Annotated in this window: 57 protein-coding genes (2 of these 57 running past the window's edge); 29 read left to right on the plus strand and 28 right to left on the minus strand. The window is 60.1% G+C overall.

Annotated features, from left to right (window positions below):
* The 8 genes from IU397_RS02050 to IU397_RS02085 all read right to left on the minus strand — a co-directional run.
* Nucleotides 1-68: the 5' end (the start) of a DUF1523 family protein gene (locus IU397_RS02050; RefSeq protein ID WP_204410116.1), read on the minus strand. It extends 598 nt beyond the left edge of the window; 68 of the gene's 666 nt are visible here — the first part of the coding sequence; it begins with the start codon at nt 66-68; the stop codon falls past the left edge of the window.
* 10 nt (nt 69-78) lie between these two features.
* On the minus strand, nt 79-342 hold the full coding sequence (locus IU397_RS02055) for a hypothetical protein (protein WP_239479532.1): 264 nt from the start codon (nt 340-342) through the stop codon (nt 79-81).
* 4 nt (nt 343-346) lie between these two features.
* On the minus strand, nt 347-1,681 hold the full coding sequence (locus IU397_RS02060) for a DUF6638 family protein (protein WP_204410120.1): 1,335 nt from the start codon (nt 1,679-1,681) through the stop codon (nt 347-349).
* A complete protein-coding gene (locus IU397_RS02065) occupies nt 1,678-2,304 on the minus strand; it encodes a hypothetical protein (RefSeq protein WP_204410123.1) in 627 nt (208 codons plus the stop codon). The genes IU397_RS02060 and IU397_RS02065 overlap by 4 nt, the downstream gene beginning before the upstream one ends.
* Entirely contained in the window at nt 2,301-4,229 is a 1,929-nt protein-coding gene (locus IU397_RS02070; RefSeq protein ID WP_204410125.1) for an ATP-binding protein, read from the minus strand. Before IU397_RS02070 ends, IU397_RS02065 begins: the two co-directional genes overlap by 4 nt.
* 12 nt (nt 4,230-4,241) lie before the next feature.
* Nucleotides 4,242-5,375 carry a hypothetical protein gene (locus IU397_RS02075; protein ID WP_204410128.1) on the minus strand — a complete coding sequence of 378 codons (1,134 nt, stop codon included), beginning with the start codon at nt 5,373-5,375 and terminating at the stop codon, nt 4,242-4,244.
* Nucleotides 5,368-5,580 carry a hypothetical protein gene (locus tag IU397_RS02080; protein WP_204410130.1) on the minus strand — a complete coding sequence of 71 codons (213 nt, stop codon included), beginning with the start codon at nt 5,578-5,580 and terminating at the stop codon, nt 5,368-5,370. Before IU397_RS02080 ends, IU397_RS02075 begins: the two co-directional genes overlap by 8 nt.
* A 103-nt stretch (nt 5,581-5,683) precedes the next feature.
* Nucleotides 5,684-6,760 carry a hypothetical protein gene (locus tag IU397_RS02085; RefSeq protein ID WP_204410133.1) on the minus strand — a complete coding sequence of 359 codons (1,077 nt, stop codon included), beginning with the start codon at nt 6,758-6,760 and terminating at the stop codon, nt 5,684-5,686.
* Between IU397_RS02085 and IU397_RS02090 the strand changes: the two genes are divergently transcribed.
* On the plus strand, nt 6,740-7,111 hold the full coding sequence (locus IU397_RS02090) for a hypothetical protein (protein ID WP_204410135.1): 372 nt from the start codon (nt 6,740-6,742) through the stop codon (nt 7,109-7,111). The genes IU397_RS02085 and IU397_RS02090 overlap by 21 nt on opposite strands.
* A 46-nt stretch (nt 7,112-7,157) precedes the next feature.
* Nucleotides 7,158-7,436: a hypothetical protein gene (locus IU397_RS23770; RefSeq protein WP_370541600.1), complete on the plus strand. Its 279-nt coding sequence runs from the start codon at nt 7,158-7,160 to the stop codon at nt 7,434-7,436.
* A gap of 88 nt (nt 7,437-7,524) precedes the next feature.
* Here the strand turns inward: IU397_RS23770 and IU397_RS02095 are convergent, their stop codons facing one another.
* The gene (locus IU397_RS02095; protein ID WP_204410137.1) at nt 7,525-8,511 is read right to left on the minus strand and encodes a sterol desaturase family protein; all 987 of its coding nucleotides are present in this window, start codon (nt 8,509-8,511) and stop codon (nt 7,525-7,527) included.
* 122 nt (nt 8,512-8,633) lie between these two features.
* Between IU397_RS02095 and IU397_RS02100 the strand changes: the two genes are divergently transcribed.
* Complete coding sequence (locus IU397_RS02100; protein WP_204410140.1) at nt 8,634-10,109, plus strand: ABC transporter substrate-binding protein; 1,476 nt, start codon at nt 8,634-8,636, stop codon at nt 10,107-10,109.
* Nucleotides 10,110-10,169: 60 nt separating this feature from the next.
* Here the strand turns inward: IU397_RS02100 and IU397_RS02105 are convergent, their stop codons facing one another.
* Nucleotides 10,170-10,640 carry a hypothetical protein gene (locus IU397_RS02105; RefSeq protein ID WP_204410142.1) on the minus strand — a complete coding sequence of 157 codons (471 nt, stop codon included), beginning with the start codon at nt 10,638-10,640 and terminating at the stop codon, nt 10,170-10,172.
* A gap of 346 nt (nt 10,641-10,986) precedes the next feature.
* Between IU397_RS02105 and IU397_RS02110 the strand changes: the two genes are divergently transcribed.
* A complete protein-coding gene (locus tag IU397_RS02110) occupies nt 10,987-11,550 on the plus strand; it encodes a hypothetical protein (protein WP_204410144.1) in 564 nt (187 codons plus the stop codon).
* A 516-nt stretch (nt 11,551-12,066) separates the two neighbouring features.
* Here IU397_RS02110 and IU397_RS02115 read toward each other — a convergent pair.
* From IU397_RS02115 to IU397_RS02125, 3 genes are all read right to left on the minus strand, one after another.
* Nucleotides 12,067-13,272, minus strand: a complete 1,206-nt coding sequence (locus IU397_RS02115) for an aminopeptidase P family protein (protein ID WP_204410147.1) — start codon at nt 13,270-13,272, stop codon at nt 12,067-12,069.
* 117 nt (nt 13,273-13,389) lie between these two features.
* Nucleotides 13,390-14,217 (minus strand): hypothetical protein, encoded by an 828-nt coding sequence (locus tag IU397_RS02120; protein ID WP_204410149.1) that lies wholly within the window; start codon nt 14,215-14,217, stop codon nt 13,390-13,392.
* Between the two features lie 58 nt (nt 14,218-14,275).
* Complete coding sequence (locus tag IU397_RS02125; RefSeq protein ID WP_204410151.1) at nt 14,276-14,449, minus strand: hypothetical protein; 174 nt, start codon at nt 14,447-14,449, stop codon at nt 14,276-14,278.
* Nucleotides 14,450-14,765: 316 nt separating this feature from the next.
* Here IU397_RS02125 and IU397_RS02130 point away from each other — a divergent pair, with 316 nt between their 5' ends.
* The 12 genes from IU397_RS02130 (at nt 14,766) to IU397_RS02175 (ending at nt 23,521) form a co-directional block, all read left to right on the plus strand.
* On the plus strand, nt 14,766-15,710 hold the full coding sequence (locus IU397_RS02130; RefSeq protein ID WP_204410153.1) for an ABC transporter permease: 945 nt from the start codon (nt 14,766-14,768) through the stop codon (nt 15,708-15,710).
* Nucleotides 15,707-16,528, plus strand: a complete 822-nt coding sequence (locus tag IU397_RS02135; RefSeq protein ID WP_204410155.1) for an ABC transporter permease — start codon at nt 15,707-15,709, stop codon at nt 16,526-16,528. Before IU397_RS02130 ends, IU397_RS02135 begins: the two co-directional genes overlap by 4 nt.
* Entirely contained in the window at nt 16,525-18,090 is a 1,566-nt protein-coding gene (locus tag IU397_RS02140) for an ABC transporter ATP-binding protein (RefSeq protein ID WP_204410158.1), read from the plus strand. The genes IU397_RS02135 and IU397_RS02140 overlap by 4 nt, the downstream gene beginning before the upstream one ends.
* Nucleotides 18,087-18,620 carry a hypothetical protein gene (locus IU397_RS02145; protein WP_204410160.1) on the plus strand — a complete coding sequence of 178 codons (534 nt, stop codon included), beginning with the start codon at nt 18,087-18,089 and terminating at the stop codon, nt 18,618-18,620. Before IU397_RS02140 ends, IU397_RS02145 begins: the two co-directional genes overlap by 4 nt.
* Before the next feature lies 1 nt (nt 18,621).
* Nucleotides 18,622-18,972 (plus strand): cupin domain-containing protein, encoded by a 351-nt coding sequence (locus IU397_RS02150; RefSeq protein WP_204410162.1) that lies wholly within the window; start codon nt 18,622-18,624, stop codon nt 18,970-18,972.
* 3 nt (nt 18,973-18,975) lie between these two features.
* Nucleotides 18,976-19,305 carry a hypothetical protein gene (locus IU397_RS02155; protein ID WP_204410165.1) on the plus strand — a complete coding sequence of 110 codons (330 nt, stop codon included), beginning with the start codon at nt 18,976-18,978 and terminating at the stop codon, nt 19,303-19,305.
* 66 nt (nt 19,306-19,371) lie between these two features.
* Nucleotides 19,372-20,382, plus strand: coding sequence for a P1 family peptidase (locus IU397_RS02160; RefSeq protein WP_204410168.1), 1,011 nt, complete (start codon nt 19,372-19,374; stop codon nt 20,380-20,382).
* A 69-nt stretch (nt 20,383-20,451) separates the two neighbouring features.
* Nucleotides 20,452-21,930: an NAD-dependent succinate-semialdehyde dehydrogenase gene (locus IU397_RS02165; protein ID WP_204410170.1), complete on the plus strand. Its 1,479-nt coding sequence runs from the start codon at nt 20,452-20,454 to the stop codon at nt 21,928-21,930.
* Between the two features lie 63 nt (nt 21,931-21,993).
* Nucleotides 21,994-22,521, plus strand: a complete 528-nt coding sequence (locus tag IU397_RS23165; protein WP_239479564.1) for an SDR family NAD(P)-dependent oxidoreductase — start codon at nt 21,994-21,996, stop codon at nt 22,519-22,521.
* Nucleotides 22,522-22,611: 90 nt separating this feature from the next.
* On the plus strand, nt 22,612-22,839 hold the full coding sequence (locus tag IU397_RS23170) for a hypothetical protein (RefSeq protein ID WP_239479533.1): 228 nt from the start codon (nt 22,612-22,614) through the stop codon (nt 22,837-22,839).
* On the plus strand, nt 22,833-22,970 hold the full coding sequence (locus tag IU397_RS23175; RefSeq protein ID WP_239479534.1) for a hypothetical protein: 138 nt from the start codon (nt 22,833-22,835) through the stop codon (nt 22,968-22,970). The genes IU397_RS23170 and IU397_RS23175 overlap by 7 nt, the downstream gene beginning before the upstream one ends.
* 8 nt (nt 22,971-22,978) lie before the next feature.
* Nucleotides 22,979-23,521 carry a DUF4336 domain-containing protein gene (locus tag IU397_RS02175; protein WP_239479535.1) on the plus strand — a complete coding sequence of 181 codons (543 nt, stop codon included), beginning with the start codon at nt 22,979-22,981 and terminating at the stop codon, nt 23,519-23,521.
* A 3-nt stretch (nt 23,522-23,524) separates the two neighbouring features.
* On the opposite strand, the gene IU397_RS02180 is transcribed toward IU397_RS02175, so the two are convergent.
* Nucleotides 23,525-24,532 carry a DUF1963 domain-containing protein gene (locus IU397_RS02180; RefSeq protein ID WP_204410173.1) on the minus strand — a complete coding sequence of 336 codons (1,008 nt, stop codon included), beginning with the start codon at nt 24,530-24,532 and terminating at the stop codon, nt 23,525-23,527.
* A 51-nt stretch (nt 24,533-24,583) separates the two neighbouring features.
* Nucleotides 24,584-25,789: a BCCT family transporter gene (locus IU397_RS02185; RefSeq protein WP_204410593.1), complete on the minus strand. Its 1,206-nt coding sequence runs from the start codon at nt 25,787-25,789 to the stop codon at nt 24,584-24,586.
* A 273-nt stretch (nt 25,790-26,062) separates the two neighbouring features.
* Between IU397_RS02185 and IU397_RS02190 the strand changes: the two genes are divergently transcribed.
* Nucleotides 26,063-28,237 carry an esterase-like activity of phytase family protein gene (locus IU397_RS02190; RefSeq protein ID WP_204410175.1) on the plus strand — a complete coding sequence of 725 codons (2,175 nt, stop codon included), beginning with the start codon at nt 26,063-26,065 and terminating at the stop codon, nt 28,235-28,237.
* Nucleotides 28,238-28,393: 156 nt separating this feature from the next.
* Here the strand turns inward: IU397_RS02190 and IU397_RS02195 are convergent, their stop codons facing one another.
* The 6 genes from IU397_RS02195 to IU397_RS02220 form a co-directional block, all read right to left on the minus strand.
* Complete coding sequence (locus IU397_RS02195; RefSeq protein WP_204410177.1) at nt 28,394-30,721, minus strand: aldehyde dehydrogenase family protein; 2,328 nt, start codon at nt 30,719-30,721, stop codon at nt 28,394-28,396.
* Between the two features lie 38 nt (nt 30,722-30,759).
* The gene (gene deoC / locus IU397_RS02200) at nt 30,760-31,746 is read right to left on the minus strand and encodes a deoxyribose-phosphate aldolase (RefSeq protein WP_204410179.1); all 987 of its coding nucleotides are present in this window, start codon (nt 31,744-31,746) and stop codon (nt 30,760-30,762) included.
* 305 nt (nt 31,747-32,051) lie between these two features.
* Nucleotides 32,052-34,262 (minus strand): PAS-domain containing protein, encoded by a 2,211-nt coding sequence (locus IU397_RS02205; protein ID WP_204410595.1) that lies wholly within the window; start codon nt 34,260-34,262, stop codon nt 32,052-32,054.
* Nucleotides 34,262-35,443 carry an FIST N-terminal domain-containing protein gene (locus IU397_RS02210; protein ID WP_370541593.1) on the minus strand — a complete coding sequence of 394 codons (1,182 nt, stop codon included), beginning with the start codon at nt 35,441-35,443 and terminating at the stop codon, nt 34,262-34,264. Before IU397_RS02210 ends, IU397_RS02205 begins: the two co-directional genes overlap by 1 nt.
* Before the next feature lie 43 nt (nt 35,444-35,486).
* A complete protein-coding gene (locus IU397_RS02215; protein ID WP_204410181.1) occupies nt 35,487-36,185 on the minus strand; it encodes a response regulator transcription factor in 699 nt (232 codons plus the stop codon).
* 328 nt (nt 36,186-36,513) lie between these two features.
* Entirely contained in the window at nt 36,514-38,277 is a 1,764-nt protein-coding gene (locus IU397_RS02220; protein ID WP_204410183.1) for a PQQ-dependent methanol/ethanol family dehydrogenase, read from the minus strand.
* Nucleotides 38,278-38,453: 176 nt separating this feature from the next.
* Between IU397_RS02220 and IU397_RS02225 the strand changes: the two genes are divergently transcribed.
* From IU397_RS02225 to IU397_RS02240, 4 genes are all read left to right on the plus strand, one after another.
* Nucleotides 38,454-38,978 (plus strand): hypothetical protein, encoded by a 525-nt coding sequence (locus IU397_RS02225; protein WP_204410185.1) that lies wholly within the window; start codon nt 38,454-38,456, stop codon nt 38,976-38,978.
* Nucleotides 38,979-39,875: a fatty acid desaturase gene (locus tag IU397_RS02230; protein ID WP_204410187.1), complete on the plus strand. Its 897-nt coding sequence runs from the start codon at nt 38,979-38,981 to the stop codon at nt 39,873-39,875.
* 70 nt (nt 39,876-39,945) lie between these two features.
* On the plus strand, nt 39,946-40,917 hold the full coding sequence (locus tag IU397_RS02235) for an ABC transporter substrate-binding protein (RefSeq protein ID WP_204410190.1): 972 nt from the start codon (nt 39,946-39,948) through the stop codon (nt 40,915-40,917).
* A 7-nt stretch (nt 40,918-40,924) separates the two neighbouring features.
* Nucleotides 40,925-41,644, plus strand: a complete 720-nt coding sequence (locus IU397_RS02240; RefSeq protein WP_204410192.1) for an ABC transporter ATP-binding protein — start codon at nt 40,925-40,927, stop codon at nt 41,642-41,644.
* Here IU397_RS02240 and IU397_RS02245 read toward each other — a convergent pair.
* The 6 genes from IU397_RS02245 to IU397_RS02270 all read right to left on the minus strand — a co-directional run bounded on the left by IU397_RS02245 (nt 41,584) and on the right by IU397_RS02270 (nt 46,535).
* Nucleotides 41,584-42,129, minus strand: coding sequence for a tetratricopeptide repeat protein (locus IU397_RS02245; protein WP_204410194.1), 546 nt, complete (start codon nt 42,127-42,129; stop codon nt 41,584-41,586). The genes IU397_RS02240 and IU397_RS02245 overlap by 61 nt on opposite strands.
* A 68-nt stretch (nt 42,130-42,197) precedes the next feature.
* A complete protein-coding gene (locus IU397_RS02250) occupies nt 42,198-42,989 on the minus strand; it encodes an ABC transporter permease (RefSeq protein ID WP_204410196.1) in 792 nt (263 codons plus the stop codon).
* A 5-nt stretch (nt 42,990-42,994) separates the two neighbouring features.
* The gene (locus tag IU397_RS02255) at nt 42,995-43,774 is read right to left on the minus strand and encodes an ABC transporter ATP-binding protein (protein ID WP_204410198.1); all 780 of its coding nucleotides are present in this window, start codon (nt 43,772-43,774) and stop codon (nt 42,995-42,997) included.
* A complete protein-coding gene (locus tag IU397_RS02260) occupies nt 43,774-44,232 on the minus strand; it encodes a hypothetical protein (RefSeq protein WP_204410200.1) in 459 nt (152 codons plus the stop codon). Before IU397_RS02260 ends, IU397_RS02255 begins: the two co-directional genes overlap by 1 nt.
* A 92-nt stretch (nt 44,233-44,324) precedes the next feature.
* Nucleotides 44,325-45,281, minus strand: a complete 957-nt coding sequence (locus tag IU397_RS02265; RefSeq protein ID WP_204410202.1) for a YVTN family beta-propeller repeat protein — start codon at nt 45,279-45,281, stop codon at nt 44,325-44,327.
* 99 nt (nt 45,282-45,380) lie between these two features.
* Nucleotides 45,381-46,535, minus strand: a complete 1,155-nt coding sequence (locus IU397_RS02270; protein WP_204410203.1) for an ABC transporter substrate-binding protein — start codon at nt 46,533-46,535, stop codon at nt 45,381-45,383.
* Between the two features lie 139 nt (nt 46,536-46,674).
* Here IU397_RS02270 and pedF point away from each other — a divergent pair, with 139 nt between their 5' ends.
* From pedF to IU397_RS02300, 6 genes are all read left to right on the plus strand, one after another.
* The gene (gene pedF, locus IU397_RS02275) at nt 46,675-47,364 is read left to right on the plus strand and encodes a cytochrome c-550 PedF (protein ID WP_204410205.1); all 690 of its coding nucleotides are present in this window, start codon (nt 46,675-46,677) and stop codon (nt 47,362-47,364) included.
* Nucleotides 47,365-47,459: 95 nt separating this feature from the next.
* On the plus strand, nt 47,460-48,344 hold the full coding sequence (locus tag IU397_RS02280; protein WP_370541601.1) for a substrate-binding periplasmic protein: 885 nt from the start codon (nt 47,460-47,462) through the stop codon (nt 48,342-48,344).
* A gap of 79 nt (nt 48,345-48,423) precedes the next feature.
* Nucleotides 48,424-48,945 carry a CoxG family protein gene (locus tag IU397_RS02285; protein WP_204410208.1) on the plus strand — a complete coding sequence of 174 codons (522 nt, stop codon included), beginning with the start codon at nt 48,424-48,426 and terminating at the stop codon, nt 48,943-48,945.
* Nucleotides 48,946-48,996: 51 nt separating this feature from the next.
* Nucleotides 48,997-49,482, plus strand: a complete 486-nt coding sequence (locus IU397_RS02290) for a (2Fe-2S)-binding protein (protein WP_204410210.1) — start codon at nt 48,997-48,999, stop codon at nt 49,480-49,482.
* Nucleotides 49,483-49,567: 85 nt separating this feature from the next.
* Nucleotides 49,568-51,940, plus strand: coding sequence for a xanthine dehydrogenase family protein molybdopterin-binding subunit (locus IU397_RS02295; RefSeq protein WP_204410212.1), 2,373 nt, complete (start codon nt 49,568-49,570; stop codon nt 51,938-51,940).
* Between the two features lie 102 nt (nt 51,941-52,042).
* The gene (locus tag IU397_RS02300) at nt 52,043-52,834 is read left to right on the plus strand and encodes a xanthine dehydrogenase family protein subunit M (RefSeq protein ID WP_204410213.1); all 792 of its coding nucleotides are present in this window, start codon (nt 52,043-52,045) and stop codon (nt 52,832-52,834) included.
* Between the two features lie 76 nt (nt 52,835-52,910).
* Here the strand turns inward: IU397_RS02300 and hrpB are convergent, their stop codons facing one another.
* Nucleotides 52,911-55,346 carry an ATP-dependent helicase HrpB gene (gene hrpB, locus IU397_RS02305; protein WP_204410215.1) on the minus strand — a complete coding sequence of 812 codons (2,436 nt, stop codon included), beginning with the start codon at nt 55,344-55,346 and terminating at the stop codon, nt 52,911-52,913.
* A 123-nt stretch (nt 55,347-55,469) separates the two neighbouring features.
* On the opposite strand from hrpB, the gene meaB reads away from it, so the two are divergent.
* Together meaB and IU397_RS02315 are read left to right on the plus strand one after the other, a co-directional pair.
* Nucleotides 55,470-56,477: a methylmalonyl Co-A mutase-associated GTPase MeaB gene (meaB, locus tag IU397_RS02310; protein ID WP_204410599.1), complete on the plus strand. Its 1,008-nt coding sequence runs from the start codon at nt 55,470-55,472 to the stop codon at nt 56,475-56,477.
* 4 nt (nt 56,478-56,481) lie between these two features.
* Nucleotides 56,482-57,113: the 5' portion of a hypothetical protein gene (locus IU397_RS02315; RefSeq protein WP_204410217.1), read on the plus strand. It continues 397 nt past the right edge of the window; the window shows 632 of its 1,029 coding nt (coding positions 1-632); its start codon is at nt 56,482-56,484; its stop codon lies off the right edge, out of view.

Genomic DNA, 57,113 nt, shown 5'->3' on the forward strand with positions numbered 1-57,113 from the left:
TAATGCAGCATGGCCGCGATCAGAAGCCAGAAGATGGCCCACAAGGTCCAGCGGATATAGTAGAACATCGGGTTCTCCTCAGGCGTAGTTCGTCAGATACATTATGGTCGCCACCGTCACGACGGGCACGACATAGACCCCAAGCAGCAGTTTCTTCCTAAGGGACTGATCATACTCTTCCAACCCCTCGGCGATAAAGGTGTCGCGGTCTCCCGGGCCCTGTTCGGCATCCCATGTGCGGGCCAGGCGGCTGCGGCAGGTGGCGCGCGCATAGAGTGACAGGATAACGTAGACTACCGTCAAAAAGATCCCGGCAATCAGCAAAACCCGTAAAACAGCCATCAAACTACCTCCGTACCATGGCGCCCCAGGGTCCGACCCGGCGGGTGACCGGTTCGGGTGGAGGCGTTTCCATCGGCGGGTCGCCGGGGCCGAACAGTGCCTCGCGTGCGCCCGTTTTGTCGATCTGATATTCGCGCGCCAGGTAGTCGGCGACAAAGGTTTTCTTGGCGTCGGGCCAATCCGCATAAAGCTGGTAGAACAGTTGCTTGTGGCAGATAAACAGTTGCCGGACATCCAGTGGGGCGCACTCGGCCAGAAGCTGATTGACCAGATCACGCTGCGGCCCGTTCGTGGCGCGCAGGGCGTAGAAATAGGCGGCATGGTCTGATCCGATGCGCGGCCAGGGCCCGTCATCCTCAGCCCATTTCAGCAGATCGTTCAGCCCCTCATAGGCGTCCGGCAAGTCCGGCCGCACCTTTTGCAGCAGCTTGCGTAGGGCGCGGCGGTCATCATTGGGCAGGTCGTGGCCCAGGTTTGTGGCCGTATCGACGGCGATGAAATCCATCTTCTGGCGCAGGATGGCCGCGGAATCGAGTCCCTTTACCGTCACCACTTGTTCGGCCAGGTCATTGTCCTGCAGGAACGTGGCCAGCGCCGCATGGTCGCTGAGCGCGATGGTGTGATAGGGTAGGTCGCCTGTGCGGCTGGGGTCGACAGCGATCACGGTTTTCGGGTCGGTGTCGTGGAAGACATACATGCCGCCATGGTGCGCGGCCCAAAATGCCTCTTCGGTGAAGGTCGGCTCGGTCAGGACGATGGGGTTGCGGGTGACGTCGCCGGTTTTCTTGGCCAGTTCGATCATTTCCGCAATCAGCACGTCGTCGAACCAGGCGTCTGGTTCGTCGTGGAACCGTCTGATCCGGGTTTCCAGCGCGCTGGCATCGGCCACATGGGCCTCGGGCGTGTCGGCATGGATCGTAATCTTGCGAATATCCAGCAGTTGGGCGGGGGAGGCGACATCGAAGACCGAGTTCTCAAGCTCGCCCATCACGGCATCCCGCGCCGTCAGGGCAAAAAGTTGCGCCTCATTCTCCACGATAAACCGCCGCAGGATGTCGCGGGACATGGAGAATTGCGCGTTGAGCAGCGGCGCGGTCTTCTGCTCGGTCGTCAGGAGGATAAACTGCCGGTTGCAGCCATTGTGGTTGAGATACAGGTCATCCCCCAATTCATGCCCGATCTCAGGCGAGAAGCCCGAGATATCCACATGAAAGTCCGGCAATTCCGTCCGCTTGCCCGTCAGCTTCTCCAACGCCCGGTTGTACCGCGCAATCAAAGCCGGAGATGACACCTCGACGAGGTTCCCAAACATCAAACCAAGGGTGATAAGACGTTTCATGGGCGCACCCGCCCCAGTTTGTCTCCGAGATATTTTTCAACTGGTTCTAATGCTCTCAGAAAATCTTCTTGGAATGGATCGTTAGTGTCGAACGCATCATCCATGATCTTGCGGTTTTCTTTGAGAAGCTGATTGTGAATGCGACGAGCCTCGGTTTCCTTTCTGGGATCCTGAGCCGCAAGGAAGTGACGAAGACATCGGCTAAGCTCATTTTCTAACTTCTTAATTTCAACAAACAACTCGCTGAAGCCATCGCCCCATAAACCACGCGATTCAGTTATCAGTGCGGCTAGGTCGGTCCGGGTTCGTGCGACCTCGTCCCACCGACGCACATAAGCTCTTTCGAGTCCAATATAGAGCTTTTGATCCGGGTCGACTGGGTCAGTTTCATCTTTACTTGGTTGGGTCTCGTAACTGTAAACGCCCGGGCGGCGCACACCCTCAATGGCACTTCGATAGTGTTGCAAACTCACCAACAGGCGCCGCGATAAATCAAAATCCGCCTTAAAAACGTATTCACGTTTCCAAGTCTTGAGACCTCGCCAAGCTGTATAAGCACCTACCCCTGCTGCAGTGGGTAGGCCCAAATTTCTAACAAGTTCCGAGAATTCAAGTAGCGTCACTGACTGTCCCCATACCGCCGCCGGGCCTCTTCCATCCTTGCCATGTCGCGGACGGCGTCCTCGATGGCGACTTCGTCGGATTTGTCTGCGTAGCGGAATTCACTGTCGGCGTAGCGGTTGATCTCCTGGATTACCATCTCGGTCGTGATGGGTTGGCGCAGCTCTTCGATCATCGCGCGCTTACGGTCATAGGGTTGGAAGAGGAACAGTTCGGGTTCTTCCATCCATTCATCGGGCAACTCAAAGTCCATGGCGCGGACCTTCACCGCATCGGTGATGTTCTTGATCGCGCGGCCGGTGAACCGTTCGTCTGCCTCTTGGATAGCTTTGAGATATGTGCCCAGCTTCGCGACCGTATCCAGCGCGCCGACATCGCTGTGGACCTGATCGAAGACCTTCAGCAGCCCGTCCTCTTGCGGGCGATTATGGGATGCGAAGCTGGCGGTGACGGCGGATTTGATCTCTTGCGCTGCGAATAGCTCATGCGTGCCCACCGGGATATCGTGGCTGCGGCCCATCAACAGGGAGAGGATATCGATATAATCCTCTCGCGTTTGCGGCCCGTCCACCAGAAAGCGCGCGCCCGCCCGCTGGCGCAAGGCGTCATCCACGTTCTCAGGGTAATTCGAGAACATGCCGAAAGTGCAGTTCCCGCGGATAACCGTGTTGGCCCCGGCGAAGCTCTCCATCAGGACGGCGGTGATCTCTAACTGGCCCGCGCTGGATTGCCGGTCGCCGCGTTTGCCCGCAAGTTGGTCGATGTCATCGACGGTGCCAAAGCCAATCACGCTGGGATCGATCACCGTATTGATGAAAGCCTTGGCATTCTGGCCCGATTTGCCCTGGTAGCTGTCGATATTCTCGGTGCTCAGGTTCTGGTAGCGGAAGGGATAGCCCGCGATCTGGCAATAGTCGTGGATCAGCCCGGCCATCATCTGGATCAGGGTGGTCTTCCCCGTCCCCGGCGCGCCGTCGCCCATGAAGGTGAAGATGAACCCTCCCAGATCGGCGAAGGGGTTCAGCCGCCGGTCAAAATCATAGGCCATCAGCATCTTGGCCAAGCGCTGTGCCTGGTATTTGGCGATGTGGTTGCCCACGACTTCATGCGGTTTCTTGAATTGCATGGTCAGGGTCTGGCCCGTCGCGCGACTGGCGGGGGTGAAGCCTTGGATCGTCAGGTCGTCAGCGTCGATGCGGTAGGCGGCCTGGGTGAACGCGTCTAGCTGGGGGGCGGTCTGGGCGCGCAGGCTGACCTTTTCCATCAGTTGCTCGGCATAGGCCAGGACGGTCGCAATCAGATGGGCGGTGTCGGTGCTATGTTGCGCGATGTCCTGGTCCAACTCCCACAGCGCGCCATGTAGGGCGAGAGGGGCGTTGTCCGTCAGCACTTCTTCGACCTCGCCAATTTCCACTGTGGTCTCACTTGCCTGATCGGCGAGGAGGAAGGACAGGGCATTGGCGAAGCCGTGAAGCGCGATCAGCGCCTCTGCTACCAATTGTTCGGTGAAAAGGGTGCGCTTGTCGTCGCCCAAAGCGCCGCGAAAATTGGTTTTCTTCAGCGCGGCCAGCCCCGTCGCGTCGCTATAGGCTTCGGCCAAAGCCAGCCCGATGGCCAGCGCCCGGCGCAGGACGCGTAGTAACGTGGCCTGGGCGGGGGAGATCAGGGGATCGTCCCCAAGTGCCTCGATCCGGCCCAGGAGATGCACGCCTTCGGGCCGCGCGGTGGAGCGGGTGACCAGCCCGGGCGTGGTGGATCGGAACCGCCGCCTGGTGCCAATGCCGCTGGAGCGTTCCGCCGCTGGTGCCTTCGCCCCGCGGGCCAGCCGGGGTGTATGGTCCAGCCCGTCAAGCATGGCCATCGCGGCGTCATAATGGGCCTGAATGTCGTCTTCGCGCAGCTCCATCTGGTTGGCGGATAGGGTCATCGAGGTCTTTCCTTAACGATAGCTCAGCACGCGCCCGGTCGGGTGGACGACGAATTTGCGGACGGCGTGAAAACCGGGCGGATTGCGCTCGGCCAGTTCCTGATAGGGACGTTCGGGCAGGATGATGGCGCGTTCCGTGCGGGTGGCCCCTGTTTCGGCGCCTTTGCCCGAGAACGGGTCCAGTGCGTAGATCTGGCGCTCGACATGGCCGAACCAGCCTTCGGGCTGCAATTCAACCCGTTCCGAGATCAGTTCTTCGGAGGTCCAGGCCAGCGCCCAGTCCTGACCCCGGGGGGCACGCGCTTCTTCCAGCACCTCACGCAACGGGCCGGATTGGCGAGTGAAGGCCGACGAATACATCGGCCCCACATGGAACCGGCGCAGACGTTTTGGGTGCAGGTCGTTGAAATCCTGATCGAAACCGCGGGCGATTGTCACAAGTTTCAGCCCGGCCAGGGATTGTGCCATTAGATGCGCCTGGGCGGCGGGCCAACGGCTTTGATCCTTGGTCAACCAAAGACGACCGACATCTTCAACCTCCATTAAGTAAATTGTGGGAAGGTTAACTTGGCTGTCATAGACGGCCCAGTGGATCAGGAATTGGTTGCGATCGGCTCCAACCTGCCTTTGCCACAGCGCGACGGGATCGTTCTGCGCCCAGAACAGGTCCTTGCTAGCGTCAACTGCAAGCGTTTCGTAATAGAGCCGTTGGGAGAGCGCGAATTGCAACTTGGTTGGGACAGACAAATCGCCGAGGATCTGACGGATCATCTCGTCTTTCAATGCCTTGATGGGCGGCACCGCCGCCAGGTGCCGCCCCGCCTGCTGGGCGTCATTCGCGAGCGTCAGGACCTCTTGATAGACCGGAAATCCGCTTTCGACCGTGTCAAAGGATAAGCTGCCGAGCGGGCCGCCGGTTTCCCGCCCTGTCAGCAGGTATTTCATGCTCAGGGCCTTAAAGGTCTCTGACAAGCCGCGGATGTAGCGGCCCAGAATGTCGACCTCCGTCCGCGTCAGGCTGTTCTCGCCCTGCATGACCGTCGCCACACGGCCCAGATGCCCGGTGATGGCCTCGAACTTGGCAAAGTACCGGCGGGCGGCAAAGGTATCGGTCAGCCCAGCATGGGAACGGGTCAGATCAGTCATCTCTGTCCTTGTCCATCGCGCGATGCTCCCGCCACAAAAGCATGACTAGAACGGCTGCAGCCATCAAGATGCCGGATATCCAGGTGAGCGGTGTGATCCACGGCGTCGTCGCCGCAAGGCCGAGCATCCAGTAGACCCCGCGGAAAGCCAGCAATCCCCCGCACAGGCACAAGATCGCGATCCAGTTTGCCCGTATGCGGGTCACGTGCACGGTCCCGGAAGCCCGCCCCGCACGCTACCGATCGGACAAAACCTCCCCGCAAATTCGACCACTGTCGAACCTTTTGCCCACACACACCTTGCTTGGATCATGCGCCGTAGACGTTCTTGTCGTGCTTTTCGACGATGGCAGTGAACCGGCGGGCAAAACGCTCATCGGCTTTTTGTTTCTGCTCCAACACCTTGCGGGCAAAGACCATGTGGTCTTCGTGGCTTTCCATCATGTCGGCCATTCGGTCGTTGGTGGCGGTCCCGATGGCGGCCATGGCGGCCTGCGCCTCCTTGTCGGTCTGCACGCCGATCTCGTTGATGCGGTGCGCCACATCCTGCTGCTGTGCTGTCTTCAGCGACTTTGACAATGCATCATACAGAACGACCCGCTGCTTGGTATCTGTCTGCAACTTGTTGATCAGAACCATCTGGGTCGCGGCCTGGTTTTGCAGGCTGTCGACCCAGGTTTTGCCCTTTTCGATATAGCGTTCCAGCGTCTGGGATTTGGCCAGTTGAACCTGTTCGTCCTGCACCAGTTCATTATAGACGGTGTTCAGCGCGGCCAATTCGGTTTCCAGCATGGTGCGCGCCGCGGCATCCTGTTCGACGCTGATCCTATTCTCTAACTCAATGATCTTGGGGTCCATATCGGCGATCTTGGTACGGTTCTGCTCCAGCGTGCCTACGGTGGATTCCCGTTCTGCCAGGGTGTCGGACAAGTTCGCCTCGACCTTGTCTTTTTCGGTATTCAGCACCTCAAGCTGGCCTTGCAGCAGTTCCACAATCGTGTCCGATTTGCTGATCAGATCCTGCAGCTTGTCATCGATAGAGGCGGTGCGCATCCGCTCCTGCCGCATCGATTCTGCCTTGCCACGGGCAAAGATCCTGATCAGTTTTTCCATGCCGGTCAGGTTTCGCATCTCGTCAAAATCTTTGGAAAACCCAGCGGTTACATCATCCAGGCCCATGATCAGCTCGGCAATGTTGGCGTTCATCACTTCGGTATGGCTGTGCACATCGTCCAGCGTGGCGTTTTCGATATCGATAGAAATGTCGGCGCCCGTATCTATTTTTTGTCGAGCAGTGTCGATGCGGCCAGCAATATCTGCGATTTTGGACTTTGCCTCTTTCACCTGGGCCTGGCTTTCGCGGATTTGCGCATCAAAATTCGACATCTGATCTCCTCAACTATTCGTGAACATCCCGTATATGGTGATGTTTATTTCAATTACATCCCATGCACTCGTAATTTCGAAACAATTCTACAAAACGCTATCATGGAGACTGTGACGGAAGAAAGACTGACAGATGGCGTGCGGGCGCGTCGCGTCGAATTAGTTGCGCTTAAGAAAGATTTAATACGCAACACAACGCTCCATCCCCCTGGTCTGAATTACCGCGAGATTTGCAGCGATGTCGCCGAACGGCTGGGCAAGGCTGGTTTCGCGGCTGAAATGTTCCGCGCCGAAGGGGGGGGCTGCCGAAAGCACCGCTCATCCAAGGTAGGAACGTCAGGGCGCGGCTGAGGCGTTCGTCGCGACAGGCCCCGATCATCAAGGCGCAATTGAGATCATTGCAGTCGCAGATGAAGAACCGGGCGGTTTTGGCGCCGTCGCCTACCTGGCCGAAAAGGGGTATTTCAGCCTGGATCGCGTGCAGCATGTCATCATCCCTGAACCATCGGACAAAGAATGTATCTGCGGTGGCCATCGCGATATCTGGTGGGCTGAGATCGAAACGAAGGGTCACATCGCCCGTGGTTCCGGTATCCTGGATTTTGCTCATCCACCCGATGAATGGGTCAGCATAGATGACTTGGTCGACGGCGACACTGTCATGACCTTTCCATAGAAAAAGCAAGGATCAAGCTGCTTAAAGACCGGAACATCCCCGGTAGCCGGATCGTGACAAAGGCGTAGGGCCCAACGATATCGGAACCCTAACCCGCACCCCCATGACGGATCCGCGCCATCATCTTTGCCTGGGCCGCGTCGGTGCCGTCGTGGAACGTGCCCATCCAGTCATCCAGCGGCACCACCCCGTCCGCATAGTTACAGTGGAAATACCGGTGATGCAGGTAGTGGGCATAACTATGGGTGTTCATCGCCCTGTCGGCGCCCATCACGACCCTGTCAAAACCCACATGCCCTTGCGCCGGGCTCAAACCCGCATGCAGTAGATGAAACACCGCATGGACGGGGTGCGACGGCAGGACCAGATGGAGCAATGCGCCCGAGAAATACAAGACATGTTCCGCCGGATGCATCGACAGCCCCGACCACGGCCCTGGATTAATGTTCCTGTGATGCAGGCTGTGGATCCATCTATATAGCGGCTCGACATGGATGAGACGGTGAATGGCGTAAAAGTGGATGTCCCGGATCATTGGGATCAGAACCAACAGGGCGACAAACCAGACCGGGTTCTCCGACCAGGCCAGCCAAGGAACATGGCCATTGGCAAAGGCCCACAGGATCAGCACCTCATAGGCTGTCCAGATCGGCACCGCGCTGGCAAAGGTCCAAACCATGTTATCTGGTGTTTGTCGTCCAAACAGGAACGTTTTATGCGACTGGTCCGGCCAGTTGGCATTGAACTTGAATGCTGTTCCTTGCGCGCGCAGGATGTACATCCTTACGTGCCACGCGCCGTAAAACACCGCGACAAGCGCCGCATTGCGCAGGAACAACCATCCGATCCAATCCGGGCGGAGCGTTCGTAAATCCTCGATCGGCGGCGTCAGCCAGAACCAGAAAGCCGCGGCCAGGGCGGCGTAAAACAGGTTCCACGGTGCGAAATAACTGGGCAGCCACGCCACGAACCGTCGCATTCTGAACGGCCATTCGAAGACCGGCGGATAGCCGATCGCCTTGTGCGGCTTCCAATATCCCCGACTGTCGCGCGTCCCAAATGCATCATCCCGCATGGGCTTTCCTCCCGCTCGCACTTAGCCAAACGCGAAATCGATGTGTCAAGCGGCCAAACGATGGGTGGACCCGCCCCGCGGTTCACGGCAATATCTGCGCACGTTTAGGTGGAGGACCCAAGATGCAGATCAGACCCCTTTTGGCCACAACCGCGTTTGCGGTGACATTGGCCAGTGCCGCTTGGGCTGCAAATGATACGATCACGATCGGTATGGCGCTTGAGCCGCCAAATCTCGATCCGACCGGGGGTGCGGCTGCGGCCATCGATGAGGTGGTCTATGCCAACATCTTCGAAGGTCTGACCCGCTTTGGCCCAGATGGCTCGATCCAACCGGGTCTCGCCGAAAGCTGGGAGATCAGCGCCGATGGCACCGTCTACACATTCACCTTGCGCGAAGGCGTCACCTTCCATGATGGCACTTCAATGGATGCCGAGGATGTCCAGTTTTCGCTCGACCGGGCCCGGGCCGAAGACAGCACCAATGCCCAGAAAGCCCTGTTCGAAGGCATCGCCGAGGTCAGCGTTGTCGATCCATTGACGGTCCGTGTGACGCTTGCTGCCCCGGATGGCAACTTCCCGTTCAAGATGGCCTGGGGGGATGCCGTGATCCTGGCGCCTGAATCAGCGGAAACCGCAGCGACAGCGCCCGTGGGCACCGGCCCCTTTACCTTTGCCAATTGGGTCCAGGGCGACCGGGTCGAGATTGCACGCAACCCCGACTATTGGGGGGAGGCTCCGGCCCTGGCCAGCGCCACATTCAAGTTCATCTCCGATCCCAATGCAGCTTTCGCCGCTTTGATGGCCGGTGATGTCGATGCCTTCCCCAACTTCCCCGCGCCGGAAACCCTGGCCCAGTTTGAGGCCAATCCGCAATTCAGCGTCATCATCGGCTCGACAGAGGGGGAGACGATCTTGTCGATGAACAACCTTTCCGGCCAGTTGGCCGACTTGAGGGTACGCAAGGCCATCAGTCACGCCATTAACCGGCAGGAAATCATCGATGGCGCTATGAATGGCTATGGCACGCCCATTGGCACCCATTTTGCTCCGCACAACCCGGATTATGTCGACCTGACGGACGGGTCGGCCTTCGATCCTGAACTCGCCAAATCGCTACTGACAGAGGCTGGCGCCACCGACCTGAAACTTCGCCTCGCCCTTCCGCCACCGCCCTATGCCCGCCGCGGGGGAGAGATCATCGCATCCCAGCTGCGCAATGTCGGGATCGAGACAGAGATCACCAACCTGGAATGGGCTCAATGGCTGGAACAGGTCTTTCGAGGCAAAGATTTCGACCTGACCATCGTCAGTCATACCGAGCCCGCGGACATCAACATCTATGCTCGCCCCGATTACTATTTCCAGTATGACGATGCTGAATTTCAGGGGCTGATGGAAAAGCTGAACGTGACGACCGACCTGGATCAGCGGACCAGCATTCTGCAGGAGGCGCAACAGAAGATCGCCGATGATTACGTCAACGGCTACCTCTTTCAGCTCGCCAAGACCGGTGTTGCCAATGCCAAGATCAACGGCCTGTGGGAAAACGCGCCCACGCAAGCCAATGATCTGACCGGGGTCAGCTGGTCGGACTGATCCGCAGCCAGGCCGGGCCGCGATGTGCAGCCCCGCTCTGCAATCATAGCGGCGGGAACGTTATTCCCCGGTATTGAACGCTGCGAGCATTTGATCCTCGCCAGGCGCCATCGTGATCTCGCGCACGGCTTGGCCCGTATTGAACGCCTCCAACATCAGCTCCTCACCAAGGGCCATCACGATGCGGGCGGGCGCCTCACCGGTCTCAAACGCGGCCAGCATCAGTTCTTCCCCCGCAGCCATGCGGATCTTGGGTTGTGCCGCGCCCGTCTGAAAGGCTGCCAACATCAGCTCTTCCCCAGCCTGCATCTGGATACGCCGCGTTTCTGGGCCGGTATTGAAGGCGTCCAGCATCTTTTCCTCGCCCGGCGCCATACGAATGGCGGGGCGACGCCTTGGTTTGATCATGGCCCGCTCAGCGCCATCATCCGTGGCGATTGCGGCCAGCAGGACCGTCTCGATCTCGCCCGGCTCAGCAATGGCAGGGGCGGCAAGACAACAGGCCGCAGCGATGAAGAAAATGGGTTTCATGGGGCACCTCTGACCTAACAAATCTACGATTAGGTTTACCCATCTCATTCGTTCAAATTATCACCAAACTGGGTGAATTGCGGGGCGCATCTCAGCCGGTGTCGCGCGGCGTTCACAATTGATATGCAGCAGCCCCCGCGGCCTTAACGACCGGGCACCACAGCGATTTTTGCGGATCTGGCGACAGCTGGCCTGACACAAGATCACAACGGCCCCAGCCTACTAAATCACATCCCCGCCACAATACCCCCCAAAGGCGCGCACGACCGCACTGTCCATAATCGTTGCCCGGTTGGTCGATTTGACCCATCGTTGGGATATTGATTGGCCTGATTGTGCCTGCGCCATGAAAGACATGCTGGCCTTATTTGAAAGCTGGCGCAACGCGATTTGGGCCATAGGCGCGGCCAGCGCCTTTTGTTTCTCCATTGCCACGGGTGCTAAACATCTCAGCGACGATGCCAAGGCGGACTTGGCTCTCTATCTTGAAAGTGCCCATAAAGACAGCTGGGCCTGTGCCCATTGCCTGTCATCTTGGTTTATCAAAGGCTTCACCAAACTCTGCCTCCACAAGCTTCTGGCCGTCACCACCGCTACCGGCACGAGCCTCGCCCTCACCGGCAGCATTGGCGTTTTCGCCGCTGTCCTCGCTCTCAAACCCGTTATCGCTCTAGACGAGACCGGCCGCGCCGCCCTCGACGCCAAACTCTGCGACCTCTTCCCCCGCGAAATCTATATCCACGTCGCCCGCCTCACCGAAGACCAACAACAAAAAACTCAGCTTCCTGTCCACCGCCTGCAAAGGCGGCCAAACCGATCAATGCTGGCAGACCGCTCTCGGATTACAGCAGACAAACCCTTCGCAAGCGTCGACTTGGCACGGCATGGTTGCTCTGAAAAAACGAGATGACCTGTCTGTTCATGACGATATTTAACAGGCCTTTGCGGTCTCCGGAGGCAGCGATGTTGGATTTTGAACGGCGATGTCGATCTGGTGACCCGACCGGCTGTACTGGTCTTGGCCATATGTACCGCGCGAGCATTCCGGTTCCCCACGACTCACGTGACGCGACGCTTCTGTTTGAAAAGGGGTGCGAGGGTGGGGACCCCTTTGGCTACCATTACCTCGCCCTCGATCTGGCAGAGGGAATAGACGGACCTCCGAATTGGAACGCGGTGATCTCGTTTCATAATGGGTCATGCGCAAATGGTGTGGAAATCCCGTGCATAATGCTTGATTCAATGATGTCTCTTCATCGATTTCGGGTGAGAACTAAACGATCCCCGAACGGGACCTGCCTCGTTCCGACGATAAAGCATAGTTGCGAGGCACACCAACCGTTGCCGAGCTGACTGATCCACCGCGCGGCGCGTATGTATGGGATATGTATGCTTTGTGTATGGGTTCTGCATCCAGTGTGGGAGGCTACTCGACGACGTTGAATTCGGGGCCATAGGGGTAAGCGGTGATGTCTTCGGCGCCCGTTTCGGTGATGATCAGAATGTCATGTTCGCGGTAGCCGCCGGCGCCCGGCTGGCCTTGCGGAATGGTCAGCATCGGCTCCATCGAGATCACCATGCCGGGTTCCAGCACCGTATCGATATCCTCGCGCAGCTCCAGCCCTGCCTCGCGGCCATAGTAATGGGACAGGACCCCAAAGGAGTGGCCATAGCCGAACGTGCGGTATTGCAGCAGGTTTCGCTCCGCCAGGAAGTCATTGATCTTGTGTGTAATATCGGTGCAACTGCTGCCAGGGCGCAAAAGGGACATCCCATATTCATGGGTCGCCACATTGGCCTGCCAGATCTTCAGGCTGTCAGGGTCAACATCACCCACGAACAGCGTGCGCTCCAGCGCAGTGTAATAGCCTGAAATCATTGGAAATGTGTTAAGCGACAGGATATCCCCACGCCGCAAAATGCGGGCTGTGACGGGGTTATGCGCCCCATCCGTATTCAACCCCGATTGGAACCAGACCCAGGTGTCGCGATACTCGGCCTCGGGAAAGGTGCGCGCGATCTCCTCTTCCATTGCATTGCGTCCCGCCGCTGCCACATCACATTCGCGCGCGCCGTCCTTGATGGCGTCGCGGATGGCGTAGCCGCCGATATCGGCGATCCGTGCACCGTCGCGGATCAGGGCGATCTCGCCTTCAGATTTGCGCATCCGTTGGCCCATGGTTTCCGGTGCGATATCAACGACTTCGCGAGGTGACAGATGGGCTTGCAAGGCCTGTTCCACCGCCAGGGTTATATGGTCCGCTTCGACCCCCAGAACCGCCCCCGTGCCGGTGACCGAGGCGACGGCCCGCCAGTAATTGCCCCGCCGCCAGTCCGTATAGGTCAGTGCGTCACCGTGGCTCCGCCGCCAGGGCTGGCCCGCATCGATCCCTGCGGCAATTGTCACGCAGTTCGAAGGGGTTACGACCAGCCCATAGGGCCGCCCGAAAGCACAATAGAGAAACCCGGAATAGTAGGCGACATTGTGCATCGAGGTCAGCAGAACCGCTCCCACCCTCTTGTCCGCCATGATCTGCCGCAGACCCGCCAACCGCGCATCGTATTCAGCGGCGGCAAAGGGCAGGGCGGCTTTGTCGCCGTTGTGAAACCTGAAATATGCAGGACGTTCCATGGTCCAAACCTCCGAAAGATGTCCCGGCGTTCAGAACAGGTCAGGCCCAGTGAAAGACCGCGCCACGGCCCCCGCCCTGGGCATAAAGTGGCGCGGTCCCGGCCCGGGCGCAAGTCACTAACGAAACAGATCCAGGGAGAGCAGAATGGGGGCCAAGTCGCTGATTTCCCTGATTTTCGCCCGGCTCAGCACGGTTCCGTCTTCCAGGTGCGGCAGCAGGTCCCGGGTTGTCAGGATCATCACGATATCCAGACGCTTTTGGTGCTGCAGATAGCTGGCCAGGTTGATCCCGATCACCGGACCCGTGCTGTAATAACGTAGCGGGATCAGCTTTTGCCACGCCATCTCAGCCTCCGCATTATCCAGCGCGGCCAACCAGCGTTTAGCCAGATCGGCATCGGGTGCGAAGCGGGTCCCCAGCCGATCGCTGAACAGGCTGCTCTGGCTGGGACCAGCCATCCATTTCAGATTATCATCGGTCTCGGCACTGGCGGCATGCCATATCCTGCGACCTAAATCCGGGTTCACCTCAAGATGTTGGATCATATAGGCATGTTCGCGGTCATTGATCAGTGGCCACCTGACCGATAGCAGGGCGGCAATCGACATGCCGTCGCGCACGGACCACCGCTCCCAGTTCCCGGGATTACTCTGTTCGATCAGGATCAGATCCCGCAGGGTATCGCGCGTCTCACCATGATCAAACGCCTGAAGCAGGCTGAGCGGTGCCAGCGTTGCGTTCAGGTATATCTGCCGCCAATAGCCGTCGGCGTGGTCGAAGAGGAAGATGGTGGGGGCGTCCTTTTTGGCCTCCAGCATAACGTTGAGCATACCGCGCAAGGGCGTAACGGGATCGTGCAGCGCGCCGTCGCCGTCCAGATCGGTACGGATCCGCGACAGGTCTGTATACATGCCGATCGGTGCATAGGGGCAGCTTCCAGACATCTGAGCCCCCATCAAGCGGTGTCACGATATCCTCGATCAACTGGTGGAAGGGCCCATCCTAAAGCACCTGCAGCAGGGCCGCCTGCGTCTTGTCATCCCCATCAGCAAACGCATCGGCATCGATTGGTCCAAAGACGGCATTGTTGCCCAGATGGCCCCGTGTCGTCGCCAGGGGCAGCCCTTCGCGCACCACAACCTCGATGGCGCGAATGACCCCGTCTATTCCGCACAACAGGGCGGCATTGCCACCGCCCGTGGCGGCACGGCAAGATCATGCGAAAGGCATCGCGATCTGCCGTGGTTTCAAGCTGGGTAAATCGGTCATGAAGCGCGGACATAGGTGGGCTGGTTTGGGCCGGTCCTGCGATAACCGACACAAACCAGATCAGGATCGCAACGAGGATCCGCATGGGCTTTTCCCTTCAGTTCACAAAAACGTGGCGCGCGCGGCGCCCGGTCGGTGGTCGGGTAAACCCAACCCGGCCAAACGGCGCGAGTCGGGCGGAATTCTGGTTTCCCCTACGTCGATTGCGCCGTAGCCTGCCGCCATGATCCGCTATGCCGCCTCGCGTTTGCTGTCCTTGGTTCTGTCGCTGGTCGCGGCCAGCGTGGTGATCTTTGCGCTGGTGGAGGTCGTGCCAGGGGACCCGGCGGCTTTCATGTTGGGGCTGAATGCCTCACCCGAAACGGTGGCAGCGTTGCGGGCCGAATTGGGTCTGTCCGGATCGGTGGTCAGCCGCTATCTGGGCTGGATCGGTGGCATGGTCCAAGGCGATTTCGGGACCAGCTACACGTATCGCGTGCCCGTCAGTGAGCTGATTTTACAGCGGATTTGGGTGTCGGTCCCGTTGGCGGGCTATGCGTTGATCCTGTCGACAGTGATCGCCTTGCCCATCGGCATCCTGTCGGCGGCGCGGCGCGGTAGGCCGGTGGATTACGGTATCATGGGTTTTACGCAGTTGGGCATTGCAGTGCCGAATTTCTGGTTCGCCATGCTGCTGGTCTTGTTATTCGCGATCACCTTGCAACTGGTCCCCGCAGGCGGTTTTCCCGGGTGGGAGGCTGGTTTCTGGGCAGGTATGACAGCGCTGACCCTACCGGCCATCGCGTTGGCTTTGCCCCAGGCATCGATTCTGGCGCGGGTCATGCGGTCAGCACTGATCGAGACCTTGGGCCAGGATTACATGCGGACCGCCCGTGCCAAGGGGCTGAGCGAGGGGCAGGCGATCTGCCGCCACGGTTTGCGCAACGCGCTGATCCCGGTGCTGACGATAATCGGGTTGCAATTTTCGTTCCTGCTGGCGGGCGCGATCATCATCGAAAACGTATTTTTCCTGCCTGGCCTTGGGCGGCTGATCTTTCAGGGCATCACCCAGCGCGATCTGATTGTGGTGGAAAGCGTGACGATGCTGCTGGTCTTTGCCGTGATCACCGTGACCTTTCTGGTAGACATTGCCTATGCCGCGGTCGATCCAAGGCTACGCCGCAGATGAGGGCTGGGGTACAGCTGTGGTTGGGTGTCCTGCTGACCGGCGCTGTGATGCTGGCAGCGGCTGTTTCGTTCATCTGGACGCCCTATGATGTGACGCAGTTGGCTATCGCGGCCAAGTTGCAGTCGCCCGGGCCGGATTATCTGCTGGGGACCGATCATCTGGGGCGCGACATGGTGTCGATGCTGATGGTGGGCGCACGTACCTCCATCGCCGTCGCCCTGGTCGCGGTCGGTATCGGGATCACGTTGGGCGTGCCGTTGGGCCTGTGGGCGGCGGCCACGCGCGGCAGTCTGACGGACGAGATCGTGATGCGCGGCAATGACGTGATCTTTGCCTTCCCGTCCCTTGTAATCGCGATCCTGATCACCGCAGTCTTTGGCCCCTCTGCGATCAATGCGATCATCGCTATAGGCATCTTCAACATACCGGTTTTTGCGCGGGTGGCGCGGGGTGCCGCGCTGAGCCTGTGGACGCGGGAATTCGTTCTGGCGGCTCGGGTGGCTGGCAAGCGCGGGGCTCGGATCTCGGCCGAGCATATCCTGCCGAACATCGCCAACCTGTTGATCGTGCAGGGGACCATTCAGTTCAGCCTTGGTATTTTGGCTGAAGCAGGGTTGAGCTATGTCGGCCTGGGCACCCAGCCGCCGACGCCAAGCTGGGGCCGGATGCTGGCCGATGCGCAGACGTTTTTCTATGGCACGCCACGGGTCGCCGTGTTGCCGGGGTTGGCCATTGTGCTGATGGTGCTGGGCCTGAACCTGATGGGTGACGGGTTGCGCGATGCGTTGGATCCCCGGTTGCGGAAGACGGTGCAATGAGCGGGCTGCAAGCACAGGGCTTGAACCTGCGGATTGGCGAAACGCCGATCCTAAAAGACGTTTCGTTGGATATCGCGCCGGGTCAGATCCTTGGCCTCGTCGGGGAAAGTGGGTCGGGCAAGTCGATGACGGCGCTTGCGGTGATGCAATTGCTGCCCGGCGGATCAATCTGTGACGGGACCGTCAGCCTGGACGGCGACGATCTGACCACCTTGACCGAAGCGCAGATGTGCGACCGGCGGGGGTGCGACGTCTCGATGATCTTTCAGGAGCCGATGACCGCGCTGAACCCGGTTCAGACCATCGGCTTCCAAATCGCCGAGACGGTCACGATCCATGGCGGCAGCCGGGCGGAGGGCGCCGCGCGGGCCAGGGATCTGCTGGCGCGCGTTGGGCTGGCCCAAATCCCGCTTGACCGCTATCCACATGAACTTTCGGGCGGGCAGCGGCAACGGGTCTGCATCGCACTCGCCATCGCGTTGCACCCCAAGCTGTTGATCGCGGATGAGCCGACGACGGCGCTGGATGTCACGACCCAGGCCCAGATCCTCGACCTGCTCAAACAGATCGTGACGGAGGAGGGTATGGCGATGCTCTTCATCACCCACGATCTGGCTGTGGTCGCTGGGCTGGCCGATGAGGTTGCGGTGATGAAGGACGGTGCGGTCGTGGAACATGGGCCCACCGCCCAACTCTTTGCGCGGATGCAACACCCTTATACGCGTGCGCTCTTCGCCGCGTCGCGCCATCAGCCGCAGCGGCAGATCCAGGCCGCACCGCAACCGCTATTGACCATCCAGAACGCAACGCGGACCTACCGGCTGCCCCGCCCGCATTTATTCGCCAAGCCTGATGCGCTGGAAGCCGTCTCTGATGTCAGCTTCAGCTTGCATCGGGGGGAGAGCCTGGGGTTGGTGGGTGGATCGGGGTGCGGAAAGTCCACCCTGACCCGCGCCATCCTTGGGTTGGAACCGCTTCAGGGCGGTAAAATCCAGTTGGACGGCCAATCGATCTCTCCTGACATGCCGCCTGACGTGAGGGGGCGGATGCAGGTCGTCTTTCAGGATCCCTATGGCAGCTTTAACCCGCGCCACCGGGTCCGCCGCATCCTGACAGAACCATTCCACTTGCAAGGATCGCCCACCGGTCTCGAGGCGCGGATCGCCGAGGCGCTGACCTCTGTCGGGTTGAGCCCGCAAGATGCAGATAAGTTCCCCCATGCTTTCTCGGGCGGGCAGCGCCAGCGCATCGCCATCGCCCGTGCCCTGATCACCCGCCCTGATCTGATCGTGCTGGATGAGGCCGTATCGGCCCTGGATGTCAGTGTCCGTGCCCAGGTGCTGGACCTGCTGGCCGATCTACAAGGCCAGTTGAAGCTCAGCTATCTGTTCATCAGCCACGACCTGACCGTCGTCCGGGCGATCACGGACCGCGTCTTGGTGATGGCCGCTGGCAAGATCGTCGAAGAAGGGCCCACCGAACGCGTCTTTGCCGATCCGCAGCACAGCTACACCCGAGCCCTGTTGGCAGCAGCGCCCAAGTTGCCGGAGGCTGCCGCATGAGGTCGCTTGTCTTTCTGGGTCTTCTCGTCATGGCCTGTCTGGCCGGGGCGGTCTTTGGGGCGCTGCACGATCAGGTCTCTTACACGGTTGGGCCGGAATACTTCACCGTACTGAAGTTCCAGCAATTTCAGATCGATCCGGGCCTGCCGATCCGACTGGGCGTGGCCCTGGTCGGGATCCTTGCCAGTTGGTGGATGGGGCTCGTGATCGGTCTTCCGGTCTTTGGGCTGGGGCTTTTCATCCCAAACCGACGCACCTATTGGCGCGCCGGAGTGACGGCGATCATGATCGCGATGGGAACGGCTGCGATGGCGGCGATCTTTGGGTTGGGATTGGCTTATGCGACGGTTACGCCGGATCGCGCCGCCACCTGGGCGGAGATCTTCCCACTGACAGAGCCCGTCCGATTTGGCCGGGTGGCCCTCATGCACAATGCCAGCTATCTGGGAGGCGGGGTCGGGCTGATCATCGCACTGATCTTCATGGGGCTGACAGTGCAGCGCGCGCGGAAAAACGATGGGGGACGGTAACATGGGCAAGGTTAATCTGGCCGAGAAGCTGGCGACATTCGATGAGCATTGGAGCCCGCGCATCGTGGCCGATTACAATGGCAACGATATTATGGTGGTCAAATTCCAAGGGGATTTCCCGTTCCATGACCACCCGGATACGGATGACTTCTTTCTGGTGATCGAAGGCGAGGTCACGCTTGATGTCGAGGATCAGACCCATGTTCTGGGTCCCGGCGAATTGTTCGTCGTGCCCAAGGGCGTCCGCCATCGCCCGCGTGCGGAGCGAGAGGCCAAGGTACTGCTGATCGAACCCGCCGGGACGCCCAATACGGGAGATGCCGAAACAGCCGCACCCAAGCCGCGGATTTAACGGATGCGGATTGCAGCCGATATCCGAGTGCTGTGTGGCGTGTTCGAGACCCAGCAGATGGTTTTTGAACACCTCCTCCATTGCCAACTGCGTGAGGGGGCCGCGTTGGATATGGACCATATCTCGGTCATCTGCCGGGCCGATCCTCGCCCCCGCCTGTCCCATCATTTCGAAGACGACTTGGTTGAGAAGATCGAGGAGGAGTTGGGCCTGCGAACCACCGTGGTTTTGATCCTGCCGGGCGCTGTGGCACAGGGTGATCGCCCCTTGGGCGGGACAGAGCAATTGTCGGATCTGGGCTTCTGGAGGGGTCATGTGCATGTGCCGGGCTGACAGCGTTGGGCGTCCGTGTGCGCCGGGCTGCGCTCCCGCATATCGCCACGGCGCCGGGCCGGATTGATGCGCCCGGGGCCCCGCAATCTGATCACCGATGTCGCCAGTTTGACAGTTGGCAACGCGCAGGACGCAACCTTGAAATCTGGCGTAACGGTCCTGACGGCTGACGCGCCCTTCGTGGCGTCTGTCAGCGTTATGGGCGGCGCACCGGGCACCCGCGATATCGCTTTGTTGGAGCCGGATAAAACTGTGCAGCAGGTCGATGCGCTCGTGCTGTCTGGCGGCTCGGCATTCGGGCTGGATGCCGTTTCGGGTGTCATGGACGGGCTTCGGGCCGTAGGTCGCGGCTTTGCCATTGGGGCGGCGCGGGTCCCCATTGTTCCGGGTGCGATCCTGTTTGATTTGCTCAATGGCGGTGACAAGGGGTGGGACGTCTCCCCCTATCCCGCGTTGGGCCGGGCTGCGTTCGATGCGTGTGACCCGGACTTTCGCATCGGATCCGCCGGGGCCGGGATGGCCCCGCGTGCGGGCGCGACCGGGTTGACACTTAAAGGTGGCCTTGGATCGGCTTCCGTCATTTTGGACAATGGCATGACGGTGGGTGCTCTGGTGGCCGTCAACGCGCTTGGTCAGGTCACGGTCGGTGACGGTCCCCATTTCTGGGCGGCCCCGTTCGAGATGGAGGGGGAGTTTGGCGGCTTGGGTCCCTCAGGCTCCCATAACCCCGCTGCCGAATTATGGGTCGATACGCCCCAGGGGTCTGCCACCACCATAGCTATCGTCGCCACGGATGCCGCGCTGACACAGGCCCAGGCGAAGCGGCTGGCGACCGCTGCCCATGATGGCTTGGCCCGCGCGATTGTCCCGGCCCATACGGCTTTGGATGGCGATCTGGTATTTGCCTGCGCGACCGGTGCGGTGGAAATGGTTGATGTGGTGCGCGATGGGATGCGCCTGGGACATGCCGCAGCGATCTGTCTATCGCGGGCTGTGGCGCGGGCAGTGTATGCCGCACGACCAGCCGAAGGGGACATTTTTCCGACCTGGTCCGAAATGTTTGCACCGGATTTGTGAACCGAAACGCGTGCCGCGAGTTATAGTCCCGTGCAACGTCACGTCTGAATTATCTTAAGGGAGACCGCCATGCTTGATGCCAACTCAGCCTTGAAAGATCGCTTGTCTGATCCGGATCTGCTCGCCACCCAAGCCTATATCGGCGGCGCATGGTGCGATGCCGCGGATGGCGGGACCTACACTGTCAAGAACCCCGCCACAGGTGAGGTAATTGCCGAGGTTGCAGACTGTGGTCGCGAGGACGCGGCCAAGGCCATTGATGTCGCGGGTCCAGCCCAGAAGGAATGGGCCGCGCGCACGGCTAAGGACCGCTGCAATACTCTGCGCAAATGGTACGATCTGATGATGGCGGCGCAGGATGATCTGGCCGCGATCCTGACGGCCGAGATGGGCAAGCCCCTGGCCGAGGCGAAGGGTGAGATCGGCTATGGCGCGTCGTTCGTAGAGTGGTTCGCAGAGGAAGCAAAGCGGATCTATGGCGAAACGATCCCGGGTCACATGGCCGATAAGCGGCTGACGGTGATCAAGCAGCCTGTTGGTATCGTTGGATCAATCACGCCATGGAACTTTCCCAACGCCATGATTACCCGCAAGGCGGCACCCGCCTTGGCCGCGGGCTGCGCATTCCTGTCGAAACCGGCTGAGGATACGCCGCTTTCGGCCTTGGCGCTGGCGGTGTTGGCCGAACGGGCCGGGCTGCCCGCCGGGTTGTTTGCTGTCTTGCCTAGCTCCGAAGGGTCGCGGATCGGCAAAGAGTTCTGCGAAAACAACGCGGTACGCAAGCTGACCTTTACCGGCTCGACTGAGGTGGGGCGGATCTTGTTGCGGCAGGCGGCGGATCAGGTGATGAAATGCTCGATGGAGTTGGGTGGCAATGCGCCGTTCATCGTCTTTGACGATGCTGACATTGATGCGGCCGTCGAAGGGGCAATGGCGAGCAAGTTCCGCAATGCCGGGCAAACCTGTGTTTGCGCCAACCGGATCTATGTACAATCTGGGGTTTATGACGCGTTTTCAAAAGCTTTCGCGGCCAAGGTTGCCGAATTGAAGGTTGCCGATGGCTTTGACGAAGGGACCACCATTGGCCCCATGATCAACGAAGCCGGGGTCGAAAAAGTCGAGGCCCATGTGAAAGACGCCGTGGACAAAGGGGGTGAGGTTATTCTGGGTGGGTCAAGGCATTCAAAAGGCGGCACTTTCTTTGAACCGACTGTGCTGACCGGAGCCACGCAGGATATGGTCTTTGCCCAACAAGAGACGTTTGGCCCCTTTGCGCCGCTTTTCAGGTTCGAGACTGAGGAAGAAGCAGTTGAGAAGGCCAATGACACCATATTTGGTCTGGCAGCCTATTTCTATGCGCGAGATGTGGGGCGGATCACCCGGGTCAATGAGGCGCTGGAATACGGGATCGTTGGGGTGAATACTGGCATTATCTCGACCGAGGTTGCGCCGTTTGGCGGGGTCAAGCAGTCGGGCCTGGGTCGCGAGGGCTCTCGCCACGGTATCGAGGAATTCCTGGAGATGAAATATACCTGCCTGTCCATTTGATCCGAACGGTTTTGACCAGGCACATATCATGCACATTCCATGCATAAACCATACATACGGGATATGCATGGGCTTGGTGTGGCTCTGGTCGTCCAGGCGACTCAGGCCGGATTCAAGGTTTATACCACAATGCGAAATCTGGCGAGGCGCGGGACATTGGACAAGGTGGTCCAAGCTGCCGGTGTCGCGGTTGAGTTTCTGGAACTGGATGTCCAGAAATCCGATACGATCCAGGCGGCGGTTGATACCATTCTGGTCACGGATGATCAGATTGATGTGCTGATCAACAATGCCGATGCAGGCTTTGTCCGCGCCATGGAGCGGGCGAGCGAGGCTGAGATTAACGGGGCGCTGGATGTTAAGTTCATGGACGTTGTCTGCTGCACGAAGGGTTGTATGCCTCATACGTGCAAATGCCGGTCGGGCCAAGTGATCAGGATATCTTCGGTCGGTGAATTGATCGCCCAACCCTTTAACGAGATATATTGTGCCGCCAAATTTGCCGTTGAAGGCTTTACCGAATCTCTGGCCTGCATTTCACGACTGCCGAGCCCGGTGGCATCCAGTTCAAATGCGCGGTATCCGTCCTAAAGCAAGTCGAGGAGACGGGGCATGCTGGAGGATGAATATCTGCCCATCCTGCAGGAATATCTTGCTACCTCCTAGGCGCGGGGCGATGTGGTGTATCAAACGGCAGAAGAAGTGGTTGGGGTCGTGATGGATTGTATCCATGCCGAGGCACTTCCCGTTTGGATCCGGACCTCTGACTGGGCCGAAGATCCATGCCGCTTTAAAACCGATTCGGACTCCGATGGCACGCAGGCGCAGACCATCGTGTTACGCGATTTTCTGGGGCGTGATGTTGGCATTGAGGCGCATTCGGTCCAGTGCCTGGTTGATCGATGTTGACCCCCATTGGTCACGATATCTGGATCGTCGATGGGGATGATGTGACCGTACTGGGCTTTCGCTATCCCACGCGCATGGCGGTCATACGCCTGTCGGAGGGCGGGTTGTTCATCTGGTCGCGGTTGCGCTGACCGATCCGTTGCAAAGCACAGTTGATGCGCTGGGCCCGGTTCAACACCTGGTTCCGCCCAATACGCTCCATCATCTGTTTCTGACGGAATGGGTGGCGGCCTATCCCAAGGCGGTCCTTCACGCACCACCGGGATTGCAGATCAAGCGGCCTGACCTTGCCTTTGACATCGATCTGGTTGATGCACCCCATCCCGATTGGGGCGGCGAGATTGATCATCTGGTGATCGCCGGTAACAGGATTACCACCGAGGTTGCGTTTTTCCACAGACCCAGCGGCACGGTTCTGGTTGCAGATCTGTTGCAGCAGATCCCCGAGGATCGGTTAAGCGGATGGCGGGCGCTGGTGGCGCGGCTGGATCTGATGACGGGGCCCGAGCCGTCTGTTCCGCGGAAGTTTCGACTGGCCTTTACCGACCGGAAGGCGGCGCGTGCCGCCATTACTCGCATGTTGCAATGGCCCGCCGAACAGGTTGTCATGGCCCATGGAACGCCTGTGACCTATGACGCCCCTGCGTTTTTGAGACGGGCATTCGGGTGGTTGATCACCTAGTGCTCAGGTCTGTTGATAGATGGCGACGACATTTTCGAATTTACGATTTTTCAGATCGTTTTGGCGGATCAGGAAATAAATCTGGCCCTCGCTGTTGCTTTGGTTCCAAGCGGTAAAATCGACCTGCAAAAGCAGTTGCCAATTCTTGGCCTGAGCGAAGATCTGGCCCTTATTGGCGGCCCACTGATCCCTATCCAGATATTGCTGACCGAATTCCGACAGGACCACAGCGTCATATCTGGGGTCGTCCTGATCCGGGACCGGCAGGCCCAGAAGGGTCACGGGCGGCAGGTCCTGCGCGCTCGCCCATGGAGCGTTTGTGTACCGCTCGATAAATTCGAGATCATCGATTTTGAAGGCCCGGTCGTGCAATTGGCTGTACTGTTGGAATTCCAGGGTATTCGGGGGTGTCAATTGTTGCCTTACCTGTAATTCTCCCAGGCGGGGCGGTGCAAAGAATGGTGGCTGCAAGTCCCCTTCGGTCAGGGGCAAGCCGATTTTCTTGAAGCTGGTTTTGACGGTCTCCACATAGTGTCCCGCGGCCTCGGTCAGAGCGGGCGGGACAGGATGGGTAACCGCGTTGGTGGGATCGCTTTGGTCCCAGATGACCTTTGCCAGGCGATCCCCGTGCTCAAATGGGCCGACCATCATGTCGTAGAAAAACAGCAGCCTGCCATCCGTTGGCAGATCCGTGGTGATCCCATCCAGGTTGGTTAGGTCTGCAAGGTCAATCTGCGCCACGAAAGACAGGGGCAAATTGGCCGCTGCATAGGCCGCGATTTCCTCCCCATAATCCTGGAAGCTGGCCGCATCGCTGGGCTGACGTGGGCGTGGCCATTCGATGCCGGCGGCCATGACCGGGGTGCCGCCGATCCGCGTCAGGCTGTCAGTCAGGTCCGGCGTGGGCTGGATGGCGATGGCGGGTACCAGAGCAGCCATCACCAGCTCCAGTAACGCGGGATCGAACAGGTCGGAGAGGATTTGACGCGCTTCGGCAAGATCGGTGAACATGGCAGTGATCCGGGATGGGTCGCTGTTGAGAAAAAGGCTACGTCCGGGCTGTCAGTGCGCCGCACTGATCTTGGTATAGTCGAGCTTGTTTTCCGGGGGAGAGGCCTGGATCTCTGCCACCTCGCGCCGCTTTGTGATCAGGATGAAGGCAAGGCAAGCCAGGTAGATTGCCACGACCACGGCGCCAATCCACTGGATTTGCAACCACTGACTTTGGAACAGCAGTGTCAGGGTAAAGAGTACCGCCACATTGCCCGCGATATAGGGAAGCTTGCCGAACCGCTCCGTGGTGATCGACAGATTGTCGGAGTAAAGCCGGATCAAGCTGTCGAGCGAGTTGATCACAAATGTGATGCCCACAATGATCATTGCGCCGTTCAAAAGGCCCACAGTGCTGATGTCATTCGAGCTGTAATAGTACAGGATCGTGAACCACACCGCCAAGGGGATGGACGGGATCACAAGCAGAGCAAGCAACAGGTATTGCGTGCGCAACCCGCCTACGAAACGCGCCGTGAACTGGCCGATCATGATCGACCAGGCGAACCACCAGAACAGGTAGAATTCGTGGTACGCGTTGATCGGTGTGACGAACTTATGCAGGTTTGCGAAATAGCCGCCGATCAGGGACATGGTGCCCCCCATCTCTCCCAATCCGATGCCGGCATAGGCCCATAGCAGTGCGATCAGCGCCGCGAACAGGATGGTTGATCCGACGCTTAGAACCTTGACGAACTTGATGTCCGTGCTGGAATAGGCTGCGGCCAGGATGACGCAGAAGACGATGACATAGAACGTGGCCACGACGCTTTCGCCATCACCGATCTCAGGAATGTAGGAGGGCAGGTAGACCAGGAACAGGCTGGCGGTGAAAGCGCAGGTCCCGACGATGACGATGTTGTTGAGGATCTTGACCGCGGGGATGGCAAAGAATTTGACCCGAGGTTCGACCACGCAGAAGTAAAAGCTGGTCAGGAAGTAAAACGCCCAGATCAGGAAGCCCCAAAACCCGAATTCAATCGCGAGCGGGTTGGTGAAGCCGTATTCCGGTGCTGTCTCGGTATCGGCATAGACCGGAAATTCACCCAAGGGGAACATGATCAACCCCACATCAAGGCCCGAGGTGAACAGGATTGCGATGAAGGTAAAGAGTGGCACTGGCGTGACACCGACAACCCGAAGTCCCCACCATTTGATCACGCAAAAGGCGACAAGGGCAAAGGCCAACAGGACCCCGCAGGAGATGACGATGGTCAGAAAGGTTGCCATGTTTTTGTCCCGATCTGGGCCGCCGAGGGAGGGCGCACCCGTTGTTTTGCGGGCGTCTGCGCGCCTTGGATATCGTGTGATAGATCAAATACTGCATATTCAGGCCAAAAACGAAATGGTTAAGCGAAATACCGGTGATTTGTCGCGGAACTCGCCCATTCCGTAAGGCGGTGGATTTTATGATTTCGTTACAAATCAGTTACCTGTTCGTCATGGGTTCAGGCCAAGCGGGTCCGGCAATATGACTGTTGGGAAACGGATATGACACGCTTTTTGACCCTCACCTCGGTTCTGGCACTCACCGCCGGAGCCACCTCGGCTGAGATGAGCTTTAACCGCATCGCGTCGTTTGCGACGCCTTTGAATATGGCCGAGGGGGAGGATACGAGCCGCGAAACCTCGCCCGAGATTATCGATGTGACGCCGGACGGGATGACGCTGATCTATACGGATAGCCCCCTCGAAGCGTTGGGCCGGGTGGATATCACCGACCCGGCGGCGCCAAAGCCCCTGGGCAACATCGCGCTGGATGGGGAGCCAACCAGTGTCGCCGTGGTGCAGGGCGTCGCGATTGTGGGGGTCAACACGTCCGAGAGCTATACCGAGCCATCCGGCTATATTGCCGCGATCAATGTGGGTGACGGAACTGAGACGGATCGCTGTGACCTGGGTGGTCAGCCTGACAGCATAGCTGTCGCCCCGGATGGCAGCTTCGTTGCTGTGGCTATCGAGAATGAGCGCGACGAGGATCTAGGCGAGGGTCGCACCGGGCAGATGCCTGCTGGCGCACTGACCATGGTGGATCTTACGGTCGAGGGCTTGGTGAACTGCGACACCCTGCGCGTGGTTGAGATGACCGGGATGGCCGAAGTTTCACCTGAGGATCCGGAGCCGGAATTCGTGGACATCAACGGTCTGGGCGAGACGGTGGTGACCTTGCAGGAGAACAACCATCTGGTTGTGGTCGCGGCCGATGGCGCGATCATGAACCATTTCTCGGCCGGTTCCGTGGATCTGAAGAATGTGGATCTGGACGAGGAACGCGCGCTGACCTTTGACGGCGAACAGCTTGGCCGCCCGCGCGAGCCAGATGCCGTGAAATGGCTGGATGACGATCATTTCATCACCGCAAATGAAGGCGATATGGATGGCGGTAGCCGGGGTTGGACCGTGTTCAACAAAGACGGCACCATCGTTTATGAAAGTGGGCTGACCTTTGAATATGCCGTGGCCGAGATCGGACATTACCCCGAGCGGCGGTCGGGAAATAAAGGCGTGGAGCCGGAATCGGTAGGTGTGGGCAGCTTTGGCGGCGTGCCGATGGCGTTTATCGGGGCAGAGCGGTCTTCGGTCGTGGGTGTTTATGATATGAGCGAACCTGCCGCGCCGGTTCTGGCGCAATTGCTGCCCTCGGGCATTGGTCCGGAAGGGTATGTGACGATCCCGGAGCGCAACCTGCTGGTCACCGCCAATGAGGTGGATCTGATCGAGGATGGCGGCGTGCGCGCATATGTTATGATCTATCAGTATGGTGAAGGGGCTGCGGCCTATCCGATGCTAACCTCTGCCGGGATTGCCTTGGAGAATGGCGCGCCCGTCGGTTGGGGGGCCATTTCGGGCATGGTGGCGGATGCCGAGGAGCCTGGGGTCATCTATGCGGTCAATGACAGCTTTTACGGGCAGCAGCCGACGATCTTTAAGATCAATGCAACGGCTCAGCCCGCCAGGATCGTGGATTACACCCGGGTGACCCGGGCCGGTTTTCCGGCGCAGAAGCTGGATATGGAAGGCATAACGCTGGACGGTGAAGGTGGTTATTGGATCGCCTCTGAGGGTCGGACGGATCGGGTGACGCCCCACGCGATCTACCGCGTTGGTGCCGATGGCGAGATCGCGGAGGAGATCGGATTGCCGGCAGAACTGATGTCTGTGGAGCGTCGGTTTGGTTTTGAAGGCATCACCAAAGTTGGCGATGAGTTGTGGATGGCGGTGCAGCGGGAATGGGGCGACGACCCCGAGAACCACGTGAAATTGGTCAGCTATAACCTGGAGACCGAGGCATGGGGCGCTGTGCACTATCCGAAAGCCGCCCCTGCGACCGGCTGGGTGGGCTTGTCAGAGATCGTGGCCCATGGTGCGTTCATCTACATCATCGAGCGGGACAATCAGATCGGTGACGCGGCGGTGACCAAGAAGGTTTACCGGGTCCCATTGGCCGAAATGGTGCCTGCCGAGTTAGGTACCGTGCTGCCTGTCGTGAGCAAGGAAGAGGTGCGCGACCTGATCCCCGATCTCAAGCAGTTGGGTGGCTATGTGCAGGACAAGGTCGAGGGTCTGGCGATTGATGCATCGGGCGAGGCCTTTATCTCCACCGATAATGACGGGGTGGATGACCATTCCGGCGAGACGTTGTTCTTTTCTATCGGTCAGATGTGATCTGACGATCCGTTTTCGTTTGACGGAATGCCCGGGCCGGTGGCCCGGGCATACGACATTCTGGCACGGGTTGAGGGGACTGGCCCTTTAGTCCCGCGGGTGCGCCAATTGCTGGATGCGCCTCCGGCGGGGATATTTTGGAACGCATAATTTAGGTCATTCGCCGTAGGGGACCCAGATGGTTTTGACCTCGGTTGCGGCGTTCAGGAAATCGCGACCTTCGCCGGATTTGATCCAGTCGCGGCGGGTGATCCAGGTGCGTTTGAGATTTGTCGCCGCGTTGGTTTCGATATCTTTGGCGAGGGCGGGTTCGGCAAAGGACCAGATCGCATCCACTTCCATATGTTTGGAGAGTGTATCGGCCAAGGCGGCGGGATCGCCGGTGATGATGTTGACCACCCCTGCGGGGACATCGGATGTGTCCAGCACCTGGTACAGGTCGGTTGCGGCCAGCGGGAAGATATCGGAGGGGACGAGGACCACGCGGTTGCCCATGGCAATCGCCGGGGCCATGGCGGAGATCGTGCCCAGAAGTGGCATTTCAGGGGGGCAGATCGCACCGATCACGCCGACCGGTTCATTGATGGCAAGCACGAAACCGCGGATCGGGACATCTTTTGTGGTTCCGTCAAGCTTGTCGGACCAGGCGGCATAGGTGAAGAGGCGGGAGATGCTGGTTTCGACCTCCAGCGTCGCAGCTTTAACCGGGATGCCTGCGGTGGTGAGGCGCACGGTGAATTCGTCGGCCCGGGCCGCGAGGTTTTCGGCGATATAGTAGAGGATTTGGGCGCGCAGGTGGCCAGTGGTTTTGGCCCAGCTTGTGGCTTTGGCGGCGGCCTCCACGGCGTTGCGAATGTCTTTGCGATTGCCATCGCCGACATGGCCAAGGAGTTTGCCTTTTGCGCCATGGACAACGCGGGAATAGCCGCTGTCGGGGCGGGCTTGCTTGCCGTCAATATACATTTTTGCCGTGCGGTCGAGACCTTCTGGCGCGATTTGGTCAGTGGCCCTGGGGCGTTTGGGGACGGCTGTGGATTTGGGCGGATTGGCGGGTTTTGTATAGGCCCGCAGGCCCTCCCACCCGCCTTCGCGCTCGAAGCCGCTGTCACGGATGCCGCCGAACCCGGCGGCCGCATCCATCATGTTGGTGCCATTGATCCAGATGATCCCTGCGGCAAGCTTTGGCGCGATATCGAGCGCGAGGTTGATGTTTTCAGACCAGACGGAGGCAGCGAGGCCATAGCGTGTGTTGTTGGCCATCTGGACGGCTTCGGACGGTGTGCGGAAGGTAGAAGCGACGAGGACGGGGCCGAAGATCTCATCTTGCATCAGCGGGTTGGCGGGGCTGAGGCCGGTGATCAGGGTTGGGGGATAGTAGCAGCCATCGGGGGCCGTGCTGCGGAAGGTCTCACCCTCTGTGTTGGCCTCCACCATGGCGGTGATCGCGGCGTGTTGGGATGGGTCGATGAGAGCGCCGATATCGGTGCATTTGTCGAGCGGGTCGCCGACCCGGAGCGTTTCCATTCGGGCACGGAGCTTTGTGTAGAACCCCTCGGCAATGCTTTCCTGAACCAGCAGACGGGATCCGGCACAGCAGACCTGGCCCTGGTTGAACCAGATGGCATCGACGAGCCCTTCGACGGCGCTGTCCTGATCGGCATCGTCGAACACGATGTAGGGAGATTTGCCGCCCAGTTCGAGGGTCAGTGCCTTGCCGGTGCCAGCGGTGGCGCGGCGGATCTGGCGGCCGACCTCTGTGGAGCCGGTGAAGGCGATCTTGTCGACATCAGCGGCGACCAAGGCGGCACCGGTCGCACCATCGCCGGTGACAATGTTGACGACACCGGGGGGAAGGCCAGCCTCCTGACAGATCTCTGCGAAGATCATTGCGGAAAGGGGCGTGTATTCGGCTGGCTTCAAGACGACTGTATTGCCCGTGGCTATGGCGGGTGCGATCTTCCAGGCCAGCATGAGAAGTGGGAAATTCCACGGGATGATCTGGCCGCAAACGCCGAGCGGGGCGCGGTCGGGGAGTTCTGTTTCCATCAGCTGTGCCATGCCAGCGTGGTAATAGAAATGGCGGATCGCAAGCGGGATGTCGATATCGCGGCTTTCACGGATCGGTTTACCTGTGTCGAGGCTTTCCATCACCGCCAGCAGGCGAGCGTGCTTTTGCATTAGCCGCGCGATGGCATAGATGATACGGGCGCGGTGGTGGCCTGTTAGCGCGGCCCATTTGGACTGGGCTTTGCGTGCTGCGGCAACGGCAGCGGCGACCTCCTCGACCGTACATTGGGTCATGTGGGCGAGATGTGCGCCGGTTGCCGGGTTGCGCAGGTCATGATCCGTGCGCAGGGGCCCCCAGCTATCGCTGATAAAGGGCCCCACAATGCCGCCGCGGCTTTCGATCCAGGCTAAAGCCTCCGCCGGGCTTTCCGGTGTCGGGCCGTAATCGAGGCTGTCGAAGAGTTCGGGGATGGTCATGGTATCGTCCTTGGTTGGACAGGTCTGATACGTGCCGCCTAGCCCATCGGGTGTCTGCGGGCAGCGGAATAGGCACCGGTCACGTGATGGTCGAGTTGGCGTTCGATATCCGTGAGCAGAGACGAGGCGCCAAAGCGGAACAGGTCGGGGGTGAGCCAGTCGCGGCCCAGTTCCTCGCGGATGAGGGTCATATAGATCAGCGCGTCTTTGGCCTTGGAAATGCCGCCTGCGGGTTTGTAGCCCACGCGGTGACCGGTGGCCTGATGGTAGTCGCGGATGGTGCGAAGCATCGTGAGGGTGACAGGCAGGGTGGCGTTGACGGGTTCCTTGCCGGTTGAGGTCTTGATGAAATCGGTGCCTGCCATCATGCAGATCAGTGACGCGCGGGCAACGTTGCGCAAGGTGCCGAGTTCGCCTGTGGCGAGGATCGCCTTGACATGGGCCTTGCCACAGGCGCGGCGGAAGGCCTGCATCTCGTCATAAAGCGCCTGCCAGTTGCCCGTCAGGACGTGGCGGCGGGAGATGACTATGTCGATCTCGGCGGCGCCTGCGGCAACACTTTCCTCGATCTCGGCAACCCTCAGGTGGAAGGGCGAGAGACCCGCGGGGAAGCCGGTGGAAACGGCGGCGACGGGAATCGTGGTGCCGGCGAGGGCCGCGCGGGCCGGGGCGATCATGTCGTGGTAGACGCAGACCGCGCCGGTGGTGAGGTTGGGCAGGTCGAGTGCCGCCAGGAGATCAGGACGGACGGGTTGCCTGGCCTTGGCACAGAGGCGCGCGACGCGGCCTGGCGTGTCGTCGCCAGAGAGGGTGGTCAGGTCGATGCAACTGACGGCTTTCAAAAGCCAAGCGGCCTGGTGGTCTTTTTTGATTGAGCGGCGACCGGGAAGCGTGGCGCAGCGCCGTTCGATGGCGGAGGTGTTGGCCTGAACGCGGCCGATCCAGTCCAGATCCAACCCCATGCCCGGGTTGCGGGCTTGGGGGGCGAGAGGGAGTTGTGTGGTTTGGTCCGGAACGGTATCCATGGTAGGACGGTGACATGGGGGCGGGCGTTGGGCAAGAGCCTGCAGGCGTGATCCGGCGGAGGCGCGCAAGCGCGCCACGACATGTCCCACCCCACGCGCTCCGCGCGCGTGGCGGTTGTTGGTGTGGTATATCGCTTTGAACTGTCGGGAGCAGGGTAAGGCCGGTGGCCACGCCGCGCGACACGCGCGGCGCCGGGCCCAACGGGCGATGAGCGCATATGCGCGAAAGGAGCCGGGCGGGAGTGCCACCGGCCTGGTTTGAGCGATGGGGGATGCCCCTTGGCAACCACCGATCAAAGCATGCGCTAGCCTTGGAGGACCTTTGCGGCATCGGTTAGGAACGTTTCCAGCCGCTGCGGATCGATGGGTTTGTTGATCAGCGGTACATCTGCATCCTGGCAGGCCTGCCGCAACGCGGATGACCGATTGGCCGAGACGATAGCGGCCGGAAAATGAGGGTAGCGGATGCGTAGCTGGGCCAGCAATTCAAGCCCATTCTGTTCACAACCCAGTTGCTGGTCGATCAGCACGGCATCGGGACAGATCTGAATGTCGTCCAACAATGACAGTGCGTCGGCCCCATGTTCGGCATCCAGTACGCTGACCCCCCAACGCTCCATGAGCAGGCTGAGCGCACGGCGAAATTCTAGGTCGTTATCCACGAGCAGAACGATCAGGCCAGTCTGATCCAGGATTGTCGCTCCCGATCGCGGCGGATCGCTGCGAGGGCGCTCGCCGTGGGCATCGGCCAGCGGCAAGCTCACGAAAAAGCCACTGCCACGTCCAACTTCTGACCACAGGCCCAGCGGATGACCCAATCTGGCGCAGGCGCGTTCGACGATGGCCAATCCCAGCCCGAGGCCTTCCGAAGCGCTGGCGCGGGTATCCAGGCGGGAAAACTCTTTGAAGATCAAATCCTGGTCACCTTCGGCGATGCCGGGGCCAGTATCCCAGATCTCCATCCGGACCGAGCGGCCGTGGTGCCGTGCGCCCACAAGAACGCGGCCCGAATCCGTGTAACGGATCGCGTTCGAAATCAGGTTGCGCAGGATCCGCCGCAGGAAGGCCGCGTCGCTTGAAATCACAGCCGAGGAGGGCACGACCTTGAATTCCAGCCCCTTTGCTTTCGCCAAGGGCTCCATCTCCGACTGCAGGGGGGTCAACACATCCATCAACGGCACGGGCGCCACGTCAAAGGACGCTTTTCCGGCCTCCAACCGCGAGATATCCAGCAACGCGTCGATGATCTGTTCGACCGAGGATAGCGCGCTTTCGGCTTTGTGGATGATAGCTTTGTCGGCGGCGGTACGGGTCGGCCCGTCCAATGCTGACACATAGAGCTTTGCCGCCGAGAGCGGTTGCAGCAGGTCGTGGCTGGCTGCTGCAACAAATCGGGATTTCGAGGCATTGGCGCGTTCTGCCGCTGCCAGCGCGTCTTCCAGATCCAGTGTCCGGTCCAGAACGCGTTGCTCCAGCAATTCATTGGCATCGAAGAGCGCCCGGGCTGCCTCTCGTTCAGCCGAGACATCGGTGAAGCTGATCACAAAGCCATGGTCGGGCATTTCCTGGCAAAAGACCGCTAGGGTCATGCTGTCACCGCTGCGGATTTCGAACGACAGAGGTGGACGGTCCGCGGTTTGTGCGATCCAGGCCACCAGGTCCTTGCGTGTGACGCCGCCTTCGAAGCGGATATCGTCGGACAGACGATCCAGCAATTGGTGGAAACCTGCCCCAATGCGGAACCGGGTTGCGGGCACGGACAGCAAGGTGCCCACCTTGCGATTCCAGCCCGCCAACCGGGCATTGCGGTCAAAGATGCAGACGCCCTGATTCAGGTGATCCAGCGTGGCGCGCACCATCCGGGCCTGTTTGTCGATCAGTTTGCTGCGCTCTTCCCGCTCGATCCGCATGATATCGGTGATATCTGTCTGCAGGATCACGGTGCCACCATTGCCCGTGCGATGCTCGCTAACTTGCAGCCACCTGTCCCAGATCAGGCGCACGTTGAACATTACGCTTTTGTCGCGGTGCCGACTGATCCGCCTTTGGGCCCAATCGGACGGTCCTTGCCCGTCTGGCAGCGCCAGAAATCGACTTTCGCTGATGAGTTGGACGTAATCGACAAAGCTGAGGCCGGGATGAAGTTCATCCGATACGTCCAGCATCTGCTGACAAAACCGGCTGTTTGACAGGACCAACGTATCGTCGGGGCTGAACAGGGCAAAACCTTCGCTCACGGCCTCTATCGCGTCGGTCAGATCGGTGCGGGCCTGTTCGGTCGCGGCATTGGCCTCGGCCAAGCGCGCATTGCTTTCATGGAGCAGGTCGAGCGTGCGCTCCAGATCGCGGGTGCGGGAGCGGACCTCATCCTCCAGCATCGCGGCACGTTCGAATTGGATGTAGGCTAGGCCGGAGCGGTCGGTATCCTGCTCGACCCGCCGCATCAGCGCAGCGCTAATCTGAAGGAGCTTTTCGTTTTGCCGCTCCAGGCTGTCCTCCGGATTGAGGATCGACATCATTTGGCGATGTCTTGATCTTGGGCCGGATAGATCGCGACACCGGTCATCGTGTGGTTCACATGCATCGCCCGGTATTGCTCGCCATAGGTCGAAAAGCCCACGACATTGTTGTCGGTCAGGATTTTCGAGATCTTGTGGGTCATCTGGCGTTGCCCGGCCTCCAGCCGCCGGAGCAGGCAGTCACATGCCAGCACCATTGCCGGCGCAGTGCCTTGGGCCAAGGCGTTCAATTCTCGGTCGAGATGTTGATCCATCGCTTCGGGCTCGGCCAGTGTCAGGACGGCGCCTTCATCGATGGCAGAGAAAAAAATCAACTCGCCCTCGCGGTTGACCCGCTGGATTGCGCGGACATGGTGACGCCCGCCAAGCCGCACCACCAGTGGATGGGCCGCAAAAGTGAACTGGTCCAGCTGTCCTGGATCCTTGCCGAGAATGCGCGCATATTCAGTTGCCGCAGGCTCTGCATTGATCTGTTGCACGACCCGGCGCGAGGGATCGGCGCGCGTGACCACCATGCGCCGTTCGGTTGGGATCAGGTGATCGAGGCTGAACACCTTGATCGGGCAGGCGGTACGCACAAGGGTCAGAAGGGCTGCGTCTTGCAAGACGGCCTTTCCAAGTGCCAGGTGTGTCTTTTGAAAATCAGTCCCATCGCCTGCCGACCCGCCAAATAGCGGAACGGGGCCAAGGCCGGATGCCAACATGGCGGTTAATTCATCTTCCCGCATCGACAGACCATCGATCATGAGAAAAGCGAATTCGTTGGAAAAACCCGGTGCTTGGGACGCCAGTGCAGAGCGGGCCTGCACCACGCGGTCGATCTGTGATTGGGGATCGAGGGTCGACAGGTCCCGGATATCGAGCGTGGTTGTCGCAAAACTGGCACTTGGCAAAGCAGTGGCCACGATCTGCCCGTCAGTATACCCATTCGCGCCAATCTCGCCCGCAGTGGTGCAGGCAATGACGGTCGCATGATCAAAGACCTCTGTCGCTTGTCGTGCGACATCATCGAAATCCGCCAGGGGGCTGACGAACAGGCAAACCAACGACAAATCACGTGACCCGAGCAAAGGTGCGAGGGCTGCGATTTGGGTTTCCCCGGTCACATCAACCTGCGCAGTGCGCGGCTGTCTATCGTTCTGAGCCTCCCGGGCAGACGGTGGGCTAGTTCCGTCCACGAGATATTCCCGATTATATTGTTATTGGCTGACGATATGTGGCCTAGACTGCGTTTGGCAAGACATTCCCGAAATGCGCTTCTTGGGCAATGAGCACGGCCTGGGTGCGACTATGGACGCCAAGCTTGCGCATTATGGCGGTTACATGGGCCTTTACAGTGGTTTCCGCGATCGAAAGATCATAGGCGATTTGCTTGTTCAGCTTGCCTTCACAGATCAGCTGCAGAATGCGGGCCTGCTGGTTGGTGAGGGTCGACAGTCGGTTCAATGCCTCGTCCCGGGCATTGCTGTTATCCGAATCTGTCGCTACCTCGACAAAGCCGTCAGGGGTATAGGTCCCACCGCTGAGGATGGCATGGATCGCCTCGCCGAAAACCTCACGCTGACTGTGCTTGGGCACGAAACCGGCCGCACCGGCGCGCAGCGTGTGTGTGATCATGCGATTATCCGCCATGGAGGACACGACCACGACCGGCACGCCCGGTGCTGCTGTTTTCAGGCGGATCAGACCATCGAGCCCGTTCACGTCCGGCAGGTTCAAGTCCAGCACGATCAAGGCGGGGTTGCTGCCATTGTGAATTTTATCCAGCGCGGCACCCAGCCGATCAGCCGTATCGATGTCACTGAAGGATGCCACCGATTTGAGTGTCAAGGACAGGGCATCGCAAAACAGCGGATGATCGTCGATGACAAGGGCGCGGTCCGGTACGGCGTTCGATAGGGAAGAAATGGCAGGCGTCATGAATGCTCCGATCTAAAATTCAGCCTAACGGGGCAGGTGGGGCAGCGTCATTAGCCAAATGGTCTTAGGTCTGGTGGAATTATCAAACAGCGCGTGCCGGGGGCCCGCATTACATTCCGCGCATCCTGCGCCGGGGGTTTCGGATCAAAAGATGATCCGAAACTTTTGGGTCATTTCGCTGTGCCGACGTCAATTCCCCAGATCTGCCGATGCTCGGCGGCATCGGCTTCATGTTGATCCATGTCATAGCTCATACCGTTGAGGGCTGAACAATGAAAAAGGGCGCGCCTGATCTGGCACGCCCTTTCTGATTGAATGTGTGGCTGAGTCAGTTGGCAGAGGCCAACTGCTTTGGCAGTTTGAACGTCCAGAGCAGGCCACCTTGGTTCAGGTAGTTCACCTTGGAGGCCACTTCGCCGCCCCAGAGCGGCACAGCGCCACCCCAGCCAGAGATGACGGAAACATATTGCTCGCCATCCTGCTCCCATGTGACGGGCTGACCGACGATGCCGGAGCCGGTCTGGAAGGACCAAAGCTCTTCACCCGTTTCGTCGTCAAAGGCGATGAACTTGCCTTCGGGCGTGCCGGTGAACACCAATCCACCTGCGGTTGTCATCACGCCACCCCAAAGTGGGGCGTCGTTCTTGAACTCCCACTTTGTTTCGCCGGTATCGGGGTCGATGGCCTTGAGGCTGCCGATATGGTCTTCGTAGTTAGGCTTGATGGTAAAGCCCGCTCCCAGATAGGCAGCCCCTTTTTTATAGGTGATGGGCTCGTTCCAGATGTCCATGCCCCATTCGTTGGAGGGCACGTAGAAGTTGCCGGTTTTCTGGCTGAACGCCATGGGCATCCAGTTCTTGCCACCCAGGAAAGAGGGCGAGGCAAAGATCACTTCACCCTTCTTGCCATCAGCTGCGGCAGATGGATCGCCGGGACGGTTGGCTTCGTTAAAGATCGGGCGACCATTTTCATCGATGCCTTCGGCCCAGCTGATATCCTTGACGAAGGGAACAGCCGAGATGAATGCGCCATCCTCACGATTGAGCACGTAGAAATAACCATTCCGGTCAGCAGTGGCCCACCGCTTGTTGCCCTCGCGGTCGGTATAGGCGACGACCTCGTTCACGCCGTCATAATCCCAGCCTTCGCGCGGTGTGGTCTGGAAATGCCACTTGATCTCACCCGTGGCGGGATCGATGCCGATGCGGCTGGCAGCATAGAGATTGTCGCCCGTACCATCGTTGTTCTGGCCTGCATCGCGCAACCAGCTGTTCCAAGGTGCGGGGTTGCCAGCACCAAAGACCAGAGTGTCCGTTTCGATATCGTAGGATCCACCCAGCCAAGTGGCGCCACCGCCGGTTTTCCACATATCGCCGGGCCAGGTGGCGTTCAACTCACCCGTCATGGTGCTTTCTTCGCCGTTCAGCGTACCCATGTGACCTTCGATCACGGGGCGGGTCCATACCATCTCACCCGTTGCCGCGTCGCGCGCCTGCACTTCGCCGACGATCCCAAACTCACCGCCAGAATTGCCGGTTATGATAAGGCCGTTCACGACCAGCGGTGCGGCGGTGTAGCTGTAACCGGCCTTGTAATCGGCAATCTTCTTGCGCCAAACCACATCGCCAGTATCCTTGTTCAAGGCGACGATCCGTGCGTCCAGGGTGCCGAAGTAGACGTTGTCGCCATAGATCGCAGCGCCGCGGTTGACCACGTCACAGCAGGGCAGGATACCTTCGGGCAAGCGCGCATCATACTGCCAAATCTCTTGCCCGGTCTTCACGTCGATGGCGTAAAGGCGGCTGTAAGATCCGGTGATATACATTATCCCGTCATGGATCAGTGGCTGCGTTTCCTGGCCGCGTTGTTTCTCTCCACCCAGGCTGAAGGCCCATGCGGGAACCAGGTTTTCAACGTTTTCCTTGTTCAGCGTGTCGAGCGGGCTGTACCGTTGAAGATGGCGGCCCATCCCATTGGTCAGGATATCGCCGGGCGTGGCCTGGTCATTGGCCAGATCTTCCTCGGTCACCTCGGCGTAGGCGGCTGTTGTTGCCAGTACCGTCGCCGTTACGGCAGCTATGAAGCGGTTCATTGGGCTCCTCCCTTTACCAATGCACAAATAGCCTGCGTGTGAATACAGGCCCTCCCACACCAATAGAGAGAGGCTGTGTAATCAGGGAAATGCCACATTGGTCGTAAGACCCCAGGGCTCTTGACAGGCTGCGGCCCTGACTGTGGCATTTGCCGATGAGAGAGGAGGGTCAAGGGATGAGATGGACCGCGTGGACGGTGTCCCTTGGTCTGGCGGGGGCGGCCTGGGCCGAGGACAGTCGCGGTGTTTGGCTGGAGGCGGAAGACGGGGGCCGCATCCGCATCGCTACTTTGCATGACACGGGCCAGACCTACCGGGTCGAAATGGCCAGGGCGCCGTTTGTGGATCATTTCCTATCGATGCGCCCGTTCAAACGCCTGGAAGGGCCCCAGACCCATTGGTGCCACGTCCCCTATCCCTATGACCAGGTTTGCATATCGCCCGAGGTCGATCCGACCGATCTGAAATATGAGTTTCTGTTTCTTTGGAAAGGTGCGACGGAATACGGGATCAACATGTGGAATGGGGTATATTATAAGTTGGAGAAGGCAGACCAGGGGTGGGTGGGCATGCTGCACGAGATGAATATGGATCTGCTGTCGGCCCCTCCGCCGGTTGGCATGACACACCCGTTTGATACAGCCAATCTGGAACCGGGTGATCCGGCGCGCTTCTGGCTGCCCCGTCTGGTCATTGAATAAATGGATCATTGGGACCTGATCGCCGGAATGTCTGCGCAGGATCGTGCAGCCCTGACCAGACGCCGCAATGCACCTGGTCTGTGGCACCTGGCAGGCCATCTGACGTTGATCGCCGCGACGGGCACCTGGATCGCGGCGGGTTGGCCGTTTTGGGGAGCGGTGCTGCCGGTGCATGGCATCTTTCTGGTGTTCCTATTCACCCTGACCCATGAAACGACCCACAAGACGCCATTTGCCACCCCTTGGCTGAACGAATGGGTCGGGCGCGCCTGCGGTTTCGTGCTGCTGATCCCATTTGAATGGTTTCGCTATTTCCACCTGGCCCATCACCGCCATACCAACATACCCGGCAAGGACCCCGAGCTTGAGGGTGGTGGCTTGCCTGGCACCCGCCGCGCCTATTGGTGGAGGGTCTCGGGCCTCCCTTACTGGTTTCGCGTTATCCGGCAGATCGCCGCGCTGGTAAGAGGGCAGGGGATGGCGGACTATATTCCCAACGCCGCGCGCCCGCTGATCGTGCGGGAAGCACGGACCATGCTTGCGATCTATGCGTTGGCCGTCGGCAGCCTTGCCATCTCTCCCGCCCTGTTCTGGCTGTGGATCCTGCCCGTGGTTCTGGGTCAACCAGCCCTGCGGCTCTACCTGATGGCTGAACATGGCCGCTGCGCCTTCGTGGCCGACATCCTGGACAATACCCGCACCACATTCACCAACCGGATCGTGCGGTTCCTGGCATGGAACATGCCGTATCATACCGAACATCACACCCTGCCCAACGTCCCCTTCCATGCGCTGCCCCGCCTGCACCGGATCATGGCACCACACCTGAAGCATACCGCGCCGGGGTATCGATGGTTCAACTGGCGCCTGCTACGGGATCTGCCGCCGGCGCCCTGATTTCGGCCTTTGGTCGCATATCGGCTGTTGCGGGCGGCGATTACCTTGCGCGCAACAGGGAGGAGACACCATGTTTTACAGGGTGATAGGTGGGGCGGTTCTGGCCGCGGCCCTTAGTGTCAGCGCGGCGCTGGCGGAAACACCGGTTCTGCGCGCCGCGGTTTTGAAATTCGGCACCGTCAATTGGGAGCTTGATACGATCCAGTACCACGGCCTGGACGCGGCCAACGGATTCACGCTTGATGTGCAGGGCATGGCGGGTGGATCAGCCGCTAAGGTTGCCTTCCAGGGTGGAGAGGCCGATGTCATCGTGTCCGATTGGCTTTGGGTGGCGCGGCAGCGGGCGGCGGGCAAAGATTACGTCTTTATCCCTTATTCCAAGGCCGTAGGCGGCGTTATGGTACCCGAAGACAGCACAGCGCGAAGCTTGGCCGATCTCAAGGATGCCAAAATCGGCATTGCCGGTGGGCCACTCGATAAAAGCTGGTTGATCCTGCAGGCCTATGCTCAACAGGAATACGATTTGGATCTGGCGGGCGAGACCGAGCAGGTCTTTGGCGCGCCGCCTTTGATCTTTAAGACAGCCCTGGGCGGTGACCTGGGCGGCGCCATCAACTACTGGCACTTCATGGCCAAGATGGAGGCGGGTGGCATGCGCAAGCTGGTTGATGTCAGCGTTGCCTCTACCGCCTTGGGGCTGGATCCCGAAACGCCTTTGCTGGGCTATGTCGTCTCAGGTGAATTGCTGCGCGACAATCCGGATCTGGTCCAGGGTCTGGCCCGTGCCTCCCGCGCGGCCAAGGATATGCTGGCCACCGATGACAACGAATGGGACCGCCTGCGCCCGCGCATGAATGCCAAGACAGATGCGCAATTCGCGGCGCTGAAATCAGGGTTCCGCGCCGGTATCCCGACCGAGGGCCCGGTCGATGAAGCCGCTGCCGACAAGATGCTCAAGCTGATGGTCGAACTGGGCGGGCCTGATCTGCTGGGTAAAGCGACTGAATTGCCCGATGGTGTCTTTGTGCAACCTGGCAGTTGATGCGCCGATGACGGTTCTGCGATTGGCCGAAGACAGCGATGACGGTGCCGGGGCGGGCCGGCCCGCACAGCCGGTTCTTCGGTTGGACCTTCGATCGTTGCGGTTGGGCAAGCGGGATGTCCTGGGCCCGATCTCGCTGGAGGTGCGACCTGCTGAAACCGTTGTTCTGACAGGGCCATCGGGTATCGGAAAAACATCGTTGTTGCGGGTTGTGGCCGGGCTGCAGACGCAATTTGATGGCGTCTGTCAGGCACCCGACCGGCTGTCGATGGTGTTTCAGGAACCCACGCTTTTGCCTTGGCGGTCGGCGCTGAATAATCTGACCCTGACAACGGGTATCTCTGCCAGCACTGCGGTGCTGGCGCTGAATGATGTGGGCCTAGCCGACCACGCGGATGCCTATCCCGGGGCATTGTCCCTGGGGCAGCAGCGGCGCCTTGCCCTGGCCCGCGCCTTTGCCGGAGCGCCGGATCTGCTTTTGATGGATGAACCTTTCGTCTCGCTCGACCCCGATCTGGTGGAGGAGATGATGGCGTTGTTCGCGCGCCTGCGCGCGGCCCGTCAGGTGGCCACGTTGATGGTCACCCATTCGGCAGATGAAGCAAAGATGCTTGCCTCCCGTATTGTCGAACTGGGCGGATCGCCGGCCCGGATCATGTCAGACCGTCAGAATAACGGCGCGTATTTCCAATTGTCGGCGTCGGGCGTGACCTCATCCAAATCATAATCGGCCCGTTGCAGGCGTTTGGCGATCTCCAGCCCGTCGCGCGCGGCATCGTCCACATATTTGCGGCCAAGACTTTCATCCCGGGCCACGCCATGGCCACGCATCAGGTCCAGCCCGTAATTGAACTTGCCGACGGGGTCGCCCAACTCAGCCGCCTTGCGGTCCCATTCAGCGGCAGCATCGGGGTCGTAAGAGCCGCCTAGGCCGTTATTGTCCAACTGGCTCATCCAGGTCATCGTGCCGGTATATCCATCGCGTGCGCAGTTCTCGAACAGGCGTCTGGCGGCGTCATGTTCGCCCTTTTTCGTGATCGCGTAGCCGGTGGAGCAGATCACCATACCGGTTTCGCCCTGTTCCGCGCGTTCCAGCATCGATTCCCATGTCAGTTCCGACGGGTTGAGGATGCCGCCAGGATCCGCATCCTCGGTTTCGGCCAGCAAAGGTGTTGCGGCAAAACAGGCAATGAGTATGAGGCGTGGCAGCATGATGAGGCTCCTTTTATGGGCTGTTTAGCACGAAAGCGGTGCGATTTCAGGCCTGTTATGGTCGTAGATTAGGCTTTGCGCCGGATCAGGCCGCGAGACGGGTCATAGCCCCAAAGGGCGGCTGCGGTGAAAAGGGCCGTGGCCAGCAGAGTCCAAAGCAGGGCCGCGCCATTCCATTGCAGATAAAGCGAAAAGCGGATCAGCTCGACCGCGTGGGTGAAGGGGTTGAGCGCGCAGATCATGTGGAGCGTTTCGGAGCTTTCTGCCATTTTCCACAAGGGATAGAGGGCCGAGGAGAGGAAGAACATCGGGAAGATCACGAAGTTCATCACGCCTGCAAAATTTTCTAACTGTTTGATAAAGCTGGACAAGGCGAGGCCAAGCGCGCCCAGCATCAGCCCCGCCACGATGAGGGCGGGCAAGACGGTGATGTAGCCTGTCGCAGGAATCCAGATGCCATAGAGGGCCGCGATGGCCAGGAAAGTATAGACCTGCAGGATCGAGATGGCGGTAGAAGCCAGAAGTTTGCTGAAGAGCAGCCACCAGCGCGGGAGTGGTGCGGTGAGCAGGAGGCGCATGGAGCCCATTTCCCGGTCATAGACAAGGCTGAGCGACGATTGCATCCCATTGAAAAGAAGGATCATTCCGCACAGGCCGGGGATGATGTAGGTCTCGTATTCGATATAGGTTTGATACGGTGGGGTGATGCTGAGGCCGAGGGCGGCGCGGAAGCCAGCGGCAAAGACCAGCAACCAAACGAGGGGTCGGACCAGGGCTGCGATGAAGCGTTCCCGCTGGTGGATGAAGCGCAGCGCTTCGCGGGCCAGGATGGCTGTAAGAGTGGTGAGATAAGGCCGCATCGGGATCAAATGGCGCTGCCGGGGGGCCAGCCCCCCGAACCCCCCGGAGTATTTTCACCAATAAGAATGGGGGTTTGAGTCATGTCGAGGAACGTCTTGGACAGGGGCTGATTTTGGGTGATGGCCTGTGCGGTGTCATTGGCCAGAAGGTGGCCTTGGTGTAGGATCAGAAGGTGGTCGTTGTGGCGGACTTCGTCGGTCAGGTGGGTGGCCCAAAGGACCGTGAGCCCGGTTGCTGTCAGGTCGTGGACATGGGTTGTAATTGCATTGCGGGCGGCGGCGTCAAGGCCGACTGTGGGTTCGTCTAGCAGCAATATCAATGGGTTGTGGACAAGGGCGCGGGCAATTTCCGTGCGGCGGCGATGCCCGCCATTGAGGGTGCGGGCGCGTTCGTTCTGGCGGTCGCGGATGTCGAGGCGGTCGAGGGCGGCGTCGATTTGGATTGCTGCGGTTTTCCCTGCGAGGCCATGGAGAGCGGCGAAATAGCGGAGATTTTGCCGGATCGTCAGGTCCAGATCCAGAGTGGGTTGCTGAAAGACGACACCCATCGCGGCCAGGGCCTGGCGGGGCCGGGTGGCGAGGTTTTTTCCTGCAATTTCAATGGCTCCCGCGGGTGTTGTGAAGAGCCGGGTCAGGAGCGCGAAGAGGGTGGATTTGCCGGCCCCATTGGGACCGAGCAAAGCGCAGAATTGGCCTTGCTTGATCCGGAAGGTGACGTCCTGAAGGACCTGTTTCGCGCCATAGGCATAATCGAGATGGCTGACGTTGAGGCCGGGTGATGTCATTATTCTATCGTGATTTCAAGGCGTTGTGTTTCGCCGGTGGAGCCTGGAATTTTGAGGTAATAGCTGCCTGGTTTGATGGCGACGAAGCCGATCTCCATCTCACCGGCTTCATCGAATTCGATGGAATCAACACCGAGCGGGCGGATTTCGAGCCCTTCGACGACGATTTCATCGATCCAGATGGCGCGGAAAAACTCTGGTCCGACCAGGGCCAGTTCCTGGCTGCCATCGCCCTGGATTTCAAATTCGTAGTATTTTCCGGACTTTAGCACCCATGGCGCTTCTGTCAGAGGGATGCCTGCGCCGAGCTGGATGGGCTCCAGATCCTCTTTGTTGGAGGCCGACAGGATGCCAGCAAGGCCGAACCCGTTATCATCGTCGTCGTCATCGGTGTCCTGGGCGAAGGCGGCCGTTGTGGCCATGGCGAGGATCGCGGTCAGGGTGATGAGGGATTTCATGGGATGTCCTTTCAGGGAAAAACGGGGGCATATTCCATGCAGAACCGATGCACATTCCATACATATGCCATACATACGCATCTCGCGGTCTGTTAATCTGTTGGGCGGAAGGCAGCGCCCCAGGGGAAGCGGCCTACCTTGATGGATTTGAGCGCCCGGCGCTCTGCCACGTCGATGACGGTGACATCGCCGGAGACGCCATTTGTGGTGAAGAGCAGTGAGCGGTCTGCATTGAAGTCCATGTGCCAGACCCGGCGGCCGACAAGGATGTAGTCTTCGACCTCGTAGGTTGCGGCATTGACCACTGCGACATGGTTGGAGGGGCCGAGGGCCACGAAGGCATGGGTGTCGCCTTCGGTCATTTCGAACCCGACGGGCTGGACACGGTCGGGATGGACGCCGTCCACCTCGAAATCGATCTTTGTCGTCTCTGCCTGGGTTTCGACATCGAAGACCGAGATCGTGCCGCCAATTTCAGCGCTGACCCAGAGCTCGGACCCATCCTTGATGAACTCGGCATGGCGGGGGCGGCTATCGACCAATGTGTTGGCGAAGAGCTGTTGGGTATCGGTGTCGATCCAATGGGCCATATTCGTGGTTTCACTGGTGGTGATGGCTATTTTGCCATCGGGGGAGACGGCCATGCCTTCGGGTTCGATGCCCACATTGATCTGGGCGATCACCTCGCGGGTTTCGGTATCGACCACCGTGGTGATCGCGTCATCCTCGTTCGCGATGTAGAGGTGGCGGTCATTGGGGTGGAGAACGAATTGTTCGGGATCCTCGCCCGATGGGAGTTCATGGAGGATCTTGCCGGTTGTAGGATCCATCACCTGGACCGTGTCGCTGTCGGAGGCGCAAATATAGAGGCGGCTGAAATCCTTGGAGAAGGTGATGCCGCGGGGACGCTCGCCCGTCTCATAGGTCTGGATGACCTCAAGTGTTTCGACATCGATCACGCTGACAGTATCGTCTTTTTCGTTGGTCACCCAGATTTCGTCGGCCAGGGCCGGAGTTGTGAGAAGGGAAAGGGCGAGGAGGGCGCGCATGTTGAGGCTCCGGTTTTGGGTGAGAGCGCCGGGGGCTGTCTGCCCCCGGACCCCCGAGAATATTTTTATCAATAAGAAAAGGGATGGGTTCGGGGGATGTTAGAAGGCGGTACACGAGGATTCCGGTTGGTCGAGGCCGAGCGTGTCAAGCTCGGTCCGTTGGTGGAGGAAGCCGTCGAGCGGGGCCTGGGCGGCGAGGGCCGAGGCATGGACGAGTGGGATGGGCTGGCGCAATTGGCCGTTCCAGGTGCGGTAGCTAAGGGGGCGGCCTTTGAAGCCGCCCAGTTCGAAATCGTCACCAAGGATGAAGTCACGCAGGGTCGCGGGATCTGCCGTGTTTGTCCGTGTAACGGCCTCTCCTATCGTGCGGATGGCAGCCCACGCGGCGTAGTCTTGCGATTGCATCGGGCGGTCCGCCAGATCGGTGAAGCGCGATTGCAGTTGGGCCGCGCCCCATTGTTCGACCACGCGGGACCAAGCCACGGGCACAAGCCCTTCGGATCCGGCAATGGGGCGCGGTTCCCATGTATTATAAGGGATGTAGCGGCCGAAATCGTGCAGTTCGTCGGCGATCAGCAGGACATCGTGGTCGCGCAAGTCCTGGGTGAAGAGCGGCACCTCCTGCGCGGCGTTGCGGCGCATGTCCGCGTCAAACACCCATTCCTTGCGGGAGCCCAGTGTGAGGCCGAATTTTTCTGCCGAAGTGGTCAGGGCGGCCGCGAAGGCCCGGTCGGTCGGGTGGGTGCCTTCGATCAGGGCAAGGTCGGTCCAGCGTCTTTTCTGGAGCGCCTGCATCAGGGCATCGGTCCGCATGGCGTAGGAGGGGAGGGTGTGCAGCAGGTTGGCGCGGCAGGCGTCATCCCGCAAGGCATCGTCGGCGGAGGCGGTGTTGAACAGCAGGGCACCTTCGGCTTCGGGCAAGTCGGCGATGGTGGTCAGCGTGTCGGCGGGCGCGTCGATCAGCAGGTAGGGGCTGGAGGCGAGCGCTGTCCGGGCCGCGGCAATTACATCATCGTCGGGTGCGACTTCGGTCACTGTGAGGACGTATTTGTGACCCAGAAAACCGCCCGTGGTCAGGTTGTCGGCCAAGCCAAGCGAGGCCCCGTCAATGCCCAGTTGTTCTGGCCTTGGATCGAGATTGGACAGGGTCGGCGGCTGTGGCACGATCTGATGCAAATAATTGATCGGTATATCAATTTCAGCCGATGCCGCCGTGGCTCCCCACAGCGCCAGTGCAATGATGGTCTTGCGCATGATGTCCTCCCTGTCTGACCGTATCGCAGGGCTTTGCGGGGTGAATTGCGACTTTGGTCTTGGGCTGGCCTAAGGTCTCATTTATCCCTGCGTGGCGGAGTTATAGGACAGGGGAACTGGATAATGATGAGGTGGCGTGATGTCGATCCGTTCCGTTTTTGCCGTGCTGACCCTGGCCGCTGGGGCCTCTTTTGTGCATGCCCATGGGGATGTGGCACCGCAGCCCGTGAACACTGATGCGCTGCCGGCGCTGGAGGAGGAGTGGCTGATCGAGAACCCCTATCGCGCCGACGCCGTGGGTGAGGATGTATGGAAGGCCGCCGTTGATATTGGCGCGTCGGGCTACAATCAGAATTGCGCACGTTGCCATGGGTTGGAGGCGATCTCGGGCGGATTGGCGCCGGATCTGCGGTTCCTGGAGGCCGAGGAATACGGTGATGAATGGTATGTCGAGCGGTTCCGGGAGGGTTACACCCAGAACGGGATCACCAAGATGCCAGCTTTTGGTGAGCTGTTGGGTCAGGAGGCTGCTTGGGCGATCCGGACCTATATCGAGACGCGGCCCGACGATCAGGCCATCGTCGACGTGGCGGGTGAATTGAAAGAGATGCGCGACCAGTTGGCCGCCTGGGGGTCCACCGGAGAGGCCGGCGATGTCGAGGCGCTTAAGACGCGGATGTCGGAGATTGCCGGCGAGATCGAAACGCTGTCAGGCGCACCTGTTGCCGATAGTGTGGCCTACCGTGCCGCGGCGCAGATTGATGATACACCGGCGTCCCTGACGAAGGCGGCGCAAACGCTAACGGTTGGTTTGTCGGCGGCGAACTGAACTTTATTGGTGGATTCGGGTAGGCGGCGCGTCCCTGATTGACGCGCCGTTCGTGTGAGTTAGGGTGTGATAAGTTTCGCGGGGGGATGCGCGTGATCCGATGGACTGTCGTTGCGTGGTTGGCTTTTGCCGGGGTGGCGCTGGCTTCTGATCCTTGCGCGGATTGGGTGCCGCAGGCCAAGCCGCAGAATGTGGGCCGCGATATCGTGGGTCAGGAATTGGACCAGATCATCGACCGGGGCTTTATCGAGTTTGCCGTCTATGAGAATTATCCGCCCTATTCTTGGGAGGAGGGCAGCACGCCGAAAGGCGTGGATGTCGAGATTGCCCGGCTGATTGCCGAGGATCTGGGGGTTGAGCCGCGGTTCAACTTCATCGGGGCAGCCGAAAACCTGGAAGCGGATCTGCGCAACAACATCTGGAAGGGCGCGTTGATTGGCGGTCGGATCAGCAACGTCATGATGCGCGTGCCCTATGACAGCGCTTTTAAATGCCGGGTGGAGCAGGTCGTGTTCACGGGGCAATATCAGGGAGAAAGTATCGGGATTGCCTATGATACCGCTGCATATCCCGAAGATCCGCCGGTGCCCGCCTATTTTCGGTTCGATACGGTGGCTGTCGAGAATGACTCGATTGCGGATTTCTACCTGAGTGGTTTGGCAGGTGGGCAACTCTCGGCCAATATCCGACGATATCCCGATATGGATCAGGCCATGGCGGCATTGGCCGCCGGAGAGGTCAAGGCGGCGATGGGCCCCCTCGCGCAGTTGGAGCACGGGGCCGCCGAAGGTGTCGACATCCACCAGCCGCCCCTACCGGGTTTTTCGGTTGGAACCTGGACCCTGGGATTGGCCGTGAACTTCCGATACCGGCCCTTGGCCTATGCCGTGGATGATGCCGTGCGCTATGGTTTGGAAGACGGACGCATCCCGGCGATTTACGAGTCCTATGGCCTGACATTCGCGGCCCCGGACAGATAACCCGACCCTACGCCCTAAGTCGTATAGCCCGAGGGGCGTACCGGTTTAGGGTAAAGTTCGAACGAAGGATCCCGACACCATGAAGATGACTGCCGAACGTGAAATCGCCGCCACACCGCAGGAGGTTTGGGCGGCGTTGTTGGACCCCGAAGTGTTGAAAGCCTGCGTGCCGGGTTGTCAGGAAATGAGCGGGTCTGCCGAGGACGGGTTTGAGGCAACCGTGGTGCAGAAGGTTGGCCCCGTGAAGGCCACATTCAAAGGGGGCGTGACCCTTACCGACATGGTCGTGCCCGAGCATGTGACCATTACTGGCGAAGGCAAAGGCGGTGCCGCGGGGTTTGCCAAAGGTGGGGCCGATGTGCGCCTGACCCCGAGCGAGACAGGCACGACGTTGAGCTATGATGTTGAGGCCAAGGTGGGTGGCAAGCTTGCCCAGTTGGGCAGTCGGATCATTGACGGATTTGCCAAGAAAATGGCCGATCAGTTTTTTGAACGCTTCCAGCAAGCCGTTGAAGGCCCCGGCGAAGAGGCGGTCGATGCCGATCCCGATGCGACGTCGGACGAGAAGAAAAAGGGATGGTTGAAGCGGCTTGTGAGTTAAGCCTGCCGACCCAGGACGAATACAAGAGACGACCCAGGGAGGACAGAGAGAATGACATCAGTAACCATGACGGTGAACGGCAAATCCGTCAGCGGTGATGTGGAGGGACGCACGCTGCTGGTGCAGTTCCTGCGCGACGATCTGAAATTGACCGGCACCCATGTGGGCTGTGACACCAGCCAATGCGGCGCCTGCCAGGTCCATGTGGATGGCAAGGCGGTAAAGGCCTGCACCATGCTGGCGGCCGAGGCGGACGGTGCGGACGTCAAGACGATTGAGGGTATGGCGAATGCCGATGGGTCCCTTTCCGTCATTCAGCAGGCGTTCCAGGACCATCACGGCCTGCAATGTGGGTTCTGCACGCCTGGTATGGTGATGACCGCTGCGGCGCTGCTGAAAGAGAACCCGAAGCCCACCGAGGCCGAAGTGCGCCACTATCTGGAAGGCAATATCTGCCGCTGCACAGGCTACCACAATATCGTCAAGGCGATCCTGGCGGCGAGTGGTCAAGAAGTGACCCAGATCGCTGCCGAGTGATTTCTCCGGGCGCTCGATGGGCGCCCGTTTCGTGACATCTGAGGCGCGCTATCCTGCAGCGCCTTGAGTTTTTGGGAGGATTATCATGCCGAAGGATAGTGGCATTGGCGCATCTCCGAAGCGCCGCGAAGACGTAAGGTTTTTGACCGGGAAGGGTCAATATACCGATGACATCAACATTCACGGCCAGGCCTATGCGCATTTTTTGCGTTCGGAAGTGGCCCATGGCACTATCAACGGGATCGATACGTCTGCAGCGGCATCCATGCCGGGCGTCGTTCAGATCCTGACGGCCAAGGATTTTGAAGGTGTGGGCGGCGTGCCCTGCGGCTGGCAGGTGACCGACCGCCACGGTGAGGCCATGCAAGAGCCCAAGCACCCGGTCTTGGCCGAGGGCAAAGTGCGCCATGTGGGCGACCCGATTGCCATGGTGATCGCGGATACGTTGGAACAGGCACGCGATGCGGCTGAGGCGATTGATGTAGACATCACCGAGCTTGAGCCAGTGATGGACATGAAGGCGGCCATCAAAGACGGCGCCACCAAGGTGCATGACGATCTGATATCTAACCTTTGCTATGACTGGGGGTTTGTCGAGGAAAACCGCGAGGCCGTGGATGAAGCGATCAAATCCGCTGCCCATGTGACCACGCTGGAATTGGTGAATAACCGCCTGGTCGCCAACCCGATGGAGCCGCGCGTGGCTGTGGGCGATTACGCCCCAGGCACTGACGATTACACGCTCTATACGACCAGTCAGAACCCCCATGTGATCCGGCTGCTGATGGGGGCCTTCGTTTTGGGCATTCCCGAGCACAAGCTGCGGGTCGTTGCCCCCGATGTGGGCGGCGGCTTTGGTGCCAAGATCTATCACTATGCCGAAGAGGCCGCCTGTACGTTCGCGGCCAAGCAATGCGGGCGCCCGGTCAAGTGGACCTCCAGCCGGTCGGAGGCGTTCATCTCTGACGCCCATGGCCGTGATCATGTGACCAAGATCGAGTTGGCGCTGGATGCGGATCACAAATTCACCGCGATCCGCACCGATACCTACGCCAATATGGGCGCGTATCTCAGCACTTTTGCCCCGTCGATCCCAACCTGGTTGCATGGCACGTTGATGGCGGGGAACTACACCACGCCATTGATCTATGTGAATGTGAAGGCCGTTTTCACCAACACAACGCCGGTCGATGCCTATCGCGGGGCCGGTCGGCCAGAGGCCACGTTCCAGTTGGAGCGGGTGATCGACAAGGCCGCGCGGGAACTGGGTGTGGATCCGGCGGACCTCCGGCGCAAGAACTTCATCAAGCCCGATCAGTTCCCCTACGCCACCCCGGTGGCCGTGGAATACGATACTGGTGATTATGATGCCACGCTCGACAAGGGCATGGAGATGATCGACGCCGCCGGGTTCGAGGCGCGCGCCGCCGAGAGCAAGGCCAAGGGCAAGTTGCGTGGCCTGGGCATTGCACATTTCATCGAAGCCTGCGGGATCGCGCCGTCGAACCTGGTGGGTCAGTTGGGTGCGCGCGCCGGTTTGTACGAAAGTGCGACCGTGCGGGTGAATGCGACCGGCTCGATCAGCGTAATGACGGGCTCGCACAGTCATGGGCAGGGGCATGAGACCTCCTATCCGCAAGTGGTGGCCGAGATGCTGGGCATCGACGAGAGCATGATCGACATCGTCCATGGGGACACGTCCAAGACACCGATGGGCATGGGGACCTATGGGTCACGCTCCATCGCCGTGGGTGGGTCTGCCATGGTGCGGGCAACCGAGAAGATCATCAACAAGGCCAAGAAGATTGCGGCACATCTGCTGGAAGCCTCTGAGGCCGATATCGAGTTGAAAGACGGTGCGTTTAGTGTGGCCGGTACCGATAAGTCGGTGGCTTGGGGCGATGTGACCCTGGCGGCCTATGTGCCCCACAACTATCCGCTGGAGGATATCGAACCGGGTCTGGAGGAGACGGCTTTCTATGATCCGTCGAACTTCACCTACCCGGCAGGTGCCTATATCTGCGAGGTCGAGGTAGACCCGGAGACCGGCAAGGTGGATGTGCTGAAATTCGTCGCTGCGGATGATTTTGGCAATGTGATCAACCCCATGATCGTTTACGGGCAGGTCCATGGTGGCGTGGCGCAAGGGATCGGGCAGGCTCTGCTTGAGAACTGCGCCTATGACGAAAACGGGCAGCTTCTTTCGGGGTCGTACATGGATTACACCATGCCGCGGGCCGATGATCTGCCGATGTTCGATGTGGACCATTCCTGTGTCACGCCGTGTACGCATAACCCGTTGGGTGTGAAGGGTTGCGGTGAAGCGGGGGCCATCGGAACGCCGCCCGCCATCGTCAACGGGGTGATCGACGCGTTGCATCGTGCCGGTCATACCCATGTGTCCCATATCGACATGCCCTTGACGCCAGCGCGCGTTTGGGCGGCGATGAACGGCTAAACCAGTCCATGGACGACAGATAACCCCCTCCCCCGACCCCTCCCCCTTATCAGGGGGAGGGGTGCGCCAGTGGCCGAGGGTAGGAGGTAGGAGGAGAATGAGATGCATAATTTTGAGTTTGTGAAACCAGGGACCATTTCCGATGCCGTGGCGGCCCTGGGCGGGGAAGAGGCGCAGGCTTTGGGCGGTGGGCAGACCTTGCTGCCCACGATGAAGCAGCGTTTGGCGGCCCCGACAACCCTGGTTAGCCTGAGCGGCGTGGGCGAGATGGTAGGGGTTTGCACCAATGATGCGGGCGAGATCTGCATCGGTGGCGCGACCACCCATGCCCAGGTGCAGGCCGAGACAGCCAGCAGTTATCCCGGCTTATCGGGCTTGGCGGGGCAGATCGGTGATCCGGCTGTGCGCAACCGTGGAACGATTGGCGGGAGCCTGGCAAATAATGATCCGGCTGCTTGCTATCCATCGGCTGCCCTGGGATCCGGCGCGACCATCGTGACAAACACGCGTGAGATCGCGGCGGATGACTATTTTCAAGGCATGTTTACGACTGCCTTGGATGAGGGTGAGATCGTCACTGAAGTCCGCTTTCCCGTGCCGATGGCGGCGAATTATCAAAAATTCGTCCAACCTGCGTCGCGATTTGCCCTGACCGGCGTGTTCGTGGCCAAATATGCAAGCGGCGTGCGGGTTGCTGTGACGGGCGCATCCGAGAATGGTGTGTTCCGGTGGAGTGAGGCAGAGGCGGCGTTGTCCTCAAGCTTTACCGCCGATGCAGTCAAGGACTTGTCGGTGCCCGCCGATGGGATGATCGGTGATTTGCATGGGACGCCGGACTATCGCGCGCATCTGGTCAAGGTGATGACGGGGCGGGCGGTGACTGCTGCCCAATAATCCTGTTTGATCTATGATCAAAAGGCCTGCCTGGTGTTCCACCGGTGGGCCTTTTTGATTTAGCCCAATAAGAAAGTCAGGATCGCGGTTTGGCACGCAGGGTTGGGTCCGCTTGGGTCGGGTCCTCGGGCCAAGGGTGCCGAGGGTAGCGCCCCCGCATGTCCTTGCGCACATCGGCATAGCTGGAGGTCCAGAAGGCCGGCAGATCGGTCGTGGTTTGTACAGGGCGTTGGGCGGGGGACAGAAGTGTGACCCGCAGTGGTGTCCGGTTGGGACCGATCACCGGATGCTGCATTTGGCCGAACATCTCTTGCAGACGCACGGCGATCTCGGGCGGATCCGTGGCATAGTCAATGGGGATGTCGCGACCCATCGGTGTTTTGAAGCGGGCGGGCATCTGGGTGTCCAATTTCTGCAATACATCCCAGCCGATATGGGTGCGCAGAGCATCAGCCAGATCCAGTGCCTTGATGTCTTCCGCTGTTCGCACCGTACCGAGGAATGGCAACAACCATTGGTCCGCATTATCAAGCAACGCCTCGTCCGACAGATCGACGATGGTGCCACCAAGACGGGCATAGAGTGCTGCGCGTGCCTGAAGTCTGCGCGACGGTTTCGACCATGGCAGGCCCAGATCGCGAATGCCGTCCAAGGCTGCATCGGCCAGATGATCTGCAGGCACGTCCCGCCAGAGTTGATCGGCCAGGATCACTGCGCCGAACCGCTCTTGCCGCCGCGCGGTCACGCGCTTGTCCCGACGCGACCATTCGGCAATCTCGCTCCAACCGATCCGGTCTGCATACAAGCTGCGCAGCTCTGCTTCGGAGATTTGCGTTTGAAGGCGGATCCTCGCCTCGCGTGCGGTGCCGTCTAGGTCAAGTGCGACGATCAATCGTGTGGCCGCCGACGGATCTTCGGGCGCCATGACGGCCCCTTTACCGCCCGAAAGCAACCAGCGGGGCGCATCACCGGGACGATGCAGGCCGATTCGGTCGGGATAAGCGAGAGCAGCCATTTGCGCTACGCTCAGATCCTCCCCCCCGCTGGCAACCTTTGCCAATCGCTTGGTCTCGCTGCGGATACGGTCCACCCCCTGTCGGTTCACCTCGAACGGGTGGCGCTGTCTGAAATCGGCTGGATCCCGCACCGCATCCAACCGCAGGGACAAATCGCTGGGGGCGCCGTGCAGCGGGTCCCGGTCGGCCAAGAGGGCGGCCAACGGAGCAGCGTCAGGACCTGCGCGAACCAGCATGTGTGCCAGACGCGGGTGAAGGGGCAGCCTGGCCAACTGTCGTCCATGGTCGGTGATCCGCCCGGCATTGTCCAATGCGCCAAGGCCATGCAACAGTTCCTGTGCCTCTGCCAGGGCCGGGCCAGCCGGCGGGGTCAGAAAGGGCAGGTCGGTCGTGCCCCATGCCGCGCATTCCAGCGCCAGCGGGGTAAGATCTGTCATCAGGATCTCGGGGTCGGGGAACTGTGCCAATGCGCCGTCCTCGCCCTTGGTCCAGAGCCGGTAGCAAGTGCCGGGCGCCAAACGTCCGGCCCGACCCGCGCGCTGTGTTGCCTCGGCCCGCGTCACCTTCTCGGTCACAAGCCGCGACATGCCGGATCCTGGATCGAACCGGGTGCGCCGGGCCAGCCCGCCATCCACGACGCATGTGATCCCTTCGATGGTCAGGGAGGTCTCGGCGATTGCGGTGGATAGCACCACTTTCCGGCCTGCCTGAGCCGGGGCAATCGCGGCCTGCTGTTCGGCGAAGGGCAGCGCGCCGTAAAGCGGATGCAAGCTGACCTTGGCCGGCAGATCGTGGGCCAGTTTGGATTGGGTGCGCCGGATCTCTCCTTCACCCGGGAGAAAGACCAAAAGGCTGCCGGTCGTCTCTGACAAGGCGGTGCGCACCAAACGGGCGACTGCGTCATCCAGACGGTCTTCCTTGCGGCGAGGTTTGTTGAGCCAACGGATGTCCACCGGATAGCTGCGTCCTTTGGATGTGATGACCGGTGCGCCCATCAGATTGGCCACGGGATCGGCTTCCAGCGTGGCGGACATGATCAGTAATATCAGGTCGTCGCGCAATGCCTCGCGTACCTCAAGACACAGGGCCAGTCCCAGATCGGCCGTCAGGGCGCGTTCGTGGAATTCGTCAAAGATCACCGCGCTGACGCCTGTCAGTTCTGGGTCTGACTGCAGGCGGCGGGTCAGGATCCCTTCGGTAATGACCTCGATCCGCGTATGCGGTCCGACCTTGCTGGCCCCGCGCATGCGGTAGCCGACCGTTTGGCCCACCGGCTCCCCCAGCGTTTGCGCCATGCGCTCTGCCGCACCACGGGCGGCCAGACGCCGTGGTTCCAGCATAAGGATTGTGCTTTTTACCAACCCGGCTTGCAGGATCGCGAGGGGGACCCGCGTCGTCTTGCCGGCCCCAGGCGGGGCTTGCAGCACGGCCTGCCCATGGGCTTGCAGGGCTACCAGCAGGTCGGGCAAGGCATCATCGATGGGAAGCGCTGTCATATCTCCGTTATCAGAAGCTCTGCGCCCAAGCGCAAGCGGGCGCATGCAGTGTTCCCGGGCCACATGGACTGGACAAGATGGTCCGTGCCGGGGCACACCAAAGGGACCGAATTTGAGGACGTTATGGACGGCAATGGTTTGGCAGAACGGGTGATCGCCGGGGAGCGGCGGGCCCTGGCGCAGGCGATCACCTTGGTGGAAAGTAGACGGGCGGATCACCGGGCCGAGGCCATGGGACTAGTCGCGGATCTGGCCCGCACCGGGCGCGAAGCATTGCGGATTGGCCTGTCGGGCACGCCGGGCGTTGGAAAATCCACCTTCATCGAAAGCCTTGGCCTGATGCTGGTCGATCAGGGGTTGCGGGTGGCTGTTCTGGCCGTCGATCCATCGTCAGCTCGTACCGGTGGGTCGATCCTGGGGGACAAAACCCGGATGGAGCGGTTGAGCCGCACTCCCCATGCCTTTATCCGCCCCTCGCCGAGCCAGACCCAACTGGGCGGCGTGGCGCGGCGCACGCGGGAGGCGGTTTCGGTCTGCGAAGCGGCTGGATTTGATGTGGTGATCATTGAAACGGTGGGTGTTGGGCAATCGGAAACCGTCGTGGCGGAGATGTCTGATTTGTTCCTGTTGCTGCTCGCCCCCGGAGGCGGGGACGAATTGCAGGGGGTCAAGCGCGGCATCATGGAGATTGCGGATCTGATCCTGGTCAACAAGGCGGATGGCGATCTGAAACCCGCGGCCACACGGACTTGTGCCGATTATGCCGGTGCGCTGCGCCTGCTTCGCAAAAGGCCCGAGGATCCCAAGGATTTTCCGAAGGCCATGATGGTCTCTGCCATGCAGGCTGAGGGATTGGAGACCGCTTGGTCTGAAATGCAGGCGCTGGCTGAATGGCGCAAGCAAAGCGGCCATTGGGTGATGCGCCGTGCCGCCCAGGCGCGCCACTGGTTCGAAGAAGATGTCCGCCAGGGACTGTTGGCGCGCCTGACTACGGACCCGGTGATGATTGCCCAGATGGAGGCGTTGGGCCAAGCCGTGATCAGAGGCGAACTGACCCCGGGACATGCGGCAGCCGACATGTTGGCTGCCCTGGGGCAGAACGGGCCCTCTCCTCTGACAAAGGTTGGCTGAAAGGATGCGGAACGGCCGCTTTTTTGTGGTGCCGCGGACGGTTGGTCTGGGTCTGGATCTGCTGCAGCTTGAGGGCGGCGGGGCTGCGCCGGCAGAATTCCACGGTCTGACACGCGACCGCTGCCCGATCTATGCCCGCTACCGCGGTGGTGATTTGTCTGTTTATGTGGCGGACTGTCCCGACGCCGATCCAGTGACAGAGGGCACCTTGCAGTTTTCAGAGAACGTTGGCCCGCCGATGCATGGCGCCATGACCCTTGACCAGCTATGCGCATTGGCCGGTCTGACCGTGCGAGGCCAGGCCCCGGCTGTGCCGGATGCGGCTGATCTTTCCGGTGGCGGTTTGCGAGATCTGCAGCCCGGTACGATCCATTATCAGGAATGGTTATCGCTGACATCTGGGACGGCAGAGGATTGGTTGATGGCGCAGGACGTGGTTCTGCGGTTACCGGGGTCGAACCATCGCGGGGGATTTCGGGGCGTTCGATGCCGGACGGCGAAAGATCTGACAGGTGACTGGTTTCGCATTCTTTTGGGCGAGCCGCCGGATGAGGGGGATCTGGTCGCGCTTTTGAACCTCACCGATCCGCCTGACCGATCAAACCGGGTGGTGTTGGCCTGTACCTATGGCGGTTT

The organism is Actibacterium sp. 188UL27-1 (assembly GCF_016901225.1).
Lineage (GTDB): Bacteria > Pseudomonadota > Alphaproteobacteria > Rhodobacterales > Rhodobacteraceae > 188UL27-1.

Bases quoted from the DNA above. Each gene is read 5' to 3' on its own strand.
- IU397_RS02155 (WP_204410165.1), top strand. From the start codon at position 18,976: ATGCGGATTGCAGCCGATATCCGAGTGCTGTGTGGCGTGTTCGAGACC.
- hrpB (WP_204410215.1), bottom strand. From the start codon at position 55,346: ATGACAGCGCTTCCCATCGATGATGCCTTGCCCGACCTGCTGGTAGCC.
- IU397_RS02075 (WP_204410128.1), bottom strand. From the start codon at position 5,375: ATGACTGATCTGACCCGTTCCCATGCTGGGCTGACCGATACCTTTGCC.
- IU397_RS02195 (WP_204410177.1), bottom strand. From the start codon at position 30,721: ATGACCATCCCCGAACTCTTCGACAGCCTCGATTACGGCCCGACACCG.
- IU397_RS02270 (WP_204410203.1), bottom strand. From the start codon at position 46,535: ATGCGCAAGACCATCATTGCACTGGCGCTGTGGGGAGCCACGGCGGCA.
- IU397_RS02300 (WP_204410213.1), top strand. From the start codon at position 52,043: ATGCATAATTTTGAGTTTGTGAAACCAGGGACCATTTCCGATGCCGTG.
- IU397_RS02230 (WP_204410187.1), top strand. From the start codon at position 38,979: ATGGATCATTGGGACCTGATCGCCGGAATGTCTGCGCAGGATCGTGCA.
- IU397_RS02255 (WP_204410198.1), bottom strand. From the start codon at position 43,774: ATGACATCACCCGGCCTCAACGTCAGCCATCTCGATTATGCCTATGGC.
- IU397_RS02235 (WP_204410190.1), top strand. From the start codon at position 39,946: ATGTTTTACAGGGTGATAGGTGGGGCGGTTCTGGCCGCGGCCCTTAGT.
- IU397_RS02130 (WP_204410153.1), top strand. From the start codon at position 14,766: ATGATCCGCTATGCCGCCTCGCGTTTGCTGTCCTTGGTTCTGTCGCTG.
- IU397_RS02225 (WP_204410185.1), top strand. From the start codon at position 38,454: ATGAGATGGACCGCGTGGACGGTGTCCCTTGGTCTGGCGGGGGCGGCC.
- IU397_RS02110 (WP_204410144.1), top strand. From the start codon at position 10,987: ATGAAAGACATGCTGGCCTTATTTGAAAGCTGGCGCAACGCGATTTGG.
- IU397_RS02190 (WP_204410175.1), top strand. From the start codon at position 26,063: ATGACACGCTTTTTGACCCTCACCTCGGTTCTGGCACTCACCGCCGGA.
- IU397_RS23175 (WP_239479534.1), top strand. From the start codon at position 22,833: ATGTTGACCCCCATTGGTCACGATATCTGGATCGTCGATGGGGATGAT.
- IU397_RS02215 (WP_204410181.1), bottom strand. From the start codon at position 36,185: ATGACGCCTGCCATTTCTTCCCTATCGAACGCCGTACCGGACCGCGCC.
- IU397_RS02070 (WP_204410125.1), bottom strand. From the start codon at position 4,229: ATGACCCTATCCGCCAACCAGATGGAGCTGCGCGAAGACGACATTCAG.
- IU397_RS02160 (WP_204410168.1), top strand. From the start codon at position 19,372: ATGCGCCCGGGGCCCCGCAATCTGATCACCGATGTCGCCAGTTTGACA.
- IU397_RS02260 (WP_204410200.1), bottom strand. From the start codon at position 44,232: ATGAAATCCCTCATCACCCTGACCGCGATCCTCGCCATGGCCACAACG.
- deoC (WP_204410179.1), bottom strand. From the start codon at position 31,746: ATGGATACCGTTCCGGACCAAACCACACAACTCCCTCTCGCCCCCCAA.
- IU397_RS02205 (WP_204410595.1), bottom strand. From the start codon at position 34,262: ATGTCGATCCTCAATCCGGAGGACAGCCTGGAGCGGCAAAACGAAAAG.
- IU397_RS02240 (WP_204410192.1), top strand. From the start codon at position 40,925: ATGACGGTTCTGCGATTGGCCGAAGACAGCGATGACGGTGCCGGGGCG.
- IU397_RS02120 (WP_204410149.1), bottom strand. From the start codon at position 14,217: ATGTCTGGAAGCTGCCCCTATGCACCGATCGGCATGTATACAGACCTG.
- IU397_RS02150 (WP_204410162.1), top strand. From the start codon at position 18,622: ATGGGCAAGGTTAATCTGGCCGAGAAGCTGGCGACATTCGATGAGCAT.
- IU397_RS02290 (WP_204410210.1), top strand. From the start codon at position 48,997: ATGACATCAGTAACCATGACGGTGAACGGCAAATCCGTCAGCGGTGAT.
- IU397_RS02180 (WP_204410173.1), bottom strand. From the start codon at position 24,532: ATGTTCACCGATCTTGCCGAAGCGCGTCAAATCCTCTCCGACCTGTTC.
- IU397_RS02105 (WP_204410142.1), bottom strand. From the start codon at position 10,640: ATGAAACCCATTTTCTTCATCGCTGCGGCCTGTTGTCTTGCCGCCCCT.
- IU397_RS02085 (WP_204410133.1), bottom strand. From the start codon at position 6,760: ATGTCGAATTTTGATGCGCAAATCCGCGAAAGCCAGGCCCAGGTGAAA.
- IU397_RS02250 (WP_204410196.1), bottom strand. From the start codon at position 42,989: ATGCGGCCTTATCTCACCACTCTTACAGCCATCCTGGCCCGCGAAGCG.
- IU397_RS02245 (WP_204410194.1), bottom strand. From the start codon at position 42,129: ATGCTGCCACGCCTCATACTCATTGCCTGTTTTGCCGCAACACCTTTG.
- IU397_RS02135 (WP_204410155.1), top strand. From the start codon at position 15,707: ATGAGGGCTGGGGTACAGCTGTGGTTGGGTGTCCTGCTGACCGGCGCT.
- IU397_RS02055 (WP_239479532.1), bottom strand. From the start codon at position 342: ATGGCTGTTTTACGGGTTTTGCTGATTGCCGGGATCTTTTTGACGGTA.
- IU397_RS02100 (WP_204410140.1), top strand. From the start codon at position 8,634: ATGCAGATCAGACCCCTTTTGGCCACAACCGCGTTTGCGGTGACATTG.
- IU397_RS23165 (WP_239479564.1), top strand. From the start codon at position 21,994: ATGCATGGGCTTGGTGTGGCTCTGGTCGTCCAGGCGACTCAGGCCGGA.
- IU397_RS02295 (WP_204410212.1), top strand. From the start codon at position 49,568: ATGCCGAAGGATAGTGGCATTGGCGCATCTCCGAAGCGCCGCGAAGAC.
- IU397_RS02095 (WP_204410137.1), bottom strand. From the start codon at position 8,511: ATGCGGGATGATGCATTTGGGACGCGCGACAGTCGGGGATATTGGAAG.
- IU397_RS02140 (WP_204410158.1), top strand. From the start codon at position 16,525: ATGAGCGGGCTGCAAGCACAGGGCTTGAACCTGCGGATTGGCGAAACG.
- IU397_RS02265 (WP_204410202.1), bottom strand. From the start codon at position 45,281: ATGCGCGCCCTCCTCGCCCTTTCCCTTCTCACAACTCCGGCCCTGGCC.
- IU397_RS02285 (WP_204410208.1), top strand. From the start codon at position 48,424: ATGAAGATGACTGCCGAACGTGAAATCGCCGCCACACCGCAGGAGGTT.
- IU397_RS02145 (WP_204410160.1), top strand. From the start codon at position 18,087: ATGAGGTCGCTTGTCTTTCTGGGTCTTCTCGTCATGGCCTGTCTGGCC.
- IU397_RS02060 (WP_204410120.1), bottom strand. From the start codon at position 1,681: ATGAAACGTCTTATCACCCTTGGTTTGATGTTTGGGAACCTCGTCGAG.
- IU397_RS02165 (WP_204410170.1), top strand. From the start codon at position 20,452: ATGCTTGATGCCAACTCAGCCTTGAAAGATCGCTTGTCTGATCCGGAT.
- IU397_RS02220 (WP_204410183.1), bottom strand. From the start codon at position 38,277: ATGAACCGCTTCATAGCTGCCGTAACGGCGACGGTACTGGCAACAACA.
- pedF (WP_204410205.1), top strand. From the start codon at position 46,675: ATGTCGATCCGTTCCGTTTTTGCCGTGCTGACCCTGGCCGCTGGGGCC.
- IU397_RS02115 (WP_204410147.1), bottom strand. From the start codon at position 13,272: ATGGAACGTCCTGCATATTTCAGGTTTCACAACGGCGACAAAGCCGCC.
- meaB (WP_204410599.1), top strand. From the start codon at position 55,470: ATGGACGGCAATGGTTTGGCAGAACGGGTGATCGCCGGGGAGCGGCGG.